The organism is Paenirhizobium selenitireducens ATCC BAA-1503, from assembly GCF_900492185.1.
GTDB classification, from domain to species: Bacteria; Pseudomonadota; Alphaproteobacteria; order Rhizobiales; family Rhizobiaceae; genus Allorhizobium; species Allorhizobium selenitireducens_A.
Genome location: NZ_UEYP01000002.1, coordinates 113,070 through 168,227 on the forward strand (window position 1 = coordinate 113,070; position 55,158 = coordinate 168,227).

A 55,158-nucleotide genomic window follows, 5' to 3' on the forward strand; every position below is an offset into this window, starting at 1 on the left:
CCGCATCCGTCATCACATTGCGCATGCGTCGCGCATGGCGTCGGTTGGCCTGAGGGACGGAATGGTGCGGCATGGTGGTGGCTCCGGATGGTTGGACCCAGTCTGGCAGAGCTTTTGCGTTGGCATAATCCGGGAATTTGAGGGGATTTGTGGAGGTGGATCTCCTTTGCCGTCGGCGCAAGGTACCCCCTCTGTCACGTCGTGACATCTCCCCCTCAAGGGGGGGAGATCGGTGCGGACACGTCGCGCCCGCCTTGAGCGGTCAATTCGTGGGGGGGCTTCCTTACGTAGCGGGCGCTGCGATGCTTTGCCGCGATGTCGGAAGCCTGCGGCAATCTCGTGAGTTGAAATGGCCAGGCCTGCAGCGGTTGCTCGAAAGCCATGATCGCGTGGCCGGCGTGTGGCCGATCTCCCCCCTTGAGGGGGAGATGCCCGGCAGGGCAGAGGGGGGTAGCCCAAAGCGCAGTCCGACGACGCTGCCCTCACACCCTCTCGACAAACCCGTCCAGCACGCGCTTTTCGCCGGCGCGGTCGAAGTTGATGGTGAGCTTGTTGCCTTCGATCGAGGCGATGTTGCCGTTGCCGAACTTGATGTGGAAGACGCGGTCGCCGACGGTGAATTTCGACGGTTCGGTGGTGGTGGACTTGGCCACCAGTTCGCCCTCGATGGTCTTGGCCTTGGGGCCGCTCTCGCCATAGCCGATGCGCTCGACGGCGTGGCCGGAGCGGGTGCCCCAGTTGTCGCGGGTGGCGTCCGACTTGTTGGCCTGGGCGCGTTTCCAGCCGGGGGTGGAGTAAGTGTTGGCGAAGGGATCGGCCTTGTCGAAGCGCGACTGGCCGTAGCCGCCGCGACCATAGCCGCCATAGGACTGCTCGCTCTCGGCGACCTCGACATGGGTCACCGGCAGTTCGTCGAGGAAGCGCGACGGCATGGTCGACTGCCACAGGCCATGGATGCGGCGGTTGGAGACGAACCAGATGTGGCAGCGGCGCTTGGCCCGGGTGATGCCGACATAGGCGAGGCGGCGTTCCTCCTCGAGGCCGGAGCGGCCGCCTTCGTCGAGCGCGCGCTGGTGGGGAAAGAGGCCTTCCTCCCAGCCGGGCAGGAAGACGGTCTCGAATTCCAGTCCCTTGGCCGAATGCAGCGTCATGATCGACACGGCGTCCATGTCGGCATTCTGTTCGGTGTCCATGACCAGCGAGACGTGTTCGAGGAAGCCGCGCAGGCTCTCGAAGGCCTCCATCGAGCGGATGAGTTCCTTGAGGTTTTCCAGGCGCCCGGGGGCTTCGGCCGACTTGTCGTTCTTCCACATGTCGGTATAGCCGGACTCTTCGAGGATCTGCTCAGCAAGCTCGGTATGGGGAGTCGTTTCAAGCAGTTCCGACCAGCGCCTGAAGTGTTGAATCACGTCGAACAGCGCCTTGCGGGCCTTCGGCTTGACCTCGTCGGTCTCGATCAGGTCGACGGCTGCCGCCAGCATCGGCACATCGCGGGCGCGGGCATAGTCGTGCAGCGTGCGGATCGTGGTGTCGCCCAGCCCCCGCTTCGGGGTGTTGACGATGCGCTCGAAGGCGAGGTCGTCGGCCGGCTGGCAGACCAGGCGGAAATAGGCCATGGCGTCGCGGATCTCGAGGCGCTCGTAGAAGCGCGGGCCGCCGACGACGCGGTAGTTGAGGCCAAGCGTGACGAAGCGGTCTTCGAACTCGCGCATCTGGAAGGAGGCGCGCACCAGGATCGCCATGTCGTTGAGGGCGTGCTTCTTGTCGTCGGCATCGCCGCGCTGCAGCCGCTCGATCTCCTCGCCGACGGCGCGGGCTTCCTCTTCACTGTCCCAGGCGGCGTGCACCACGACCTTCTCGTTGTCGGGATCGACGCGGTCGGTGAACAGCGTCTTGCCGAGACGGCCCTCGTTGTGGGCGATCAGATGGCCGGCGGCGCCGAGGATGTGTTCCGTCGAGCGGTAGTTGCGCTCCAGCTTGATGACCTTGGCGCCGGGAAAATCCTTCTCGAAGCGCAGGATGTTGTCGACCTCCGCACCGCGCCAGCCATAGATCGACTGGTCGTCGTCGCCGACGCAGCAGATGTTGACCTTTGGTGCCTCATCCTGAGGTGCCGAGCGCAGCGAGGCCTCGAAGGATCCTGCCCGATCTGGCCAAACCTCGTCCTTCGAGACGGCGCTGCGCGCCTCCTCAGGATAAGGTTTGGGTCCCCGCTGGGGAGAGGAGGGGGGGGACCGCTGCGCCAGCAGTCGCAGCCACATATATTGCGCGGTGTTGGTGTCCTGGTACTCGTCGACCAGGATGTAGCGGAAGCGGTCGTTATAGTCCTTCAGGATGTCCGGGTTGGCGCGGAACATGCGGATCGGGTGCAAGAGAAGGTCGCCGAAGTCGCAGGCGTTCAAGGTCTTCAGGCGGTTCTGGTAGGCGGCGTAGAGTTCGCGACCCTTGCCGTTGGCGAAGGCCCGGGCGTCGCCCTCGGGGATCTGCGAGGGGTCGAGGCCCTTGTTCTTCCAGCCGTCGATCATCTGGGCGAACTGCTTGGCCGGCCAGCGCTTGTCGTCGATGCCCTCGGCCTGGATGATCTGCTTGATCAGCCGGATGACGTCGTCGGTATCGAGAATGGTGAAATCGGAGCGCAGGCCCACCATTTCGGCGTGGCGGCGCAGGATCTTGACGCCGATCGAGTGGAAGGTGCCGAGCCAGGGCATGCCCTCGACGGCGCCGCCGACGAGCAGGCCGATGCGCTCCTTCATCTCGCGCGCCGCCTTGTTGGTGAAGGTGACGGCAAGGATCTGGCTGGGAAAGGCGCGGCCGGTCGCGAGGATATGGGCGATGCGGGTGGTGAGCACCCGGGTCTTGCCGGTGCCGGCACCGGCCAGAACCAGGACCGGGCCATCCAGCGTTTCCACCGCCTCGCGCTGCTCGGGATTGAGGCCGGCGAGGTAATCGGGCGCAGGGCGGGCCTGGTCGCGGGCCGCCATGGCGCGCGCGGCGATGCCGAGGCCGCCGGCGGCGGGTGCGGAGGCCGGGGCACGGCCCTCGGCCGGCTTGCGCGGGGCGGGTTCTTCCTCGTCGAAGAAGGGGATGTCGTCGAAACCGTTACTCATGCGGCCAATGTAGTGATTCGGATTGGAAAGGCCAGAAAAGATGTTCTCCTTTCATTCCGATCCAGCCGCTATCCGCAGGGAATTTCGACGGTTTTGCCGGGTGCTGGCGCAAAGGACCGGGGACCGGTGGAAACGGTCTGACGAACCGGGTGGCGGCGAACCCGGCGGATGACATTTTCGTAATGTTGGCCTTTGTGCCTTGCCGTTTGTGCCTTGCAGCGAAATATTGCCGCATAGATGATCCGCAATTCGCCTCGTGGCTGCATGGCGTCTCCAAGATGAGATGCCGCGGGCGCAGCACAGGCCGGAGTTCCCAATGGCATTTTGGAAGCAGTTGAGCCTCAGTTTTCTGGTGATCGCCGCCGGCGTCCTTTTGTGGATCTGGTTCGTGCCGGGCGCCGATGGCGTGTTGCGGCGGATCGGGGTGCCGGAGGGCATGATTGCTCTGGTGGCGCCGGTGGGTCGGGAGAGTTCCACTGCGGGAGCGGGTGGGCAGCCCGCGGGATCCGCGCAACAACAGGCGCAGGGCCAGACGCCGGGGCAGGGACAGGGCGCCGGCAACCGGCGTGGCGGCGCTGCGGCGACGCTGGTCGTGGTGCAGGCGGTCACTATCGGCAAGGTCAACGACCGGCTCTCCGCGCTGGGCACAGGCGATGCCATACAGTCGGTGACGGTGATGCCTCAGGTTTCGGGGACGCTGGCCGAAATCGCCATCAAATCGGGCGACCGGGTCGAGAAGGGGCAGGTGATCGCGCGGCTCGAAAGCGAGGAGCAGCGGATCGCCCGCGATCAGGCGCAGGTGGTGTTGAAGAGCGCGACCGAGAAGAGCGAGCTCTATTCCAACCTGAAATCCGCCGTGTCCCGCATCGATGCCTTCGATGCCGCCATCGCGCTCGAGGCCGCCGAGCTGGCGCTGGCCAGCGCCGATCTGGAATTCAAGCGGCGCGAGATCGTCGCGCCCATCACCGGGGTCGCGGGGATCGTCACCGTTAATCCGGGCGACAATGTCACGACGTCGACGGCGATCGCCACGCTCGACGACCGCTCTGAACTGCTCGTCGATTTCTGGGTGCCGGAACGCTTCGCGCCGGTGGTCAAGGTCGGCCAGCCGCTCACGGCGACACCGGTGGCCCGTCCGGGCAAGCTTTACGAGGGCAGCGTCGAAGCGGTCGACAACCGCATCGACGAGGCGAGCCGGACGCTGAGGATCCGCGCCAGGATCGGAAACGACAACGACGACCTGCGCGCCGGCATGGCGTTTACCGTGGAGATGAGTTTCGACGGCGAGCGCTATCCGGCGGTCGATCCGCTATCGGTCCAGTGGGACAGCGACGGCTCCTTCGTCTGGCGCGTCACCGACGGCAAGGCCGAGAAGGTCGCGGTCAGGATCGTCCAGCGCAATCCGGACGCGGTTCTGGTCGAGGCCGAACTGGCCGAAGGCGACCGGGTGGTGACCGAGGGCATTCAACGCGTGCGCGCCGGGCGCCCGGTGGAGGTTCTGGGCGACGAGGCGGGGAAAAAATCCGTGGACGGCGAGAAACCGGTGGCGAGCCGATGAGCGAGAAGACCGAACTCTTGGGCGGCTCGGACGCCACGGATGAAACCCAGGGTCCGGCTTCGCAGCCAGGGCTCTCAGCAGGACCGCCGCCGGACGCGCAGGCGGGCTTCACCGCGCTGTTCATCCGCCGTCCGATCCTGGCGGCGGTGGCCAATGCGCTGATGGTGGTGGCGGGCCTTGCCGCCTTCTACGGGATCGAGGTGCGTGAACTGCCCGATGTCGATCGTCCGGTGATCACCGTGCGCACAACCTTCGACGGCGCCTCGCCGCAGACGGTCGACCAGCAGCTGACGACCGTGGTCGAGGGGGCGGTTGCCCGCGTGGCGGGCTTGAAATCCATGTCATCAACCTCGTCCTTCGGATCGAGCCGGGTGACCCTCGAATTCTCCGATTCGACCGACCTCAACGTCGCGGCAAGCGATGTGCGCGACGCCATTTCGCGGGTGACCAACAGCCTGCCGGACGACGCCGACGAACCCCGCATCATCAAGGCCGATTCCGACAGCGATCCGATCATGCGGCTGGCGGTCACATCCGACCGGATGAGCCTCGAGGACCTGACGCTTCTGGTCGACAACGAAATCGCCGACCGGCTTGCATCCGTCGACGGCGTGGCCGATGTCAACCTCTACGGCGACCAGGAGAAGATCTTCCGCATCGATGTCGACCAGTCGGCGCTGGCGAGCCGCGGCCTCACGGTCGCCTCGCTCGCCTCGGCGCTCTCCGACATCGCCTTCGACGTGCCGGCGGGTTCGATCACCAGCACGACACAGGACATCGTGGTCAGGGCGACCGCGGACCTGAAGACGCCGGAGGATTTCGCTCGGCTGCTTATCGGCCGGAATGTTCGGCTCGGCGATGTCGCCACCGTCACCTTCGGCCCCGACCTTTCCTCCACCGCGCTCCGATCGAACGGCAAGGCCGGGATCGGCATGGGCATCATCCGCCAGGCCCAGTCGAACACGCTGAGCATTTCCAACGGCGTGAAATCCATGGTGGAGCGGCTGCAGGCGGAACTGCCCGAAGGGACGCAGATCCGCGTCACCAGCGACGACGCGGTGTTCATCCGCGGATCGATCGACGAGGTGATCACGGCGCTGGTGCTCGCCGCCGTGATCGTTATCGGCATCATCTATCTGTTCCTGCGCGACTGGCGCGCGACGATCATTCCGGCCGTCACCATGCCGGTTTCGCTGATCGGAACGCTGGCGGCGGTCTATCTTGTCGGCTTTTCGATCAACATCCTGACGCTGCTTGCCATCGTGCTGGCGACCGGACTCGTGGTCGACGACGCGATCGTGGTGCTGGAGAACATCGTCCGGCGGAGAAGCCAGGGGCTGGGCCCCAGGGCTGCGGCCGTTCTCGGCACGCGCGAGGTGTTCTTCGCCGTGATCGCCACCACGGCGACGCTGGCCGCCGTGTTCGTGCCGCTTTCCTTCCTGCCGGGGCAGGTGGGCGGATTGTTCCGCGAATTCGGCTTCGTGCTGGCCATTTCCGTGACGCTCTCCTCGATCGTGGCGCTCACGCTTTGCCCGATGCTCGCTTCGCGCCTTCTGACGGCCCATGCGATCGAGCATCATTCAGGGCCGCTCGCGCGCTTCGGCGACGCGTTTGCAGCCTTCTACCGCAGGACGCTGAGCGCCTGCCTCAACGCGCCGCTGGTGGTGGTGACCGTTTGCATCGCCTTCTCTCTCGTCGCCTTTGCCGCTTTTTCGCTGATCACCAGCGAACTCACGCCGCGCGAGGACCGCGCCGTGGCGCTGATGCGGGTGTCGGCGCCGCAAGGGGTGAGCCTCGACTACATGCAGGACCAGATGCGGCGCATCGAAGAGGTGCTGGAACCCCTGCGCGACGCCGGCGAGGTCGTCAACCTCTTCTCGATCTCCGGTTTCGGCAGCAGTACCAATAGCGGCTTCATGGTGCTGACTCTGGCGCCCTGGGGCGAACGCGAGCGCAGCCAGGACGAGATCGTGCGCGACATGACGCGGCTCACGCAAGGCATTCCCGGTGTCAACGCCTTTGCCATTCAGCCGAACAGCCTGAGGATCCGCGGGGGCGGCAGCGGCCTGCAATTCGCCCTTGTCGGCTCCAGCCATGAGCGATTGACGCAAGCGGCGATCAAGCTGGTGGCCGATCTCGAGGCCGATGGGGGCTTCGACAATCCGCGGCTGTCGAACGACATCAGCCAGGCCCAGCTCGGCGTGTCGATCGACCGGGAGCGGGCCGCCGATCTCGGCATCGACATTACCGGACTTGCCCAGGCGCTGCAGTCGCTGCTCGACGGTCGCTCGATCGGCGACGTCTTCGTCGACGGCGAGGCCTATCCCGTAAAACTCGCCTCGACGACCAGGCCGATCGACGATCCGACAGATCTGGAAAACATCTTCCTCAAGACCACGGATGGCAAGACCGTGCCGATGTCGGTGATTGCGACGCTCGAGGAAAAGGCGGTGGCACCGTCGCTGGCCCGCGAGCAGCAACTGGCCGCCGTTCAGATCACGGCGGGGCTGGGGCCGGGGCTTTCACTCGGCGAGGCGCTGGACAAGGCAACGGCGCTCGCGGAGCCGCATCTGCCCTCGGGTGCGCGGCTCCTGCCGCTGGCGGAAGCCGCGACGCTCACGGAGAACAGCGGCGGCATGGCCTCGACCTTCGGCTTTGCCCTCATCATTATCTTCCTGGTGCTGGCGGCGCAGTTCGAGAGCGTACTGTCGTCGATCATCATCATGGCGACGGTGCCGCTGGGGCTTGCCTGCGCGGTCTTTGCGCTGCTTCTGACCGGGACCAGCCTCAACGTCTACAGCCAGATCGGGCTGGTCATGCTGGTCGGGATCATGGCCAAGAACGGCATCCTGATCGTCGAGTTCGCCAACCAGCTGCGCGATCGCGGGCAGGGCGTGCGCGAGGCGATCGAAAATGCCGCCAATCTGCGGTTGCGGCCGGTGATGATGACGATGATCGCCACCATCCTCGGCGGCGTGCCTCTGGTTTTCGCCCATGGCGCCGGCGCGGAAGCCCGCGTGGCGCTCGGCTGGGTGATCGTCGGCGGGCTCGGTTTCGCCACGGTCGTCACGCTTTATGTGACGCCGCTCGCCTATCTGGCGCTGGCGCGCTTTGCCAAGCCGCATGCCTACGAGGAGGCGCGGCTGCACAAGGAAATGCAGGTGGCGGCGGCGATCGAGGCGGCGAAATAGGCGCGTTCTCGTAGGTCGTGGCCGAATGGATGGCCGGGGTGCGATCGCCGGCCGTGTCGGGAAAACATCAGGAGGAGAGCTTCATGAGCAAACGCGAGATTGCCATCAAGACCGAGGACGGCACGGCCGGGGCCGGGCTGTTCCTGCCCGATGCCGCAAGCCCGGCCATCATCCGACCGGGCGTGATCCTCTACATGGATGCCTTCGGGCCGCGGCCGGCGCTCGACGAGATGGCCGAGCGGCTTGCCGGTCAAGGCTATGCGGTGCTCGTGCCGGACCTGTTCTACCGCTTCGGCGACTATGGGCCGTTCGATGCGAAGACGGCGTTCAGGCAGGAGGAAAGCGCCAAGCAATTGCGCGCCATGATCGACGGCACGAGCCAGGCGATGACGGCGGCCGATACGGCGCATTTCCTCGACGCGCTTCTGGAAGCCGGCGTCGACGGGCCGGCGGGCGTGGTCGGCTATTGCATGGGCGGATCTCGGGCGCTTACGGCGGCCGCCGCCCATCCGCAGCGGATCGCCGCCGCTGCGAGTTTTCACGGCGGCAATCTGGCGAGCGACAAGCCGGACAGTCCGCACCTGAGGGCGGTCTCGATCAAGGCCCGCGTTTATGTCGGGGCCGCCGGTGTCGATGGCTCCTTTCCGCCCGAACAGGCGGCACGCTTCGTCGAGGCATTCCGCACGGCCGAGGTCGATTTCGTGCTGGAGAACTATGTGGGCATGGCCCATGGCTGGTGCGTGCCGGACAGCAGCGTCTATGACGGGGCCGGCGCCGAGCGGCACTGGCGGCGGCTGACGACCTTCCTCGACGAGACGCTGAAGGGGTGACCGCTCCTCCTCAGGACCCTTCTGCGCCGGGACCAACGACGACGAAGACATTGCCGGCGGGCTCGGGCCGCAGGTAGTCGTTTTTCAGGGCGGGGGCACCGTTCTTCAGGATATCGGCGAAGATCTGGTCGATCGCCTCGCTGCGCTGGCCAGAGACGAAGAAATAATGGCGCCAGCTTTCCGGATCGAGCAGGATATAGTCGGCATTCTGGGCCAGCGGTTCGGGCGAACCGTCGAGATTGGTGAGCGTCCGGCCGAGCCGCGCGGTGTTGTACATGCGCGTCGTCACCTGGAGGGCCGGATCGTCGGCGTTGACGAAGACGAAGATCTCGTCGGCAAAGCTGAGCTTTTCCATCCACAGCCGATGGCCGGGCAGGGCCGTTTCCGGGACGGCGAAGAGGATGCGCGCGACCAGTCCCTTGGGCAGGTCGGGCGATGCTTCGCCGACATGGCGGAAGAGCTCGCCGGCCATCGAATGGCCGACGATCATCACCGGGCGATCCGCCAGCGCCTGTCCGGGGCCGCTCAGGTCGGCCATTTCGTGAAGGAGCGCAATCAGACGTTCGCTCGCGGCCCTCGCGTTCAGCACCGGGAACTCGGTCATCGAAATCCACGACGGCCAGTTGAACATCAAAACGTCGGCGCCCGCGCCCTTTGCCAGTTCGCCCATGGTGTAGAGGCCGAATTCGCCGTCGGGATCGGGGCCGAAGCCGTGGACGAACAGCACCAGCGGGCGCGGCGCGCCATCGGCGGACGGCTTGAAGCTTGACAGCGCGCCTTGAAGATCGCCGAGCGCAAAGCGCTTGCCGTCGGCGGTGACGAGGCCGAAGCTCTCCTCGGTGATGTCGCCGGCGGTCGCCGTCTGGGGCTTGAGGATCATCGTCACGACGGCATCGTAATTCCACCAGACATAACCGCTGGCGGCGCCGATGAGCACAAGGACGATGGCAATGCCTGTGAGGATGCTTCTCATGAACGCCATCTAGCCCATCGCCATTTCGCACCGCAATGTTTTTGGCCGACCCATTTGTGCTTTACCGCCAGCGGGCATAGTCTCTGCACTGGACAAGCGGGAGCGACTTGGCCCATAGCTCGTGCTGTTTTGGTGAGCATACTGCCGAGATGGCAGAGCGGGGGAGACTGTTCGCATGGCCTTGAAGGATGTCGTCGCAGGGGTTCGCAACGAGGAGGGGATTGCTGCGGTGCTCGGCATCCTCAAGCAGAGTTTCGGCGAGCGGTTCCAGACGGGCCAGTCCTTTCGCGAGCAGCACAGCCACACGACATCCTACTTGCCGGCGCAACTGCCCGACGGCGTGGTTTTCGTCGAGACGAGCGACGACGTGAAGACGGTGGTGAGGGCCTGCGCGGCGCACAGGGTGCCGATGATCCCGTTCGGTACCGGATCCTCGCTCGAGGGCCATATCAATGCGCCGAGCGGCGGTATTTCGGTCGACTTCACCCGGATGAACAAGGTGCTGTCGGTCAATGCCGAGGATCTCGACTGCACTGTCGAGCCCGGCATCACCCGCGAAGAGCTCAACACCTATCTGCGCGACACCGGCCTGTTCTTCCCGATCGATCCCGGCGCCAATGCCTCGATCGGCGGCATGGCCTCGACGCGCGCTTCCGGCACCAATGCCGTGCGCTACGGCACGATGAAGGACAATGTGCTGGCGCTCACCGTGGTCACGGCCGACGGCGAGGAAATCCGCACGGCGCAGCGCGCCCGCAAGTCATCGGCTGGCTACGACCTGACGCGGCTGTTCGTCGGTGCGGAGGGCACGCTCGGCATCATCACCTCGATCACGCTCAAGCTGCAGGGCATACCCGCGAAGATCTCCGGCGGCGTCTGTGCCTTCCCCAGCCTCAAGGCGGCTTGCGACACCGTCATCATGACCATCCAGATGGGTATTCCGGTCGCCCGTATCGAGCTTCTCGACGAGATGCAGATGAAGGCGGTCAACGCCTATTCCAAGCTCTCCTATCCGGAAAAGCCGACGCTGTTCGTCGAATTCCACGGTACCGAGGAGACGGTCGCGCTGCAGGCCGAGCAGTTCAGGGAAATCGCCGCCGAATTCGGCTCGGACGAATTCCGCTATACGGCCAATGCCGAGGAGCGGGCGCAGCTGTGGAAGGCGCGGCACAATGCCTATTGGGCCGGTCGGGCGCTGGCGCCGGAACTGAACGGGCTTTCGACCGACGTCTGCGTACCGATTTCGAGGCTTGCCGATTGCGTGGCCGAAACCCAGGCCGATATTCGCGAGACCGGGCTTCTGGCGCCGATCGTCGGCCATGCCGGCGACGGCAATTTCCACGTGCTGATGCTGTTCGACGACAAGAACCCGGCGGATCTCGCCAAGTCGGAAGCCTTCATGGCACGCCTCAACGCCCGGGCGCTGGCGATGGAGGGCACCTGCACCGGCGAGCATGGCGTCGGCCAGGGCAAGATGAGCTATCTCGAGCAGGAGCTGGGCTCGGCCATTCCTGTGATGCGGTCGATCAAGAAAAGCCTCGATCCGGACAATATCTTCAATCCCGGCAAGATCTTCCGTATGTGAAGAGGGTTCCTCGCGGCTTGCTCCCGCCGGGAATTGCATTACCTTTGCGCCGGAAGTGATGGGAGTCGCAGGACGTGCTCGGACGCATACTGGTTTTCCTCGGCGGGCTGCTGGTCGTCGCGCTGTTCGGGGCGCTGCTGGCGCCGCTGTTCGTCGACTGGACCGATTTCCGCAAGGATTTCGAGAGCCAGGCGAGCCGCATTCTCGGCAAGAAGGTCACCGTGCTCGGCGAGGTCAATGCGCGCCTGCTGCCTTTCCCATCGGTCACCCTGCATGACGTGACGGTCGGTGCCGAAAAGGACGGCAAGCCACTGGTGCATGTGGCGCGTTTTTCCATGGACGCGGAACTCGCGCCGCTTCTGTCCGGTGAGGCGCGCATCTTCGACATGCGGATCGAGGAGCCGAAGGCACGCATCAGGCTTCTTCCCGACGGTACGCTCGACTGGCTGCGCGGCAGCAGCGCCGATATTCCGGCGCGCACCGTGGTGCTGGAAAATGTCCGGGTCGTCGGCGGCGAGATCGATTTCATCGACGAGCAGACAGGCCGCACCCGCAAGCTCACCGGGCTTGATGCCGACATGTCGGCGCGCTCGCTGGCTGGGCCCTGGTCGGTCGATGGCAGCGCGGCGCTCGACGGCGAGAAGGGCAGCTTCCACCTGTCAAGCCTGCAGCCCGAAGTCGGCGCCGACGCCATTTCGCTGAAGCTCAGACTGCAACCCGAGAGCCGGCCCTTCACCATAGAACTCGACGGCGACCTGACACTCAAAACGGGCAAGCCCAGTTATCAGGGACAGTTCCAGGCGACATGGAAGGGCAAGGAGCCCGACAAGGACGACCCGAAGACGCCGCCGCCCCGGGCAAAGGGCGCGTTCGAACTCACCAATGAACGCATCGCGCTCACCTCCTACCGGTTCGAGATCGGCGAGGCGACCGACCCTTATATCGTTACCGGCGAAGCCAAGCTCGACACCGGCGCCAATCCGGAATTCCTTCTGACCGCTGAGGGCCAGCAGGTCGACGTCAACCGGCTCGCCAACGAAAGCGCCAAGGGCAAGACCGGGCGCAATGCCGCGGGCTCGGTGCGCGAACGGCTCGACCTGTTGATCGCCATGGCCAGCGAGATCCCCATCCCGAATTTGCCGGGCAAGGCGACGCTGAGGCTTCCGGCGATCGTCGCCGGCGACACGGTGCTGCGCGACATCACGCTCGACATCCGGCCGGACGGACGCGGCTGGAATGTCGAGCGCGCGGTGGTTGTCCTGCCCGGCCGCACCCAGGTGGAGGCCAAGGGACGACTGACGCTCGGCTCCGAACCCGCATTCAGCGGCGACCTGCTGGTCGCCTCGACGCAGCCTTCGGGGCTTTCGACCTGGGTTTCCGGCAGTGTCGACCCTGCCATCCGCCAGTTGAAGTCCATGGGCTTTTCCGCTGCGGTCAATCTGACGCCGCAGATACAGCGCTTCGAGAAGCTCGAGCTGGCGCTCGGGCCGGCGCTGCTCAACGGTCGTCTCGAACGCCAGTCGCTCGACAAGGCCGCCGCCACCTTGTCGATCGACCTTGCCGGCAACGAGATCGATCTGGACGCGGCGCGCGCGGTGGCAAGCCTGATCGCCGGGGAGAAGGCCAGCCAGGGGCTGGTCGCCGAGAAGATCGCCACGCGGCTGAAAGTCGGCCGGTTGACCGGCTTTGGCGTGGAGGCGCGAGGGGTCGAGACGATCTTCACCTATGACGGCGCGAGCGTCGTGGTCGACCGGCTGAATGTGGAAGACCTGGCCGGCGCGACGCTGAAGGCGAGCGGCACGGTGAAGGGACCGATGACGACGCCCTCGGGCAAGGCGCAGGTGGCCCTGTCGGCAGCCGATCCGGGCCCGTTCCTTGCGCTCATCGCCGAACGCCTGCCGTCGCATCCTTTGGCTGGACGGCTGGTGAAAAGCGCCCGCTGGTATGCCGACAGCAATCTGACCGCGAGCCTGGTGTTCGGCGAAGCCGCCGGCGGGGGGATGGCCGTCAAGGTTGCCGGCACGTCCAATGGTAGTCGTGTCGCGCTCGACTATGGTGCCAGCGATCTGGCGAGGCTGTCGAGCGATGCGAAGGTCAACCTGGCCGCAACGCTGGAAAACCCGCAGGCGCAAGTCCTGCTGGGGCAGGCCGGCCTCGACCCGCTGCCGATTGGCGGCGGCGAGGGCGGCCGGCTGCAGCTCAGCGTCACCGGTGCCGGAGAAGCGCCGGCCGATGCGGTACTGACCTTTGCCGCCGGACGCACGACGGTGTCGGCGCGCGGCAAGATCGGCCTGGCCGCGGCGGGCTTCCCCAAGGGCAGCGGTGCGGTCAAGCTCGAGAGCCCCGATCTCGAACCCTATCTGATGATGACCGGTGTCCTGCTGCCGCAGGGTGGCGCGGGGCTGCCGGCGCGGCTTGCCGCCGAGGTTGCGCTTGGCGAGGGCCGGGCCGAGATTTCCGCGATCGATGCCGAGGCCGCCGGCAACACGATGTCCGGAACGCTGGTCTTCGACTGGAACGGCGCCGTGCCGAAGGTCGGCGGACAGCTTGCCCTCGACAACGCCGATCTCGCCTGGCTGGCCGAAGGCGTGCTGGGACCCGTGAGCGACGGCGTGACGGGGGCGCTGTCGACCACGCCGCTGCCGAAGCCCCGCACCGATATCGAGTTCGACCTGGCCGTCACGGCCAGGACGTTTTCACCGGGCGCATTCGGCCCGATCTCCGACTTCTCCGCCAAGCTCAACGGGGCGGGCGGTCAGCTGACGATCGAGGATGCGGCGGGGCGATGGCTCGGCGGCGCCATGAGCGGGCGGCTGATGATCGCCAATACCGACGGCAACGGCTTTTACCAGGGCCGCGTCGCGCTGCGTCAGGCAGAACTTTCAGACGCGGAGAAGGCGTTCGGCAACGCGGATGCCGGAGCCGTCATCGAGGGCAAATTCGACCTCGATCTGGTGGCAGAGGCAACCGGGTCGAGCGTCGGCGACCTGCTCGCGGCAACGAACGGGTCCGGCGCGGTCAAGGTCGCGGCTCTCACCGTGCATCGCTTCGACAGTGGCCTTCTGCCGAAACTCCTACCGCGCGCCGATGCGATCGAGGGGGACATCACGAATGCCAAGGTCGAGGATCTCGCCGCCACGCTGATCGGCGGTGCATCCAGCGCCTTTGCCAATATCGAGGTGCCGTTCAACATCACCGACGGGGTGCTGCGTGCCACGACGCTGACGCTCGCCAACGAGACGGCCAAGCTCGACGGGACCCTGCGCGTCGAGCTCGGGGAGCGCCGGGCCGAGGCCGACATCCGCGCCGCCTTCGAGGCCGGCGACGACGCGCTGGCCGGTGCGGAGCCCGCGCTTCGGCTGTTGTTCTCGGGCGATGTCGCCGACCCCGAGCGCAAGCTCGATGTCGGTGATCTTGCCAATTTCCTGTCGCAACGCGCCTTCGAGCGCGAGCGTCGGCGGGTCGAGACGCTGCAATCCAACGTGCTGGAAAAGCAGCGGCTGCGCCGCGAGGCGGCACTCTATCGCTACCGTGCCGAGGAGCGCGCCGAGGCCGAACGGGCAAGGATCGCCGAGGAGGCCCGGCTTGCCGAGGAGGCAAGGCTGAGGGCCGAGGCCGAGCGCCGGGCGGCGGAGGAAGAGGCACGCCGCAGGGCGGCGGAGGCCGTCGAACAGGCAGCACCGCCGGTCGGCGATGCGGTGGATCGGGCCCCGTCCGCGTCGGAAGATGTGCAGCCAGTGCCGCAATTGCCGGTGCCACCCGGCGAGGGTGTCACGCGCGGGGGCGCGCTGCCGCCGGTGCAGCTGCAGTTCGAGAGCCTGCCGGGGGTCAACTAAAGGCTGAAAGCTGCGATCGTGCGGCTGCTTGCCTGTCGTGTGGCTGCGGCCTAGGCTGGAACATGCCGCCGGTCGGGACCCGGCGGCACAAGGGGGGCTTCAGTATGTTTCGTCGGTTTATCTCCTGTGTTTCGCTGCTGTTTCTCGTCGGGGCCGCCGGTTCGGCGATTGCAGAGGAACGCTATCAGCCATTCGCCGAGAACCGCGGCTGGACGGTTGCCTATGATCGCCAGGACAAGGTCTGCATTGCCAGCCCGAAGGGCGCCAAGGACGGCCTGTTCTTCATCCGGCCGAACGGCAATGTCGTCGTCGTGCTGGTCGCAACGAGCAAGCTCGGCTGGCTGACCCACGAGCAGGACTATGACGTCGTCGTCCATACCGATCGGCGCAAGTGGACCGGCACCATGCGGGCCAATGTCACCGACGGCTCCGGCGGTCTCTACCTGACCAATCCCCATGCGAGCTTCATGGCGGCGCTACGCGATGCCGCGCGGATGACGCTGAGCGTCGACAATGTCAGCTACGGTCCGTTCTCGCTCTCCGGCTCCAGCGATACGCTCAAGCAGATTGCCAATTGCGCACGGGCGCTGGATCGCGGCGATTTCGGCCCGGCCAGGACGGAGGAAACCACCCAAGCCCGGGAGGTGACGATCGGCTCCGGCATGATGGTCGACTGGACGCGAGAAGATTTCGGCAAGACCTATACGAACGGGGAGTGGGCGCTGACGCTGAACGGCGAGGACAGTGATGAAGGGACGGCGACGGCGGTGCTGAGCGTCCGGCACAAGGACAAGGGCGAGACGGCGATCCGGCTGGAAACCGGTCCGGACGAGATGGCGCGCGGCCAGATCGGCATCTATCCGCTGCAATGGGCGGAGCCGGGCGTGGTGTTTTCCTCGTTCAGCGGCGGAGCGCATTGCTGCACGGCGGTGGCGCTGGCCCATGCGAGCGACGATGCGGTGAAGACGGTCGAGCTTGGCACGTTCGACGGCTTCGGCGTGACGCCGGCCGATCTCGACGAAGACGGCAATGTCGAATTCGACCTGCGCGACGATCGCTTCCTCTACGCTTTTTCGAGCTACGCCGAATCTGCGCCGCCGGTGAAGATCATGGGCCTGCGCGACGGCGAGGCGCGCGACGTGACGCGCGAGGATGCCTTCCGGCCGGTCCTCGAACGGCGGCTGACGGCGTCGATGCGCGCCTGCTTCGAGCAATCGACCGCCGGCGTCTGCGCCGGAGCGCTCGGCAATGCGGCGCTCATGGGCTATTTTCCCGCGGCACTCGAACTGATGGCGCTGGAGGAGATCGACAAGCAGATGGAGGACTATTTCCTCGACTGCGACGACACGACAGCCTGCAAGGGCCAGAAGCGCTTCGAGGATTTTGCCGAGGCGGTGGCATGGCGGCTGGAGAACTGGGGCTACGGAACGCAGGCCGTGCTCGACGACAAGGTAACGGCCTTTGTCGAGGAACTGGCGCGCGCGAAGGACGGCTATGCGCCGGAAAACGCCAATGCGGAGAACGAATATTCCTGCGGCATGGGGCCGCTGACGTTCGAATATGATGCCGCCAAGAAAAGGGCGCTGGTCCGGGGCTATGAGTATGGTTGTAATTTCGGCGCCGCCGCCATGCTCAAGGATAGCCTGGTGGTAGACCTCCTGTGTTCCGGCGAGGCCGATTTCTGGATGGACCGCCATGTCTATGTGCGCGACGGCGAGGCGCTGATGTCGTTGTCGGCGACCGGCGCGCTCGATGCCGGCGGCGCGACGCGCTTCGATCGGTGCCCGGCCAAGCCGGCGGGTTCCAGCCAGCCTTGAAAAAGGCGGCATGGTCGCCGCCTTCTCTGGTCGTCAAAGGCAAATCGGCTCAGACATAGGCGTAGCGTTCGCCGAACGGCGTCTCTTCGTCGTAATTGGTGGTGCCGATCTTGTCGCTTTCGCCGGACAGGAGGGTGGGCTTCGCCTGCTCCGCCTTGGGCTTCTCGGCGGCGTTTTCGGCGGCTTCCATCTGCGCCATCTGGGCTTCGAGCTTGGCCAGCGAGGCGCGAAGGTCCGTCAGCGCATCGCTCAGCTCCGACTTCTGGTCGTCGGTCTCGGCGCTGGCCAGTTCCTCCTCCTTCGAGGTGATCTGGCTTTCGAGCTTGGCGATCGACGACTTCAGCGAGGCCGTGGTGGAGCCCGATTGGTCGAGCGCGGTGGTGGAGGTCGTGGCCGAGGTAGAGGAAATTGCGGTTACCATGTTTTTAAATCCTTGAAATAAAGGAGCTTTGTGAAACCACGTCACACGGTCGGATCGATGGGCAAATACGCGTTACTGAGCCTTGAAATACGGGGCATCGACGCAATCATTGATGGGCGATCCCAGACTAGGACGAATCCCCTAATAAATAGTTTGGTTGTATAATGTTTCGCACACTGCTCTTTTCGGTCAACGCTGGGCGGCGGCCTTGAGGCGGGCGAGCACGTGAAGCCTGGCGGCCGAGGAGAGGTTGGTATGCGGATCACGGTTTTCGTCGATCTCGACGACGAGTGCGGCGAGCGGGATCCTGCGCTCGGCGGCGATGGCGTTCAGCTCGTCCCAGAATTCCTCTTCCAGCGAGAAACTGGTGCGGTGGCCGTGCAGGGTGAGCGAATGCTTGCGGATCATCGTGGCTCGGGCTCGGACATTGATTCAAGGGCCTGACAAGGTGATTCCGCAACTGCGTGCAGGTGCTTGATCTGCAACCGATTTTGCCGTCGGCTATTCGTCTTCGGAGTGGCCGAGGCGGCCCTGGTCGAGCGTCTTTTCGGCCTTGGCGTTGAGCGCGTCCGTGAGGTTCTTCTCGGCCTTGCTGCGGCCGAAGGTCAGGCGGTTCTGTTCCGCCTGACGTTCCTTTTCGGAGCGGGCCTTGACCTTGCGAAACTGGCGGAGATTGACGACGTCTGCGCTCATGCTCTGATCCCGAAACGGCGCGCGATCGGCTCGCGGCGCCCAGGTGCTGTTGGGCCTACTGCTTCTTGCGGAAGGCGTCGAGCGAGACGACCGAACCGGGCTTCTTTTCCTCGTCGCCGGCCTTCGGCTCGGACTGATCCTCGCTGCGCTCGACGGCGGCGACCGGATAGGCGGTGATCTCGGCGCCTTCCTCTCCCTCGTCGGCCAGCGGCACGTCGAATTCGAGCTCGAAGTTGACGGAGGGATCGTAGAAGCCGCGAATGGCGTTGAACGGAATGACCAGTTTTTCCGGGGTGTCGGAGAAGGAAAGGCCAATCTCGAACAGGCTGTCGGTGACCTTTAGGTCCCAGAACTGGTGCTGGACGACGATGGTCATCTGCTCGGCATACTTGGCCTTCAGGTGCTGCGAGATTCGCACGCCCGGCGCGCCGGTCAGGAAGGTGATGAAGAAATGATGGTCACCCGGAAGACGACCGGTGGCTGCGACTTCGGTCAATACCTTGCGGATGACGCCGCGCAGCGCGTCCTGAGCCAGAATGTCGTAGCGAATATGGTCGTTCCCCATAGATCCTGTCTTTCTCTTGCTTGGCGTCTTCGCGCGGCTATATGCCACGACGCCGCATTCGGGGAAAGCCCCCGTCACCCGAGTCATGAGCAAGCATATTACACGATTTGAATTACGGAAGGTAGGCAAAGGGGAGGGAAGGTGAAGGCTTCTGTTGCCAGGTGCCTTCGGACCCCGCCTCAAGGGGCTAACCTTGAGGGCTTAGTTCGGATTTCCCGCACCGCCATTAGGCAGCGAGAGCATAACCCTTAGCGTTGTTGTCGTTTGCAACTACACTTGTGACCCGATAACGGCGGTATCATGCCGAGCAAAAGTTCGATCTTTACACCCTTGTCGATCCTATTTCGCCCCCATCAAAAGCCGGTCAAATGACCAACCGGTTTTTGGTGGAGGCGCCGGGTACCGCCCCCGGGTCCAATAGGTTTATTACACCGACCGTTTATCGCCATAGCCGGAGCAAGCCCCGGCAAGGGAGATATAGGTGTTTCATTCGCCGATGAAAAGGGCCAAGCGAAAGGAAGTTTTCCTCAGCAGCGATTGACGAAGCCGACATAGTCGCGGCCCTTCTTTTCGTAGTACTTGAGGATGAAGCCGCGGGTTGCGCCGCCGTCCATCGGGATCTCGCAGCGAACGCCCCATTTGGTGTCGAAACAGGCGTTGACGATGATGCACTGGCCGGCCTTCACCTGGCCGACGACCTGGCTTTCGAGGCTGCGTTCGCGGCGGATGTTCATCAGGCCGGTGATCAAAACCCGGACCGGATGCGGTCCGCGCGGCGCGACCGTGTCCTCGGGGCCGACGCACTTGCCCGTGTCCTCGCGAATGTAGCAGGGGTTTGCGCCGCCGCCCGTCTGCGGCTGTGCGGCATCCATGCGCTGGCCGCCGGCCGGGCGCATGACGACCAGCGAACCGTCGGCGAGCCGGCCGTTCATGATGCCGCGCGCCGGGGCGAGGCTCGCGATCGGGCGGCCGTCAATGCCGAAGAGGATGAAGCCGTTGCGCTCGGGCGCCCAGCCGTTGACGAAGGCGAGCGGCCCCATGCACAGGATCGAGCGGGCGGCGAGGCGTCCGGCGAACGTGTGGTTCTGCAACTCGATCTGGCATTTTCCGACCGGCCCGCCGGCCTCGACATTCCACATGCCGACGAGGCGATGGGGCGCACCGGACTGGGCGCGGGCGGGAAGGGGAGCCGTCGCCATGGAAAGCGCCGCCGTCAATGCCAGGATGAGCCGTTTGAATGCCATTCGCGTGTGCCTCCGTCCGGCGGGCTTGTCGACCGTGCGTTCCGGACTACGTTCATTGCCGGATTCTTGGCAAAACTCAATTGGTGCCGGCGAATTCTCGCCATGTTCAGTCGCGGCAAGCCAAGCCGCTTGACGGTCACAAGCGCTTCTCACATTCTGCTGTTCAAGCGGGCGCGCATGAGACGCCCGCGTTCAAGCGAAAGGAAGAAGGCCATGACGGACTATCTTGCAGATGTGAAGCACTATGACCCGGGTGCCGACGAGGCGGTGGTCAACAAGATCGTGCGCCACCTCGGAATTGCCCTGCGCAACCGCGACTCCTCGCTCGTATCCGCGTCCGATCCGGACGAGCTCGCCCGCGTCAAGGAAAAGTGGTGCGGCAAGAAGCTCGGCGTCACCGGCCCCTCCGCCGACAAGGCCGTCGACACGGTCTGCACCATCATGGCGAAGGACAACAGCAAGTCGCGCGTGACCTTCTATTATCTGGTCGCCAAGGAACTGGGAAAACTCGAGGATCTCTGACGCCAATCTTGGATAACCGCCGCGCCGTCTTGGTTCGGCGGCCTTGGGGCGCTAATGTCGCCGCCGAACAGGAATCGGCGGCTACATCATGAAGCAATATCTCGACCTCTTGCGCCACGTAATGGACAACGGCTCCGACCGCGGCGACCGGACCGGCACGGGCACGCGCTCGGTGTTCGGCTACCAGATGCGCTTCGACCTTTCGCAAGGTTTTCCCGTCACCACGACCAAGAAGCTGCATCTGCGTTCCATCATCCATGAGCTCCTGTGGTTCTTGAGGGGCGACACCAATATCGCCTATCTCAAGGAGCACGGCGTCAGCATTTGGGACGAATGGGCCGACGAAAACGGCGATCTCGGCCCCGTCTACGGCGCGCAGTGGCGTTCCTGGCCCGACGGCAAGGGTGGCCATATCGACCAGATCGCCAATCTGGTCGAAGGCATCCGCAAGAACCCCAATTCGCGCCGCCATATCGTTTCCGCCTGGAACCCGGCGGAAGTGGACGAGATGGCGCTGCCGCCGTGCCATTGCCTGTTCCAGTTCTATGTCGCCGACGGGAAACTGTCGTGCCAGCTCTACCAGCGCTCGGCCGACATCTTCCTCGGCGTGCCGTTCAACATCGCCTCCTATGCGCTGCTGACGATGATGGTGGCGCAGGTGACGGATCTCGAGCCCGGCGACTTCGTCCATACGTTCGGCGACGCGCATCTCTATGCCAACCACTTCGAGCAGGCGAAGCTACAGCTGTCTCGCACGCCGAAGACGCTGCCGACGATGCGGATCAATCCGCAGGTGCGCGACCTGTTTGCCTTTCAGTTTGAAGACTTTAGCCTCGACGGTTACGAAGCCGATTCCAGCATCAAGGCGCCGATCGCCGTCTGATGACGGTGGCTGGTTCCCGCGAAGGGCGGACAATGACAGAAGCCAGGATCATCATCGTTGTCGCCATGGCGGAGAATGGCGTGATCGGCCGCGACGGAGACATGCCGTGGAAGCTGTCGACCGATCTCAAGCGGTTCAAGGCGCTCACCATGGGCAAGCCGCTGGTCATGGGGCGAAAGACGTTCGAGGCGGTCGGCGGCAAGCCCTTGCCTGGCCGGCCGCACGTGATCGTCAGCCGTGGGCCGAAGATCGACATGCCGGGTGTCGAGACGCAGGCGAGCCTTCAGGCGGCGCTGGAGCGCGCGAAGGTGATCGCGCACGCCTCGGGCGTGGACGAAGTCTGCATTGCCGGCGGCGGCGAGATTTACCGGCAGGCGCTGCCGCTTTGCGACGAACTGCATGTGACGCATGTCGAGGCCGTGATCGACGGCGACACGGTCTTTCCGGCGATCGATCCTGCCCTGTTCGAGCTGGTGGAGGAAGCGGCGTTTCCCGCAGGCGAAAAGGACAGTTATCCGACCCGTTACGCCGTCTATCGCAGAAGAGCTGCGGCATAACGCATTATTTCCCATAACTCTCGAAGAAGTTAAGTGCTTTCCGTTGAAAGCGCGGGTGGCCGTACCTATAACGGGACTAACGTCCGCGAGGGGCCCGATGGCATCCGCGCAGGCATTGGGAGCGAATTTCAATCAAAGAGGTATGAATGCCCTGGAGCAATCAGAACGGCGGCGGTCCATGGGGCGGCGGCGGCGGCGATAACAAGGGTCCCTGGGGGCAGGGGCCGAACCGGCCGCGCGGCGGCGGTGGCGGCAATACGCCCCCCGATCTCGAGGATCTGATCCGGCGCGGTCAGGACCGGCTGAAGAACATCGTGCCGGGCGGTTTCAATGGCGGCGTCCTCGTCATTCTCGGCCTGGTGATGGTTGCTTTCTGGCTGGTCCAGGCGATCTACACGGTCCAGCCGGACGAGCGCGGCGTCGAGCTGCGTTTCGGCAAGCCGAAGGAAGAGATCGCCATGCCGGGCCTGCACTTCCATGTCTGGCCGCTGGAAACCGTCGAGATCACCAAGGTGACAGAGCAGCAGCAGAATATCGGCGCAAAGGCCTCGTCCTCGTCGAGCGCCGGCCTGATGCTGTCGGGTGACCAGAACATCGTCAATGTGCAGTTCTCGGTGCTGTTTACCGTGAGCGACCCGCGCGCCTTCCTGTTCAACATCGAGGCTCCGCAACTGACCCTTCAGCAGGTCGCCGAAAGCGCCATGCGCGAAGTGGTCGGCCGTCGTCCCGCCCAGGACATTTTCCGTGACGCCCGCCAGCAGATCGCTGCCGACGTCAAGGCGATCATCCAGGGCACGATGGACAATTACGGTGCCGGCATTTCGATCAATGCCGTGGCGATCGAGGATGCGGCCCCGCCGCGCGAGGTCGCCGACGCCTTCGACGAAGTGCAGCGCGCCGAGCAGGACGAGGATCGCTTCGTCGAGGAAGCCAACAAATACTCCAACCAGCAGCTTGGTCAGGCCCGAGGCCAGGCGGCGCAGATCCGCGAAGAGGCAGCCGCCTACAAGGATCGCGTCGTCAAGGAAGCGCAAGGTGAGGCCCAGCGCTTCATCGACATTCACGAGGAATACAGCAAGGCGCCGGACGTGACCCGCAAGCGCCTCTATCTGGAAACCATGGAGCAGGTTCTGAAGAACTCGAACAAGGTGATCATCGACCAAAACCAGAACGGCGTCGTACCCTATCTGCCGCTCAACGAAATCGGCCGCATGGGCCAGACCCAGACGCAGGGAGGCAATTGATCATGTCCAATCGTCTCGCCTATGTGCTGATCGGCCTCGCGGCCGTGCTGCTTCTGGTCTATTCGTCGGTCTTCGTCGTCAACGAACGCCAGCAGGCGGTCGTGGTCCGCTTCGGCCAGATCCAGGCCGTCCACAGCGAACCGGGGCTTTACTTCAAGCTGCCGTTCGCCTTCGCCGATGCCGATCGCGTCCAGTATGTCGAGGATCAGGCGCTGCGCTTCGATCTCGACAATATCCGCGTCCAGGTTTCGGGCGGCAAGTTCTATGAAGTCGACGCCTTCGTCGTCTACAAGATCACCGATCCCCGCCGGTTCCGCGAAACGGTCTCGGGCGACCGGGAATCCGCCGAATCGCGTCTGCGCACCCGTCTCGACGCATCGCTGCGTCGCGTCTACGGTCTGCGCGGCTTCGAATCGGCGCTTTCCGACGCCCGCGCGTCGATGATGCAGGAGGTCCGCGACGACCTGAGGGTCGATGCGGAATCGCTCGGCATCACCATTTCCGACGTGCGGATTCGCCGGACCGACCTGACGCAGGAGGTCTCGCAACAGACCTTCGAGCGGATGAAGGCCGAACGACTGGCCGAGGCCGAACTGATCCGCGCCCGTGGTAATGAAGAAGGCCAGCGCCGCCGCGCCATCGCCGACCGTCAGGTTGTCGAACTGCAGGCGGAAGCGCAGCGCGATTCGGAAATCCTGCGAGGCCAGGGCGACGCCGAACGTAACCGCGTCTTCGCCGAGGCCTTTGGTCGCGACGAAGCCTTCTTCGAGTTCTATCGCTCGATGCGGGCCTATACCGGGGCCCTGAGCGGTTCCGGTTCGACCATGGTGCTGTCGCCGGATTCGGATTTCTTCCGCTTCTTCAACGACGTGCAGGGTGCTGTTCCGGCTTCTCCTGCGGCACCGGCAGCAAACGCCGTACCGGCAACCGGCAATTGACGGTCGCCATGGCGGATCTGCTCGCAGGTTTTGCCTTCTTTCTGATCCTCGAGGGGCTGGTCTATGCACTGGCCCCTCGTTTTCTTGTGCGGATGGCGCGTCTCCTGCCGTCCATTCCGCCGGAACAGCTGCGGCTTTCGGGCCTGGTCGCCGTCACGCTTGGTGTCGGAATAGTCTGGCTGGTCCGCGGCTAGGCCGGGCGGCACGTGCGCTTCCTGCTAAATTGATTTCGACTTTCATTTTTCCGCCTTATGCTTCGGCCAAGAAGACGTCTGTTCATCCAGAGGAAACCACATGATCCGGACCGCGTCCAAGTCCCGCACCGCAATCGCGGCCCTGCTGTTCGGCACGGCACTGTCGCTCGGCGCGATCGGCTCGAGCCGTGCGGCCATGGCCCAGGGGCCGGAATCGGTGGCCGATCTGGCGCAGGGCCTGCTCGGGGCGGTGGTCAACATCTCCACCTCGCAGAGCGTCAAGGAAGAAGGCGACGGCCCCGTACCGCAGGTGCCGGAAGGATCGCCTTTCCAGGAACTGTTCGAGGATTTCTTCAAGAACCGCGGCGATGGCGGCGGCAGTAACAAGGTCAATTCGCTGGGCTCCGGCTTCGTCATCGATCCGAAGGGATTCGTCGTCACCAACAACCACGTGATCGAGGGCGCCGACGACATCGAGGTGATCTTCCCCGACGGCTCCAAGCTCAAGGCCGAACTGATCGGCACCGATCCGAAGACCGACCTTTCGGTGCTGAAGGTCGAGCCGCCGGCGCCGCTGACCGCCGTCAAGTTCGGCGATTCGCGCAAGATGCGCATCGGCGACTGGGTCATGGCGATCGGCAATCCGTTCGGGCTCGGCGGTTCGGTCACCGTCGGTATCATCTCGGCCAGCGGCCGCAACATCAATGCCGGGCCTTACGACAATTTCATCCAGACGGATGCGGCGATCAACAAGGGCAATTCCGGCGGCCCGCTCTTCAACATGAACGGCGAGGTGATCGGCATCAATACGGCGATCATCTCGCCCAGCGGCGGTTCGATCGGCATCGGTTTCGCAGTGCCGACGGAGCTCGCCGAGAATGTCATCAAGCAGTTGATCGAGTTCGGCGAGACGCGGCGCGGCTGGCTTGGCGTGCGCATCCAGCCGGTGACCGACGAGGTGGCGGAGAGCCTCAAGATCGGCAAGGCGCGCGGCGCGCTGGTGAGCGGGCTGGTCAAGGGCGGTCCGGTCGAGAACGGTCCGATCCGGATCGGTGACGTGATCGTGTCGTTTGACGGCAAGGAGGTCGACGACACGCGCGACCTCGTCAGGACCGTCGCAGAGAGCGCGGTCGGGGCCGAGGTCAAGGTGGTCGTGCTGCGCGACGGCAAGGAAGAGACCCTGAGCGTGACGCTCGGACGGCTGGAAGACGAGAAGGCGCCCGTCGTGGCGTCCTCCGAGGACGGCGTGCTGACACCGGAAGGCGAAGGTGAGGAAGCCTTGCCGGGGGATGAGGGCGGCGATCAGCAATCGCCGACCGCGCCGGGCGCACAGTCGCCGGCGATCCTCGGGGCGATCGGCATCGAGCTCGCACCGCTCGACGATGCTTCCCGCAAGACCTATGCGATCGCCGAGAGCGTCGAAGGCGTGGTGATCACCACCGTCACGCCGGGCTCGCCCGCCGCGGAAAAGGGGCTCGAGCCGGGGCAGGTGATCGTCGAGGTGGCGCAGGAATTCGTCGAGACGCCCGAGGCAGTTGCCGAGACGCTGAGCACGCTGAAGAGCGAGGGCCGGCGCAATGCCTATGTGATGATTTCGGACGCCGAAGGCAATCTGCGCCACGTCGCCATTCCGCTCGAATAGGGCGGCAGATTCTGCCAACGGGGAGACGGCTATTTGCTTCCTTCCGGCCTTGGTTCGTCAGGCGATCTGGCGGATCACTCCTGGTTCACGTGCGTTTGTCAGTATCTTCTCCAGCTCATCTCCCGGCATCGGCCGGCCGACGAGGTAGCCCTGGATCTCGCCACAGCCGAGACGTCGCAGTATGTCGTATTGCGCTTCGGTCTCGACGCCTTCGGCAGCAACCGACATGCCGAGGTCGTGCCCGAGCCGGATGATGGCATCGACGATCGCGCGGCTGTCGGCATTGGTTTCGATGTCGGAGATGAAGGACTGGTCGATCTTCAGCTTGTCGAAGCGATATTTGCGCAGATAGCTGAGTGACGAATAGCCTGTGCCGAAATCGTCGAGCGCCACGCGCACGCCAAGGGCCGTGATCGCGACAAGCGTAGATTCGACGAGTGCGTTGGTCTTCAATAGCAGCGATTCCGTCACTTCCAGCTCGAGGCGGGCCGGCGGCATGCCGCTGTCGCGCAGGGCGTCGGCAATGCCGGCGTAGAGCCCCGTCCCGGCGAACTGGCGCGGCGACAGATTGACCGCGATCCGGATCGGCTGGGGCCAGGAGGCCGCGGTGATACATCCTTCGCGGATGGCCCAGGCGCCGATCTTTTCGATCAGGCCGATGTCTTCGGCGATCGGGATGAATTCTGTCGGACTGATCGTTCCAAGGGTTGGATGGTGCCAGCGCAGGAGGGCTTCGGCGCAGATGATCCGGCCGCTGCCGCTGTCGACCAGCGGCTGGAAATGAAGCGTCAGGGACCGGGCCGCCACGGCGGCGCGCAGTTCCTGCTCGATCAGGTTGCGGCGGCGGGCGGCGGCGTCGAGCGAGGTATCGAAGAAGTGGAAGCGATTGCGGCCATCGGCCTTGGCACGATAGAGCGCAAGGTCGGCGTTCCGCATCAGGGCGTCCGCGTCGCGGCCATCGATCGGGGCACAGGCAATGCCGATCGAGACACCGATACGGGCAGTGCCTGAAGCCAGCGGGAAGGGTTGGGAGAGCGCATTGACCAGTCTGTCGGCGAGGGCGGCGACGGCGCGCGGATCCTGCATGGACGTGTGGATGACGGCGAATTCGTCGCCGCCGAGCCGGGCGAGCGTGTCGCTCTCGCCGCAGACCGACTGCAGCAGCTTGGCCACCTCGCGCAGCAACTCGTCGCCGGCGCCATGTCCGTGGGTGTCATTGACCTGCTTGAAGCGGTCGAGATCGAGAAGGAGGATCGAGAAGTGCTCGTCGAAGCGCTCCAGGCGGTCGATCGCGCGGGTCAGGCCCTCGTTGAGCAGAACGCGATTGCCCACATTGGTGAGGCTGTCGTGGCGTGCCATGTGTTCGATCCGACGGCGGGCCTCGCGCGCCTGGGTCACGTTGCGTCCGACGCCACGGTAGCCGGTGAAGTTTCCCTCCGCGTCGAACATGGCCTTGGCACTGAGAGACCAGACGCCCGGTTCGCCGTCCTGGACGACACAGACCTCGACATCCCGGAACGAGGTATGGCTGGTCAGCAGCTTGCGCAGGCTTTCCGCGCCATTCAGTTTGTACGGCGTACCGCAAGTCGAGCCGTCACACGGGAGCAGCTCCCAGAGAAACCGGTGACGGGCCTGCTCATCGGTGCAACCGAGTTCCTCAAAGAGGCGCGGGGAGGCCCGCCGCAGGCGAAGTTCGGCGTCGAGACCCCACAGCCAGTCAGCGGCGTTCTCTTCGAAGTCGTTGAGCAGCAGGCCGATGACGTCGCGCTGTTCGTCGGAGGCCATCTGGGCACGGACGCGGATGGTGAGGTTCTCGCAAAGCGCCAGCGACGAGCGCACGATGATCGCCGTATAGATCACATAGAGCGCGACCAGGCTGAAACCCACGGCTTCGTTGGCGACGCTAAGGGCCAGCAGCGATACCAGTCCCATGAGGACGCTGAAGGTGATGGCCGCCGGCGGGATCGTCGCCAGGGCGAAACCGCCGCCGCCCATCATGCCGACGCTGATCGCGACGATCACCAGCCGTTGGTGGTCGGTGGCATGCGGGTAGAAAATCACGGTCAGCGCTGCCCAGAGGCCGCTCAGCACGGCGGCAAAGACCACCGCCTGACGGGAGCCGCGAAGGGACGCAACCTGGCGCGGTGGCAGCCTGCCGTTGCGCCATGCTGCAATGCCGTTATAGGCCGCGATGATCATGATGAGCACTGCCCAGAGCGCGACCCAGGCAAACAGGTCGCTGCCGGCAAAGGCGACGAGCGCAACGATCGCATTGGCGATGTTGGCGCCCATCATCAAAGGCGTGTTGTGCAAGACCGTCGACAGGCGGACCGCCCGGATGCGGTCCGCTTCGGCCTCGGTCTGGCCTGCTTCGCCCAACCGTAAAAACCGGTCGCCGGCAAGGCGCAGGGCATGGCCAAGCCGGGAAAATCCATTTGTGCTCATGGATATTAGAATAAATGCAGGTGCTTAAAAGCTGATAAAGCGGAGACGTGCCGGGAGGGTAGATCAAAACAGCGTGAGCGTACGATTAACGCCGGGCGGGGTGTGCCGAAATCCGGCAGTCCTTGGGCTTTCTGGCCGCCGGGAAGCTCACAGCCTGGGACAAGTTTCGCTCTCTAGGGTCCCTTGAGAAGGTAGGCGCCGCCGCGACGATTAGAAGCCCCATGCTCGATGGCGGCGTCGACCGGAGGCGTTCAAGCGGGAAGGCGCATCGGACATGAAGGACACTTTTTTCTACCCCTCGGACGGCGAGAGCAAGTTTTTCGGCAAGCTCAACGAGATCACCACGCGCTGGCCGCACGACGTGCGCCACTATCTCGACCTGTTCCCGACCTATGTCAGCCGGCGTTCGTTCATTCGGCAGCTGGCGCATTACGAGCTGTTCAAGCTGACCGTGGAACTGCCGGGGCACTATGCCGACTTCGGCGTCTACTACGGCAAGTCCTTCTTTAGCTGGCACAAGTTCATCGAGGTCCTGACCCCGACCGCCACCCACAAGAAGGTCATCGGCTTCGACAGCTTCGCCGGTTTCCCCAGCCTGCATGAAGAGGACGGCGCACTCGACGCCAACGTGCAGAAGGAAGTCGGGGGCTTAAGCTCCGAGAATTTCCTCGACGAGTTCCGCGAACTCCTGAAACTGCACAATGAGGACGGCGTTCTGCCGACCGGACGCGGCCAGATCGTCGAGGGCGACATTTCCAAGACCCTGCCGGAATGGCTGGAGCAGAACCCGGAATCGCGCTTCTGCCTGATCAATGTCGACGTCGACATCTACGAGCCGACCAAGACCATTCTCGAGCATTGCTGGGACCGGCTGGTGCCGGGCGGCGTGCTGATCCTCGACGAGTATGCGACGAGCAAATGGCCGGGCGAGACGCGGGCCTGGGACGATTTCGCCCGCAAGAACGGCATCGTCGCGCCGGTCAAGCGTTTCCCCTGGGCCAATGCGCCGGGCGGCTACATCGTCAAGGGCGTCTGATCGCGCCCTTGTTCAAGCCTTAGAGTCTGTCAGGTTCATTCTGAACCAGCCAGACTCTAACTCTGTTGTTTTCGTTTGTCTCTTCGGGAAAGCCGGTTCCCACTTTTCCCTGACAAACTCTAGGGCCGGCCGATCCGGTAGAGGACATGTCGCTTCAGATGCGGATGGGTGTCGGGGACGCGGGGGTGGTCGAAATCGCCATCCGCGTCGTGGCGCATGCCGAGTCTTTGCATGACTGCGATCGAACGCGTATTGGCTTCGACCGCGAAGGAAACGATTTCGGATAAGCCCTTTGTGGCGAATCCGAAATCGATGAGCGCGCGGGCGGCTTCGGTGACGTAGCCATTGCCCCAGAACCGCGTCGCCAGCCGCCAGCCGATCTCGACGGTCTCTTCCGGCAGGACCGGGGAAATGCCGGCCCTGGCTAGGCCGCAGAAGCCGATCGGCTCGGCGTTCTCCTTCAGTTCCAGCGCGTAGAGGCCGAGGCCCGTCTCGTCGATCACGGCGCGGATGCGCTCCATCATCGCGTCGGCTTCCTTCGCGCTGCGGCGGAAGGGGAAGAATTCCATCACCTTCGGGTCGCGGTTGATCTCGCGAAACAGGTCGCGGTCGCTGTCGCGCCAGTTGCGTAGGATAAGCCGCGGCGTTTCGAGGATCGGTCCCATGGCCATTCTCGGCTGGTTGCTCAGGGCGTGACGAAATCGGTCTTGCGATAGCCCTGGAGGTAGAGCAGGGCGGTCAAGTCGCCGTGGTCGATGCGGATCTTCGCCTGGGCGGCGACCGAGGGCTTGGCGTGAAGCGCGACGCCGGAGCCGGCAAGTTCCAGCATGCCGAGGTCGTTCGCGCCGTCGCCGACGGCAATCGCTTCGTGGGTGTCGATGCCGAGGCGGGCGGAGATGTCGATCAGCGCATCAACCTTGGCCTGCTTGCCGAGGATCGGCTCGGCCACTTCGCCGGTGAGGATGCCGTCCTTTTCCAGCAGGATGTTGGCGCGGTTCTCGTGGAAGCCGAGGCGGGCGGAGACCGGTGCGGTAAAGACGGTGAAGCCGCCGGAGACGAGGGCGGTGTAGTGACCCCTGGCCTTCATCGTGGCGATCAGTTCGAGGCCGCCGGGGGTCAGCGTGATGCGCTTTTCGATCACTTCGTCGACCACCTTGATCGGCAGGCCCTTCAAGAGCGCGACCCGTTCGCGCAGCGCCGGCTCGAAGGCGATCTCGCCGTTCATGGCGCGGGCGGTGATCAGCGACACCTTGTCCTTGAGGCCGACCTCGGCGGCGAGCTCGTCGATGCATTCCTGGCCGATCATGGTCGAATCCATGTCGGCGATCAGGAACTTCTTGCGCCGCGTGTCGGCGTCTTGCAGGGCGACGTCGATCTTCTCAATCCCGATCAGCGCGCGAAGCTCGGCCTCGGCGGCCTTTACGTCGGTGCCGTCCTTCAGCACGATGTCGCAGGCGATGCCGTCGGCGAGCCAGTAGAGGCCGGACGCCTTGAGGCTCTCGGCGGCGCGCTCGGCGAGCGCGGGCTCAAGGATCGGATTTGACGGATTGGCGAGAAGCGTGGCAACGAAGGCCATGATTAAAAATCCTGAAAACGACATCGACGCGATCCTGATAACCGGGCCGACCGCCAGCGGCAAGTCCGCGCTGGCGCTGGAACTGGCAAAGCGGCACGGGGGGCAGGTCATCAATGCCGACAGCATGCAGGTCTACGATACGCTGAGGGTGCTGACCGCGCGGCCCTCGGAGGAGGAGATGGAGGGCGTGCCGCACCATCTCTACGGCTATGTGCCGGCGGGGGCTGCCTATTCGACCGGCGACTGGCTAAGGGAGGTGGCGGGGCTGGTCGCGGATCTGAAGGCAAAGGGCGCGCTGCCGGTGATCGTCGGCGGCACCGGGCTCTATTTCAAGGCGTTGACCGGAGGCCTCGACGAGATGCCGGCCATTCCGGCGGAAATCCGCAAGCGCCTTCGTGAGCGACTGATCGCGGAGGGGCCGGAGGCGCTTTACCGGGAGCTCGAAAGCCGGGATCCGGCGATGGCCGCGCGGCTCGGCCGCCAGGATGGACAACGCATCGTGCGGGCGCTGGAGGTGCTGGAGGCGACCGGCCGCTCGATTGCCGTGTTTCAAGGGCAGGGCGGGCCGGTGATCGTCGATCCCGAGCGGGCGCGCAAGATCGTCAAGCTGCCGGACCGCAAGCTGCTGCACGACCGCATCAATCGCCGCTTCGCGCGGATGTTCGACGACGGCGCGGTCGAGGAGGTCGAGGCGCTGCTGGCGCTCGGGCTCTCACCGGAAATGCCGGCGATGAAGGCGATCGGTGTATCGCAGATCGCCGCCCTGCTGCGGGGCGAGATGACGCCGGATCAGGTTGTCGAGACGGCCTCGGCCGCCACCCGGCAATATGCCAAGCGGCAGATGACCTGGTTCCGCAACCAGATGGACGATAGCTGGGAGAGGATCGGCTGAGGGGCTGCGGACGTCTCATGCTGGGCCGCCCCCTCATGCTCAGTAGCTTGGCCGAAGGCCAAGCCTCGAAGGATCCGGCCGCAAATGTCATTGCCTGGCCATCCGTCCCCCCTTCGAGGGGTGCTTACGCTCCCATCTCAGGGTAAGGGCTACCGTTGAGGCGTCCGCTGATGTCGGTAGGCGCTGCGACTTGGTGACGGCTGTCGGTGTGGTGCCGGCACTCGCGGCAAAGGCTGAGCCTCAATCCTTGCGGTAGAGGCTCGACAGCGGCTTCTTCAGGATGCTCTCGCGCAGCGACGAGCCGGGTTCGCGCCGGATGGGCGGGGCGGGCTCGGTTCGCTCCAGCGGCGGCTGCGGTTGGGGACGGGCGGCATAGGGGTCGCGGATCGTGTCTGCCGGATCGTCGAGCCGGCGGGTGAAGCGGGGAGGCTCGTCCGACAGAGCGGTGCGCGGCAGCATGTCGGGGCGGTAGGGTTCGATCGGCGGCGTGTCGAGCCGTGGCCGGTCGAGCGGCGCGGCGTCGGGCTTCGGGGCATCAATCCGCGGAGCCGGGTGCTCGAATGCCGGTTCCGGCTGGCGCATGGCCGACGGGGCCGATTGCGGCGGCGGCGTCATCAGGGCCTGGCGGATTTCCTCGAAGGTGGCGTCGTGGCGAAGGTCGGGCAGCGGCGCGCTCTCGGCTGCCGCCGGCTTCGGCGGTTCGTCCGTCGATCCGCCCGGCGTGTATTCGTCCATGTCGTCGGCATTGCTGGATCGCCCGCCGTCGAAACTTTGCTGGAAGGCGGATATGTCGGGGCCGGCAATGGCGCGCATGCGGCTGACGATGGTGCGCAGGTCGACCGTGTCGGGGCCGTCGTCGGAGGTCTTGGCGGTGGCGCCGTTGGCCTTTGGCAGGTGGCTTTCATCGACGCGGGAAAAGCGCATGCGCATTGGCACGGCGATGGCCTCGCCGAAGGCAATGGCTTCGCCGTTGCCGATCGAGGAGATGAAGCTGGTCGTCGAAATGGACGAATCCGGGATCGCCGAGCGGATGATCTCCTGGTCGCGGTCGTTGGCAAGGCGCATGGCAAACAGCGTCGAGCACTGCGACAGGATGGTCTGGTCGAGTTCGCCGGGACGCTGGGTAATGATGCCGAGCGAGACGCCGTATTTGCGGCCTTCCTTGGCGATGCGGGCGATTGCCTGGCGGGTTGGGAAAAAGCCGAGATTGGGATCGGCGGGCACGTAGCGGTGGGCTTCCTCGCAGACCACCAGCATATGGATCGCGCCGTTCGACCAGAGCGCCAGCTCAAACGCCATGCGGCAGAGAACGGAGGCGACCGAGTTGACGACTTCCGACGGGATGCCGGCCAGCTGGAAGGTCGAGATCGGCCGGTCGTCTCCCGGAATGCGGAAGATATGGGCGATCGTCTCCATGATCGTGTCGCTGATCGTGTTGTTGGAGAACATGAAGTGGTAGCGCGGATCGTTGATCGCCGCCATGATGCGCATCTTCAGCGAGCGCAGCATGGGCTTTTCGCCGCGGCCCTCGAGTCGGCCGATGCGCTCGTCGATCAGTGCCAGCAGGTCGGCGATGCGGTAGGGAACGGGCGTGTCGGCGGTGAGCGAACTCTTGTCGCTGGAGCGGCGCATCAGCGCGCTCTCATTGCCGCGGAAGGCGCGCTTGGCCTCCGGCATCAGGTCGCGCAGGATGTCGAGTTCTTCGGCGACCGGCGGGCGGCCGCGGAACAGGACCTCGGCGAATTCCTCAAGCCGCATCAGCCAGAAGGGCAGGTCGAGCGTGTCGGTGTCGATGACGACGGCGTGCTCCGGGAAGGCGGCGGCGAATTCGTTGTGCGGGTCGAGGATCAGCACGCGCAGCTTGGGATCGCTCTCGATCGCCTTGCGCAACAGAAGCGAGACGGCGGTCGATTTGCCGACGCCGGTCGAGCCGACCACGGCGAAATGCTTCGACAGCATGGAGGGGACGTGGATGGTCGCGTCGATACTCTCGTCCTGGGTGATCTTGCCGATCACGGCGGTGTCGCCCTTGCGGGTATCGTAGATGCGCAGAAGATCGGCGGCGCGGATGCGATGGGCAATGGCGCCGAGATAGGGGTAGCGCGAAATCCCGGTCGAGAAGAGTTCGCTGCCGTCCTCGCCGACATGCACTTCGCCGAGCAGTTCGACCTCGATGAGGAAGGTGTTGTCCTCGCCTTCGCCCCAGTTCTTCGTGCCGGTCTGCATCGAATACGCGAGCGCCACGACGCGGTTCTCTCCGACGGTGATCGAGATCAGCCGGCCGACCGACCATAGTTCGGTCAGATCCGTGCCGCCGGCCTCGGCGATGGCCGCGATCGTCGCGCGCGAACCGTTGCAGGCAACCACGCGGCCGAGAAAGCGGTTTCCCCGCGCCAGCTGGTCGCGGCGATCCTGTTCGCCGGCCTGGCCGGATGTCTGGAGATCATTATTGCGCAATGTCTGCTCCCTCGTCGGGTCACAGTCTAATGTCTCAGGCTTTAACAGGGTGTATAAGAAAGTCGCGATATCTTTGCATGTGCGGCGGGGTTGCGGGTGTTTTGGACCGGTTTTTGGGTCCGGCCGCGTTGACGCCTGCCATAATTCTGTCTATCACTTCTTTCCATGAACAATTCGCAGATCCTTATCGTGGTGGGAAAGCGCATGGGCAGGGTGGTGTAACCATCCGGCGATAGCCACCCATGCGCAGACAAACAGGCTCCTCAAAGGGGCCTTTTTTTATGGCCGAAACCGGGGTAGCAACCCCTTGACGACAATCCAGCAAGACAGAATGAGACGGGAAGAGGCATGACGGGCAAAGACAATCAGATGACGGGCGCCGAGATCGTCCTCCAGGCGCTGAAGGACAACGGGGTCGAGCACATCTTCGGCTATCCGGGCGGCGCCGTGTTGCCGATCTATGACGAGATCTTCCAGCAGGACGAGATCCAGCACATCCTGGTGCGCCACGAGCAGGGCGCCGGCCACGCGGCCGAAGGCTATGCCCGCTCCACCGGCAAGGTCGGCGTCATGCTGGTCACGTCGGGGCCGGGCGCCACCAATGCGGTGACGCCGCTGCAGGACGCGCTGATGGACAGCGTTCCGCTCGTCTGCATCTCCGGCCAGGTCCCGACCTCACTGATCGGCTCCGACGCCTTCCAGGAATGCGACACGGTCGGCATCACCCGGCCGTGCACCAAGCACAACTGGCTGGTCAAGGACGTCAACGATCTGGCCCGCATCATCCACGAGGCCTTCCGCATCGCCCAGTCCGGCCGTCCGGGCCCGGTCCTCGTCGACGTGCCGAAGGACGTGCAGTTTGCCACCGGCACCTATACGCCGCCATCCAGCGACATCATCCAGAAGAGCTACCAGCCGAAGGTGCAGGGCGACATCAATGCCATCCGTGCCGCCGTCGAGCTGATGGCCAATGCGCGCCGGCCGATCATCTATTCGGGCGGCGGGGTGGTCAATTCCGGGCCGGAAGCCTCCAGGCTGCTGCGCGAACTGGTCGAACTCACCGACTTCCCGATCACCTCGACCCTGATGGGCCTCGGCTCCTATCCGGCATCCGGCAAGAACTGGCTCGGCATGCTCGGCATGCACGGTTCCTACGAGGCCAACATGGCGATGCATGACTGCGACGTCATGGTCTGCATCGGCGCGCGCTTCGACGACCGCATCACCGGCCGGCTCAACGCGTTTTCGCCGAACTCGAAGAAGATCCACATCGATATCGATCCGTCGTCGATCCACAAGAACGTCCGTGTCGACGTGCCGATCACCGGCGATGTCGGCCACGTGCTGGAGGACATGGTCCGTCTGTGGCGGGCGCTGCCGAAGAAGCCCGACGTCGCCCAGACGGCCGAGTGGAAGGCGAGCGTCGAGAAATGGCGGGCCCGCAATTCCTTTGCCTACACGCCGTCCAAGGACGTCATCATGCCGCAATACGCCATCGAGCGGTTGTCGGCCCTGACGCAGGACCGCGACACCTACATCACCACGGAAGTCGGCCAGCACCAGATGTGGGCGGCCCAGTATTTCGGCTTCGAGCAGCCGAACCGCTGGATGACCTCGGGCGGTCTCGGCACCATGGGCTACGGTTTCCCGGCGGCGATCGGCGTCCAGATCGCCCATCCCGAAAGCCTGGTCATCGACATTGCCGGCGATGCCTCGATCCAGATGTGCATCCAGGAAATGTCCTGCGCCGTTCAATACGAGGCACCGGTCAAGATCTTCATCCTCAACAACCAGTACATGGGCATGGTGCGCCAGTGGCAGCAACTGCTGCACGGCAACCGTCTGTCGCACTCTTATACCGAGGCGCTGCCGGACTTCGTCAAGCTGGCGGATGCCTATGGTGCGGTCGGCCTGCGCTGCGAAAAGCCCGACGATCTCGACGACGCCATCCTCGAAATGATCAACGTCAAGAAGCCGGTGATCTTCGACTGCCGGGTCGCCAACCTCGCCAACTGCTTCCCGATGATCCCGTCGGGCAAGGCGCACAACGAAATGCTGCTGCCCGACGAGGCGACCGACGAAGCGGTGGCGAACGCCATCGACGCCAAGGGCCGCCAGCTGGTTTGACGATTGAAATAGGAACAGAGACATGAACGCACATCAGCAGCCCACCGGTTCGGCCTATTTCATCGCCAAGGAAACCGCCGCCGTCGAAAGCCATACGCTATCGATCCTGGTCGACAACGAACCGGGCGTGCTCGCCCGGGTGATCGGCCTGTTCTCCGGCCGCGGCTACAACATCGAAAGCCTCACCGTTTCGGAAACCGAGCACGAGGCGCATCTGTCGCGCATCACCATCGTCACGCGCGGCACGCCGAGCGTGCTCGAGCAGATCAAGGCGCAGCTCGAGCGCATCGTGCCCGTGCATCGGGTTGTGGATCTCACGGTGCGCGCCCGCGACCTCGGCCAGGAGCGGCCGGTCGAGCGCGAAGTGGCGCTGGTCAAGGTGGCTGGCACCGGCGAGACGCGCGCCGAGACCCTGCGCCTTGCCGACGCCTTCCAGGCCAAGGTCATCGATGCGACGGTCGAGCACTTCATCTTCGAGATCACCGGCAAGTCGTCGAAGATCGACCAGTTCGTGGCGATCATGAAGCCGCTCGGCCTGAACGAGATCTGCCGTACCGGGATCGCCGCGATGAACCGTGGCCCGCAGGGCATGTGAGGTCGGTCCAAGGCTCAGATGAGAAAGGACGGGCGCCTCGACGGCGCCCGTTCCGTTTCCGCATGCGCGCGCCCCAAGAAAACGAAATGGGGCCGCCGTCGTGCTAGAACATCGACATCTGTGCCGGTGCCGGCTTTTCGGCCGGGGGCAGATCAGTCTCGGTTGCCACCCCTGACTTGCGCGCGCGGCCTGCTGTTGGGGAGGATGGATCCTGTTCTGCGAGCGGCTTGTCTTCGGCGGCGGGGGGCATGGCGCCGAGGTCGGTGAGCAATCCCATCAATGCGGTTTCCACCGTCTGCTTGACCAGGGCGTAGTGTACGTACTGGCCGCGCTTGTCGCGACTGACCAGGCCGGCGGTTTTAAGGATGGTCAGATGCTGCGACACGGAAGGTTTGGCCATGTCGAAGCGCGAGGAAATCTCGCCGGCGGTCAGGCTGGATGCCGCGAGGTATTTGAGGATCGCCCGGCGCGGTGGCGCGGAGAGCGCATGAAAGACCTGCTGCATGCGACGTTCGTCGCGACTGGCGGCTGCACCCTTCTTCGTCTGCTTTTTCAACCCTGCGCTCCGTCTTGTCGCGTTCCTTGTTGTTGGAATTTCTATAATTAGGAAATTGCCGAAACGTCTAGCCCGACGCCTCTTGACGCTCAGGTTTTCAACTCATTTGCTACGAAGCAAACAGCCGATCATCGAGGGCATCCGTTCACAGCATCTCCAGCGGCGTCTTGCGTGCCGGTGGCGGGAAGGCGGCGTCGAGGGTTGACCAGTCCTCGTCGCTGATGTCGAGGTCGACGGCGTCGCGGTTCTCGCGCACGCGGGCCAGATTGGCGGATTTCGGGATAGCGATCACGCCGTCGCGTTCGAGGAGGAAGGCCAGCGCCACCTGGGCGGGCGTGGCCTGGTAGGCCTTGGCGACGCGGATCAGTTCCGGATGGTGCACAAGCCGGCCTTGCTCGATCGGCGAATAGGCCATGACCGGAATGGCATGGGCCTGACACCAGGGCAGAAGGTCATGCTCGATGCCGCGGCGCGATAGGTTGTAGAGCACCTGGTTGACCGCGCAGTTCTCGCCGCCGGGCAGGGCGAGCAGTTCCTCCATGTCGGCGACATCGAAGTTGGACACGCCCCAGGCGCCGATCTTGCCGGCGGCCCGCAGCGCCTCGAAGCCGGCGACGGTGTCCTCGAGCGGGTGTTCGCCGCGCCAATGCAGAAGGTAAAGATCGAGGCGGTCGGTCCCGAGCCGCTGAAGGCTTGCTTCGCAGGCGGCGATCGTGCCGTGCCGGCTGGCATTCCATGGGTAGACCTTGGAAACGAGAAACGCCGCGTCGCGGCGGTCTTCCAGCGCCCGGCCGACGATCCGCTCGGCCTCCCCGTCGCCATACATTTCCGCCGTGTCGACCAGCGTCATGCCGAGGTCAAGGCCGAGCCTCAGGCTGTCGATCTCGTCGCGGACGCTGGCTTTGGTCTCGCCCATCTGCCAGGTTCCGAGACCGAGCGCCGGGACGGTGGTGCCGGAAGGCAGGGTGACGGTCGGGATCGGGTCGTGCATGGAGCCTCTCGTCGTCGCTTGGCGGGTGGCCAGCTTAATCGAGTGCCCGACGCTTGCAAGATCGGACGATTGCCATGGTGACAAATCGACGGTGGCGGGCCGTCTTGTCCGCGACTATCGTGTCGCAGATTTCTTCGGGAGAGTCTTCTTGGATACCGCGACCCTGACGGCACTTGTTACCTTTGCCTTCGCCACCTCGATTACGCCGGGGCCGAACAACATGATGCTGTTCGCCTCGGGGGTGAATTTCGGCTTCCGCCGGACGATCCCGCATATGCTCGGCATTGGCGCGGGCTTCCTGTCGCTCTTGATCGGCGTCGGCCTCGGGCTTGGCGCCTTGCTCGCAACCGTGCCGGTTCTCTATACCGGCCTGAAGATCGCCGGCGGTCTTTACCTGCTCTCCATCGCCTGGAAGATCGGCTCGTCGCGGACGCTGGGCGAGGGATCGACCAGCGGCAGGCCGATGACGTTTCTCGGCGCCGCCGCCTTCCAGTGGGTCAATCCAAAGGCCTGGGTCATGGCCGTCACGGCAATGACGGTCTATGTCGACGACCAGAGCTATCTGTCGAGCGTGATCATCGTCGGTGTGGTCTTTGCGGCGGTCAACCTTCCCAGTGTCTCCACCTGGGCGGGTTTCGGCTCGGTGTTGCGCGAATGGCTCTCCGTGCCGGCGCGGCTCAAATGGTTCAACATCACCATGGCCCTGCTTCTCGTGGCCAGCCTTTGGCCGATGCTGCGCTGACGGGCGCGGGATAACCCATCAGCCCGCAATTTGATCCGCTGCCGAACAGGTCATCCGGTTCTCGAAAGTGGATGGGTGCAGATTTAGGATAAGGCGCGCAGAGGTTGCATTCGGGTGGGATTGGCGTATCGTGGCCATGGGTGCGGCAGAACCCAAGGGGCGGGGCGTGCAATGGTCGGCGACACGGCGCATTCAACAAAGACGGATGATTTGGAAAAGGTGCAAGAGGCTCGCGTGCTCGCGCCGTCGATTGTCGAAAAGCGGCTCGAACTGGCGCTCGGCGTCTACCTGCTGATCCTGCCGCTTCTGCTGACCTGTCTGCTGGTGGCGATCTGGCCGAGCCCCTATACGCCGCAAGGCAAGACGGCGCCCGAGCTGCGGTCCCTTTGGAACTTCACCGACCAGGTGGAAGTGCGGCTGCTGTCGATCGTGCTCGTCTCGGGCGCGCTCGGCAGCGCGATTTCAGCGGCACGTTCCTACGCCAATTTCCACGGCCTTGGCCGCTATGAGGCGAACTGGACATGGTGGTACCTGATGAAGGTGCCGATCGGCATGGGGCTGGCGCTGTTCCTCTACATGGTAGTGCGTGGCGGCCTGTTCTCCGCCTCGCTCTCCGACAACGGCGCGGTGATGGACACCGCCAATCCCTTCGGCTTTGCCGCACTTGGTGCCCTGGCCGGCATGTTTGCCAAGGAGGCGTCGGACAAGCTGGAGGAAATCTTCAAGGCGGTGTTCCGCACGGCGGAGAAACCCGTGGTGCCGCGACCGAAGATCGACAGGCTCGAACCGTCCGCCAAGAAGGTGCATGACGCCGACCTGGCGCTCAAGGTGGAGGGCAGCGGTTTTGATGCCCGGTCGGTGGTCAAGGTCGACGGCAAGAAGAGGGACAGCGTTTTCAGGAATGCCGGCCTGCTGATCGTGACCCTGTCTTCCGAGGACCTGGCCAAGGCCGGGAAGCTGCCGGTCGCGGTCGCGGCCGGCACGGAAGGCGGCGGCACGTCGGCGGAGGTTTTTCTGGCGGTCGTCGAATAACCGGGGGAGAACGGCAGAAGGCGGGTCGGCTGTGCCTGCGGCCCGCCTGGCCCTGTCAGGTTTCGAACTGCCGGTAGCACTCGTCGGCCACCTGCTGCAGCCGCTCACGCGATATCTCGCCGGTCACGGCATAGCCGATCGGGCCGTCGATCCAGTAGAAGGTCTCGAGGCCCGCGTCGCTGGCATAGCGAAAGCTGGTCTCGCGGTTTTCCTCGTTGCGGCCGAGCAGCACCGTGATCCGCTCGCCGGCATCGTCCTCGTACATCAACAGCGCGCCGGCCTTGCCGGACACCGGCACGAGCCGGCCGCCGACAAGTTTAAGGCCGAGGGCCGAGAGGTCCGGGATGCGCAAGGGCGTGTCAAGCCGCTTGCCGAGCCAGGCGGCGAGATGCTGCTGCTCGTCGGCGCCGACCTCGACCGGATGGCGGATGTCGCTGGCATAGATCAGGAAGGCCGAGCGCGACTGGTCGGGCAGGGCGGCGGTCTGCAGCGCCGGTTGCGGCGCGCCGGTGAAGTACGGCGGAGCCAGCTGACCGGCAATCGCGCCGCCGACGAAGAGCATGACGGCGGAGGCCGCCTGCCAAGGGCGCGCCTGGCTTCGAGCGGATCGAATATCCGTCCGATTTCCCGCCCTGGAGACAAGGGTGGCATCTTCCGCCCGTGCCTCGGCGCGGCCGGCAAAGAGGCCGCGGATGTCCTCGTTCTGCCGCTGCCAGTCGGCAACCATCGCGGCGGCATCCGGATTCTTGCCCAGCCAGGCCTCGACCTCAAGCCGCCGATCCGGATCGAGAAAGCCGTCGACATAGGCGTGCAGGTCGTCTTCGCTGACGGGGATGTTGTTGTCGGTCATCGCGGTCTCCGCAACGAGATGATGTTGCTGTCGTTCAGTTGATCGCGCAGGCGCTGGCGGGCGCGCGACAGGCGGGACATGACGGTGCCGATCGGCAGATCGAGCATGTCGGCCACCTCCTGATAGCCGTAGCCCTCGACGATGACCAGCATCAGCACGGCGCGGTTCTCCTCCGGCAGGCTGTCGAGGGCCGCCACCAGCCGGTCGCGCTCGAGCGGGTCGCCGTGAACCTCGGCTGCCGGCAGTTCGGCCGCCTCATCGATGCTGACGGCGGGATGGCGCGCGCGCTGGCGATAACGATTGCGATAGAGATTGGTCATGATCGCATAGGTCCAGGCCTTGAGGTTGACGCCGCGCCAGTGACGCCGGTTGGCGAGCGCCTTCTCGACGCAATCCTGCAAGAGGTCGTCACCCTCGGCTTCCGAGCGGGCAAGGCTGCGCGAATAGCGCCTGAGCTGCGGCAGCAGCGCGAGCACGTCGCTCTCGAACGGGCCGGAGCCGGGGGAGGAACTCCCCGGCTTCCGGTTATTGCCGTCAGGGCCTTGCGGCATCCCAGACACCTTTCACGCCGTCGCCGGTGGCGTCGCCTTCCTTCATGTCCTTGACCCAGAAGTAGAGCGGCTTGCCGTCCTTGGCCCATTGCATGGCGCCGTCCTTGCGGGTCACCAGCGAATATGCACCTTCGGCCTTGGCACCGGAAGCGGCGATGAAGGGCGGCCAGTTCTTGGCGCAATCGTCGTAGCAGTTAGAGACGCCCTTCTTGTCGTTCTTGAAGGTGTAGAGGGTCATGCCGTTGTCGGCGGCGACGACCTGGCCCTTGCCGCTCTTGACGGTCTTGACCGGGGCGGCGAGCGCGGAGCCGGCAAAGGCGGCGAGCGCGACGGTAAGGAGAATGCGTTTTCTCATGGATGTCTTCTCCGAAGAGGTTTGCGGCAGGCGCCGTCCTGGGCTTGCCTGTGCATGAGACATCGCAAGGGTCGGTTTTATTCCCGCCTGGGCGCGAATTTTTTCAGCATGGTGAGACCCGTCGCAAACCGTTGGACGGTCGGGCCGAGAGCCGGCCTTTGCCTTGCCAAGGCGGGGGAATCCTGCCAAGCACCGGGCATGCAGTTCGCACCCCAGCAGGACGAAGCCCTGAAAGCCGTTGCCAAATGGCTGAAGGAGGGCAAGCAGCCGGTGTTTCGCCTGTTCGGCTATGCCGGCACCGGCAAGACCACGCTTGCCCGGCATTTCGCCGAAAATGTCGATGGCGAGGTGCTGTTTGCGGCGTTTACCGGCAAGGCGGCGCAGGTGCTGCGCTCGCGTGGCGCGACCAATGCCCGGACCATCCATTCGCTGATCTACCGGCCGCGCGGCGAGGAAGCCGTGGAGGACGAGGAGACGGGCCGCACCTCGATCGCGCCGATGTTTTCCATCAACCGGCAGAGTCCGCTCGCCAAGGCGGCGTTGATCGTCATCGACGAATGCTCGATGGTCGACGAACAGCTCGGCCGCGACCTGATGAGCTTCGGTACGCCGATCCTGGTGCTCGGCGATCCCGGCCAGCTGCCGCCGGTCTCCGGTGGTGGCTTCTTCACCGACCAGGAGCCGGACTATCTGCTCACCGACATCCATCGCCAGGCGCGGGACAATCCGATCATCCAGCTCGCCATGCATGTGCGCGAGGGCAAGGAGATCATGTATGGCGACTACGGCACCGCCAAGGTGATCTCCAAGAACGAGGTGACGCAGGATCTGGTTCTGGGGGCCGATCAGGTGCTGGTCGGCACCAACAAGACGCGGCGGCGCTACAACAAGCGTCTGCGCGAGCTGAAAGGCTTCACGGTCGATTATCCGCAGGCGGGCGACAAGCTCGTATGCCTCAGGAACGACCAGGTGAAGGGGCTGCTCAACGGCTCGCTGTGGCAGGTGATGACCTCGTCGCGCGAGACGGTGAAGCCGGGCATCAACCTTTTGATCAAGCCTGAAGACGACGACATGGATCGCGGCGCGGCCAAGATCAAGCTGTTGAAGGCCGCCTTCGAGGACGTGGATGCGGAGATCCCGTGGGCCACGCGCAAGCGCTATGACGAATTCGACTATGGCTACGCGCTGACCGTGCACAAGGCTCAAGGGTCGCAGTGGAACGACGTCGTGCTGTTCGACGAGAGCTGGGCGTTTCGCGATACCCGCGAACGCTGGCTCTATACGGCGGTCACCCGCGCGGCGGAGACGCTCACCATCGTCCGGTGAACGCCTGCCGCGGACAAGTTACTGCTTCAGGGCGGTCAAGGTCATGACGACGTCGCGCTCGCCCTTGCCGGATGCGGTGGCGATGTCGACCAGCGACTTGCCGGTTTCAGCCGCGGTGAAGCCCTTTTCCTTCAAGGTTGCGATGAAGGCCTCTTCCGTCTCGTTGTAGAGCGGTGCGACCTGGGCCGGCGTACCATTGGCGACGAGCTCGATCATGGCGACTTGCGGCGAAACGGAGGTTTCCCCGGTCAGCGCCGGCCAGGCCATGGCGAGACCGGCGGCGAGCGACAGGCCGAGGGCGATCGCCATCGGCGGACGCTTGAAATACATCAGGAACGGCCGCCAGTTCTTCCAGATATGCAGGACGAAGGGTAGGATCAGCACCATGCTCAGCCATTCATGCATCTCGCGGAAAGCGGAGGTGCCGAAGTGGAAGAACAGCGCGATACCCGACACGAGCGAGACGAGGAAGAGCCCGGTGGTGAAGGGTGTGGCGTAGCGGGAAAGGAAGGTGGGCATGGGAGGACCCTTTTGTTGTTGAGTATACGTCACAGTTACGCCCGTCGTGCCCGACTGTCCCGTTAAATCCCTGTCATATTTGACGAATTTCAAGTCTCACGATGCGACAATTCCCAGCAGGACGGCCTTGGCGACCGCCTGGAAGCGGTTGTTGGCCTCGAGCTTGCGAATGATGGTGGTCTCGAGCGCCGCGACTTCCGAACTGGTCAGCGACAGAGCGCGCGCAACGCGCAAGGGTGCATAACCCTCTGCCATGAGTTCGAGGCAGTGGCGTTCGTTCTCGTCGAGTGCAATCGAGGCGTGCCGGTTCAAGCGCTCGGATCGACCGTCGATCGCCTCGTGGGAAAGGAGGGAGGCGAGTTGCTGCAATTGGCGATGGATGGTCGAAAGACTTGCCGTCAGCTCGCGCTTTCGGGCGGTGAGCGCCTCCTCGAAGATCCCGTTTGCCTCCAGTTCGGAGCGGGCCGATTTGAGTGTCTCCATCAATTCCTGGATGCCCGCAACCGGCATGCCGATCTCGCGGCAGGCATTGATCAGCGCCATGCGGGCGATATCGCCGCGGCCATAGACACGCATCAGGCCGATGCGCCGGGCGGAGAGCAGGCCTTTTTCCTCATAGAAGTGAAGGGTGCGGTGGGTGACGCCGAAAATCTCGGCCATGTCGGCGATGGGAACGGGATCCGGCGGAATGTCGCGGGGCAGGGGGATGTCGGGAAGGTATGTTCCATCGGCAGGGGCACCGTCGCGCCGCTGGCTTTCGCCTTGCAGATATTTCGATCCGTCCGCCATGACCTCCCCCGTCCAGCGTTGCATCAGGTCTGCGATGGCTGCCGCTCCCCCGGGAAGGTGCATTTGGCCGGCGCGTCTCCCCCGCACCGTCCTGCGCCGTATATTCCAGGTTGTTCTGCAACAGTTATGTGAAACCAGCCTAGTCGGCTTGTTCGCGTTTGGCAAACGCGATCGTCGAATCCATGCGATCTCAGGATTGCCGTTGTGTCAGGGCCAGAAGGTCGGACATCTCGGAGATGAAGGCGGGCAGTCGCTCTGGGTGGACCAGGCGCTGCTGATGGCGGCTGGCCTCGAGGTAAGACTCATGGGAATTCTCGAGCCTGTATTGATAAGTGGCCTCGAGGCACTCCATCAGCGGCGATGACAGGCCGGCTGTGCGGCAGAAGGCATAGACTTCGCCGCTCAAGGTCAGGGTTCGTGCGACGAACTGGTTGGCGAAGGCGGCGATCTGGCGGCTGGTGGCCATGGTGCCGGCCGGGTGCGACTGGGCGGCGATCGTCTCGCCGCTGGCCGGGTGCACGAGGCGGGCATGGAGCGGGCCGGTGCCGACCGCCGAGCAAAGGCTGAGCAGGAAATCGAGCTTGCCCGGCGCGACGGGTGGCGGCGACGATGGCGGGGCCAGCTTGAAGGCGCAGAGCCTGGCTTCCGAGAACCTGAGCGCGTTGTCGAAGGTTCGCGCCCGCCCGTCGCTCTCGGCTGTGACGACGCAATGGACCATCGGCAGGGCAAGCAGATGACGGTTGGACGCGTATCCGGACCCGGAACCGGTATCACCACCCGGGGTCTTGAGGTCGATGCGGATCTCTTCATTCCGCTCCGGGTCGGCGAGGCGCGGCAAGGCGGCCTCGATCGGGCGACGGGCCTCGGATCGCAATTCATAAACCGGTACATAGCCGCCGAGCGGAATGCGGATGCGGACCGGATCGTTTCGACCCTCGTCGGCATAGTAGAGATTGATGAGTCGCCGGAGCTTGCCCGCCTGTACCCGGACCAACGCATCCACGCCGGGGTCGAGCGCGCCGTCGCGGCTGAACACATCCATGCCGATGGTCGAGCCCTTGAGTTGACGGGCAAGGCCGAGCTGTTCGCGCTCGACGACGAATTTGAGGAAGGTTCGCAGTCTGTGCGAGCGGGCGAATGTCTGGCTCGACAGGATCGCCGAGAGCGCCAGACTTATCCTTCCCGCTTCGATAGGCCGATCCTGGCTCATTGCCTCTCCATGGGGTTCACCGCCCTGGCGCCGTTTGCACCCGTGTGTCACGGCTTAGCAGGGTGGTGGGGTGCAGCAGCTTTGCGCGAACTTAGCGGTTGTGACGGATGACACAATGCGAAACCTGAGATTCGCGGTCGGAAAGTGCCGTCAATACCGTAAATCAAGGGGCCAGGGAGGCGCGCCGGCGGCACGCAGGCGTCCACCCATCAGTTTCGTCAATGAACGCATATGTGATTCTCGTTGGCCTTCGGCGGCATGATCGCCTAAATGGTGATCGGACCCATATTCCTTCATGGACACTGCCCGAATGCCCGCCAAGCTCTCCGTAAACCTCAATGCCATTGCCATGCTGCGTAACCGCCGCGATCTGCCCTGGCCGGACGTCGCCCATCTCGGCCGGATCGCCCTTGGCGCCGGTGCAAGCGGGCTGACCGTGCATCCGCGCCCGGACCAGCGGCACATCCGCTTTTCCGACCTGCCGGTGCTGCGGGCGCTGATCGACGACGAATTCCCGGAGGCAGAGTTCAATATCGAGGGCTATCCGACGGAGGAGTTCCTGGCGCTGTGCGAGGCGACCGAGCCGGAGCAGGTGACGCTCGTTCCGGACGATCCGAACCAGGCGACCTCCGATCACGGCTGGGATTTCGCCAGGCACCGGTCGTTCCTCACCGAAGTCGTCTCGCGGCTGAAGGCCAAGGGCATGCGCGTGTCGCTGTTTGCCGATGGTGACGGCAATGCCGAGGCGGTGCAACAGGCGCGCGCGACGGGCGCCGACCGGATCGAACTCTACACCGGGCCCTATGGCGGCTGCTACGACAATCCGGAGAAGGCTGCCGAAGAGATCGATCTCCTCGGCCGCACGGCCGATGCGGCGCTTGCCGTCGGTCTTGCCGTCAATGCCGGCCATGACCTGACGGTCGCCAACCTTCCGGCCCTGATCAAGCGTATTCCCAAACTGGCCGAAGTGTCGATCGGCCACGGCCTGACGGCCGATGCGCTGGAGTTCGGCATGGCGGAAACGGTGCGCCGTTTCCGCCATGCCTGCGGCCAGAAGATCTGACGGCGGAAGGCGGTCCCGCGGATCGGATCGTCCGGCCCGGGGGTCTGGTCAGCCGAGGGCAGCCTTGTTGGCCTCGAGGAAGGCCTTCAGCGTCATGCGCTTGACGCCCGACAGGGTCTCGGCGTCGGCGGTCGCCATGGCGATCTTGCCTTCGCGCGTGTTGGCGTCGAAGGACACGATCGTCGGGATGAAGGGCGCAGGCACGCCGGCGGCGGCCATGCCTTCGGACAGTTGGGCATCGGTCAGGTTGACGACGGCAAGCGGCTTGCCGGTCACGTCGCGCACCAGGGCGGCGATTTCTTCCGTCGTATGGGCCGCCTCGCCGGTCAGCGTGTAGGTGACGTTGCCGTCCGCCGGCTTGGCGAGGCCTGCGGCGATGGCGCGGGCTATGTCTTCGCGGGCGATATGGGCGATCCGGCCCTCACCGGCCGAGGTATACCACTGGCCGCTGGCAAGCGCCTGCGGCAGGCTCATGAACAGGTTCTCCATGTACCAGCCGTTGCGGAAGATGGTGTAGGCGAGGCCGGAGGCCTTGATCGCCTGTTCCGTGCCCAGATGATCGCCCTTGAAGGTGATCTGCGAATCTTCGGGCTGCGGCATCGAGGTGTAGAAGATGCGCCCGACGCCCGCGGCCTTGGCGGCCTCGACCGCGGCGCGGTGCTGTGCAAGCCGCTTGCCCGGAGCGCCGAGTTCGTCGGTGGAGACGATCAGCAGCCGGTCGATACCGGTGAACGCGGCTTCGAGCGAGGCCTTGTCATCGAAATCGACGCGGCGCGTTTCAACGCCGAGCGCCGCCAGATGGGTGAGCCTGGCGGTGTCGCGGCTGCCGGCGACGATGTCCGAGGGGCTCAGCTTCTGGCTTTCGATCAGGTGCTTGATGACGAGGCGGCCGAGATGGCCGGCGGCGCCGGTGACGAGGATCTTGCTCATGGTCTTTCCTTTGGCGATGGCAGCAGGCGCCGCCGAACGAATGGCTGCTCTCAAAATGAGAGTTACGCTAAAATGGAGATTGACCGGCGCTTGTAAAGAAGGCAGTTTTTGGTGCCCACCTTACCGATAGGGAACCGCCATGACCGTCGCCATCACCCGTTTTGAAGAAAAGATCGCCGGATACGGGGGGGACGGACCCAAGCTTGAGAACTGTCCTGTGCGCACGGTGATCGATCATATCGGCGGCAAATGGTCGACGCTGCTGCTGTTGGCGCTGTCGGAAAAGCCCTATCGCTTCGGGGAACTGAGGCGGCTGGTGCCGGATATTTCGCAGCGCATGCTGACCCAGACGCTGCGCGACCTGGAGCGCGACGGCTATGTGCTGCGCACCGTGTTTCCGACCAAGCCGCCGAGCGTCGAATATCGGCTCACGGATCTCGGGCACTCGCTGTTCAAGGCGTTGTGCGTGCTGCTCGATTGGGCGGAGGGGAATTATCTTGCCGTCAAGGATGCCCGCCGCAGCTTCGACGAACGCAATGCCTGAGGCTGTTGTCAGAGGTCGAGCGTCCAGGTCTGGCCGTTGAGTTCTGGTCCGAACATCCTGTGCCTTTCCTCGGCGACGAGCCGGAAGCCCGCGGCGACGTAGATATGCCGTGCCGTGTGCAGGATGTCATTGGTCCAGAGCGTGAGCTGGCGGTAGCCGGCATTGCGGGCGAAGCGCACGCATTGATCGACCAGCAGCTTGCCGAGTCCAAGGCCACGGGCTGTCTCATCGACATACAGCATTCTCAGCTTGGCGACGCCGTCGCCGCCATCCATCACGATGACCGAGCCGACACGCAGGCCGGCGCGCTCGGCGATCCAGCAATGATCGCGCCCGACGTCGTAGTGCTCGAGGAAGTCCGCCGCCACCTGACTGACCAGGGCCTCGAAGCGTCCGTTCCAGCCAAATGTGCCGACATAAAACTCAGTCTGCGACTGGATCATCCAGCCGAGGTCGCCCGGACGATGCGGACGCAGGATCGCGGTGGCGTGGGCGCGGGCTTCCGGGTCGATCAGGCGGGTGATGGTCGCCATCGCCTCGACGAGGGACGCCCTTTCGGACCGTCCGAGCGGCGCCACCATCTGGCGCAACTGGTTGCGGGAGAGCTCGGCGAGCGTGTCGAATTCGGTGCGTCCCTTTTCGGTCAGGGCGAGTCGCTGGCTTCGTCCGTCGGTCGGGTCCTGGGTGACCGTGACGAGGCCGCGTTCGCGGAATTTTTTCAGTATGCGGCTGAGATAGGCCGGGTCGAGGTGTAGGTCACGCACCAGTTCCACGGCGAGGACTTCTACGCGCGTGCCGATCTCGTAGACGATGCGGGCCTCGGCCAGAGTGTAGTCGGCCTTGAGATATTCGCGGTCGAGGATGCCGATCCGGTCGGTGTAGAACCGGTTGAAGGCGCGCATCGCCTCGATTGTCGTGATGTCTGTGGATTCGCGCATGGACCGGACCTCCTCGTGAGGTCCGATTCACTAGCACCGTAGTTGCCTTTTGACAATCAGATGATTGACTAAGTCAACTAAATGGCGAGTTTGAGGGCCGGTTCGGCACTGAGCGCGAAATCGGCCGCGGCGCGCGAATGAATGGTGGTCGAATCGAAGCCGGGCAAGGGCAGGGCATCTGGGTCGAGCAGAAGGCAGATTTCGGTGCAGCCGAGAATGACGCAGTCCGCGCCAGCCTGCCTGGCCTTTTCGATGATGGCGATATAGGCCTCGCGCGAGGCATCCTTGACCGCACCGGCGCAGAGCTCTTCGAAGATCACGTCGTGGATGATCGTGCGGTCATCGGCCTCCGGCACGCGCGGATCAAGGCCTAGCGCGCGCATGCGGTCGGTGTAGAAGCCATGTTCCATCGTGTAGCGTGTGGCAAGCAGCAGGGGACGGCGGAAACCGGCGGCCTTGATGGCTGCTGCGGTCTCGTCGACGATGTGGAGAAGGGGGATGTCGAGGCGGGCGGCGACGCCGTCCGCGACGAGGTGCATCGTGTTGGTGCAGATCAGGATGCAATCGGCGCCGGCGACTTGGAGTGCGAGTGCGCAGTCGGCGAGGCGCTTCTCGGCGAGATCCCAGCGACCGGCCTTCTGGTAGCCGACGATCTCTTCGAAGTTGACCGAGTGCATCAGGACTTCCGCCGAGGCGATGCCGCCGAGCTCGGCGCGGACCAACTCGTTGATGAGGCGGTAATAGACCGCCGTGCTCTCGAAACTCATACCGCCGATCAGGCCGATTGTCTTCATGGTCGTGTACCCCTGGTTTGCTGGCGGGGATTATGGCCAAGCCCGCGGGCAATTGGTTTGCATATTTGCCACCAGAGACGCTGTTCGGCGCGCATGAATTGCGCGTCTTGCGTAAAGTGTGCATAGTTTTTGCGCGTGGTGGAGTTTACTCGAGGGTGGAATGCTGGACGAGCGCGATCGGAAGATTCTGGATGCATTACAGCGGGACGCATCCGTTGCTGTTGCGGAACTCGCGGAGAAGGTGGCGCTGTCGCCGTCGGCCTGTTCGCGGCGCATCCAGCGGCTGGAGGAGGCGGGCTATATCGCGCGCCGCGTGGTCGTGCTCGACCGGGAGCGCATCGGCGTTCCGACCACGGTCTTTGCCTTGATCAAGACGGCGCATCATTCGGACGAATGGATAGAGAGCTTTCGCAAGGCGATCAGCGATCTTGGCGAGATCGTCGAGGCACACCGGCTCACCGGCTCCTATGACTATCTGCTGAAGATCGTTTTGCCGCGCGTCGAGCACTACGACGTCGTCTATCGGCGCCTGGTCAAGCGGATTGAGCTGTTCGACGTTTCCGCCTTCATCTCCATGGAGACGCTGAAGGCGGGAACGGTCGTGCCGGTCGATTATGCGGAATAGGCCTATTCCGGCCTGGGCAGGGCGGGGTCGGCCAGGCACTTCTTGAGCGGCAGCAGCTTCACGCCGTAGATCGCGGTGATGCGGCCGACCGCGGAATCCTGGCTGTCGGTGCTACGCTCGGTCTCGGCCTGGATGCAGCCGCAGGTGTAGCCATAATTCCCGTTGGAGGCGACATAGTCGCCGGTCGAGATGTCGGGGAAATTTTCCATGCCGATTGGCTCCTCGTCGGAGCCCTGGGTGAGGAGAACCCACATACCTTCGCTGTCGTCCAGCCAGTAATTGCCGGGCGTCGGGTTCTGGATCCAGCCGCAGCGATTTTCCTTGGCGAATGCCAGTTGCGGAAGGGTGAGGATGGCGAGGGCGACAAGAAGGGTGTGGGGTGACATCCGCATTTGGCTTGGCTCCTTGAGTGATGCTCGCCAAGGCATAGCGCGGAACGGTCGATGGCGCCAAAGGCCAAAAATGGGACAAGGGCGTGAGTGGGCGCATTATGGCCCCGGAGCGTTTAGCTTCGGGGCCTGCGATCGTGTTGAATTGTTCGGGCTCGTTGCCGTGGCGATCGCGCTTGTCGCGGCGCACGGGCATCCTGCTAGTCGCGGGAGGACGTGCCGACGGTGACGCCGCGGCCGGAATCGAAGCCGTAGATGACATTGAGGTTGCTGCTGTTGACCGATGCGCGGTCTGCCTTGGGGCCCGTATCCCGGATGATGGAGCCGACGACCGTGCGGTCGATATTGCCGGACGAATGTTCCACATTGGGGCCGCTGCGGCTGGTGGATTCCAGGGCGAAGGCGGAGGTCGTGCCGGCAAGCGAGGCGATGACGGCGGTTGCTGCGATGAGGTTCTTCATGGGATTTATCCTTTCTGAGTGAGGTTCACCCAGGTCGGCGGATGGAGTCGGCCTGAGAGGTTGGGGCTGATCCGGTTAGTCGCGGGAGGACGTGCCGACGGTGACGCCGCGGCCGGAATCGAAGCCGTAGATGACATTGAGGTTGCTGCTGTCGACCGGTGCGCGGTCTGCCTTGGCGTCCGTATCCCGGATGATGGAGCCGACGACCGTGCGGTCGATATTGCCGGACGAATGTTCCACATTGGGGCCGCTGCGGCTGGTGGATTCCAGGGCGAAGGCGGAGGTCGTGCCGGCAAGCGAGGCGATGACGGCGGTTACTGCGATGAGGTTCTTCATGGTGTCGTTCTTTGATGTCTTCCGTTTGGAAGCGGGGGGTGAATCGGATCGAACTGTTCGGTTCGATGAGTGTTATTTGCGCCCGGAACTTGAGGATTGCAATAGTTAGTTGCGCGCAATCGAACTCTTTGGTTCGATGTTGCATCTGCCCCTTGAAATTTCGTTCGGAAAAATAATCTATTTAAAACAATTAGTTATGGAGTCGTTCCTTGTTCGAAAGCGAAGCGAAATGGGCCAGGTTACGCATTGTCAACAAAATGTGACATGCCAATCTCGACCCTTGCGTTCGGTGTTTCTGCCTACCGAAAAGGCTTGACGAAGCCCTCTTGACCCCTTAAACAGAACCGTACCGTACGGTACTTGAAAGATGTCCATCGTGCAGACCGAAGCCGCCAATGCCGAATTTTCGCCGCGCCAGAGCGCCGTTCTCGCCGAAGCCCTGAGGCTGCTGGTGGAGGGGGGCGACAAGGCATTGACGACGGCCGGGCTGGCGCGGGCGGCCAATTGCTCCAAGGAGAGCCTGTACAAGTGGTTCGGCGATCGTGACGGGCTGCTCTCGGCGATGATCTCCTACCAGGCGAGCAAGGTTCGCACCTTCGAGCGCCCCGGCGAGAGGCTGACGGCGGCAAGCCTTGCCGAGCATCTGGAAATCTTTGCCCACGACCTGCTCGAGGTTCTGGCGGGAGACGTGTCGCTGGCGCTCAACCGGCTTGCGATCGGCCAGACCAATCGCGACGGCTCGAAGCTCGGCACGCTGTTGCTTGAGCGAGGTCGCCGGCAGATCGACCGGCGGGCGCGGGCGCTCCTGGACGCCGGCCAGCGTGACGGCCTGTTGCGCTTCGCCGACGGCGAGGAGGCCTATCGCACGCTCTACGGCCTGATCGTCTCCGATATGCATGTGCGCATGCTGCTCGGCGACATGCCGCAGACCAAAGGTTTCGCTGCCAGAGCGGAGAAGGCGGTCAACGCCTTCCTCGCGCTCTACGGCACGGAAAAGGTTCTGGCCGGCCGCGACGGGGGAACCCGTTCCGGCCAGCCGGTCAATGACAGTCACCACAACCGACAAGCATAGGGAAGGAACTTAACATGCGCGTCTATTACGATCGTGATGCCGATCTCAATCTCATCAAGGCCAAGAACGTCGTCATCGTCGGCTACGGCTCCCAGGGTCGCGCCCATGCGCTGAACCTCAAGGATTCGGGCGCGGCCAATGTCGCGATCGCGCTCAAGGCCGGTTCGCCGACCATCAAGAAGGCCGAAGCCGACGGCTTCAAGGTCATGACGGTTGCCGACGCCGCCAAGTGGGGCGACCTGATCATGATGGCGACCCCGGACGAACTCCAGGCCGACATCTACAAGGCCGACATCGCCGGCAACATCCGTGACGGCGCGGCGATCGCTTTCGCCCACGGCCTCAACGTCCACTTCGGCCTGATCGAGCCGAAGGCTTCGCTCGACGTCGTGATGATCGCGCCGAAGGGCCCGGGCCACACCGTTCGCGGTGAATACCAGAAGGGCGGCGGCGTTCCCTGCCTCGTTGCCGTTCACCAGAACGCGTCGGGCAATGCGCTCGAACTCGCTCTCTCCTACGCCTGCGGCGTCGGCGGCGGTCGTTCGGGCATTATCGAGACCAATTTCCGCGAAGAATGCGAAACCGACCTGTTCGGCGAGCAGGTCGTTCTCTGCGGCGGCCTGGTCGAGCTGATCCGCGCCGGTTTCGAAACCCTGACCGAAGCCGGCTACGCACCGGAAATGGCCTATTTCGAGTGCCTGCACGAAGTGAAGCTGATCGTCGACCTGATCTATGAAGGCGGTATCGCCAACATGAACTATTCGATCTCGAACACCGCGGAATGGGGCGAATACGTCACCGGCCCGCGTATCATCACCGCCGAGACCAAGGCCGAGATGAAGCGCGTGCTGCACGACATCCAGACCGGCAAGTTCACCTCGGACTGGATGCAGGAATACCGCGCCGGCGCCGCCCGCTTCAAGGGCATCCGCCGCATGAACGACAGCCACCAGATCGAGGAAGTCGGCACCAAGCTGCGCGCCATGATGCCGTGGATCGGCAAGAACAAGCTCGTCGACAAGTCTGTCAACTGAGGCGATAGGCAGTAGGCAATAGCCGATAGGGTTTGAGGGCCGGGGAGGGTGACTTTCCCGGCCTTTGCTTGCTTTGGATCGCAAACAGATTGCCTCGGTCAATAGGTCAGTAATATTGACCTATCACGGTTTTCATGTTCTCTTGCGTCATCAGAAAAACATCCGAGGAAACCCCATGCTGAACTGGGATCATGTCTTTGCGACGCGCATGGCGCATATGCGCGCCTCCGAAATCCGCGAATTGCTGAAGCTCCTGGAGCGGCCGGACATCATCTCGTTCGCCGGCGGCATTCCCGATCCGGCGCTGTTTCCCGAAGAGGCATTTAAGGCGGCCTATGCCGACATCTTCAGCGGGGATCGGGCGGCGGCGGCGCTGCAATATTCGGTCAGCGAAGGCTACAGGCCGCTGCGCGACTGGCTGCGGGGCGAGATGGAGAAGATCGGCATTCCCTGCTCGGTCGACAACATCTTCATCACCTCCGGTTCGCAGCAGGCGCTGGATTATCTCGGCAAGCTGTTCCTCTCGCCGAAGGATACCGCGCTCGTCACCTGGCCGACCTATCTCGGTGCGCTCCAGGCCTTCAATGCCTATGAGCCGAACTACGACCAGTTGACGCTGACCGGCAACCGCACGCCGGAGAGCTACAGGGCCGCGGCGGAAAATCTCGGCGGCGCGGTGAAGTTCGCCTATCTCTCGGCCGATTTCTCCAATCCGACCGGCGAAACCGTCGACCGCGAGGCCCGCGAGCGGCTTCTGACGCTCGCCGAGGAACTGGACATCGCCATCCTCGAGGACGCCGCCTACCAGTCGCTGCGCTATGAAGGCGAGGCGATCCCGCCGATCCTTGCGCTGGAGATCGCGCAGAAGGGGTCGATCGAGGAGACCCGCACCATCTATTGCGGCAGTTTCTCCAAGACGCTTGCGCCCGGCCTGCGGGTCGGCTTCGTCGTCGCCAACCAGACGGTCATCCGCAAACTGGTTTTGATGAAGCAAGCGGCGGACCTGCATTCCTCGTCGATCAACCAGATCGCCATCGCGAATGTCGCCGAGCGGCATTTCGATGCGCAGGTCGCCAAGATTCGCGCCGCCTATGGCGCGCGGCGGGACGCGATGCTGAAGGCG

The 55,158-nt window shown here is 64.3% G+C and carries 52 protein-coding genes and 1 other RNA gene (2 of these 53 running past the window's edge); 26 read left to right on the forward strand and 27 right to left on the reverse strand.

From position 1 onward, the window contains the following. Together RHIZ70P_RS04300 and RHIZ70P_RS04305 are read right to left on the reverse strand one after the other, a co-directional pair. Positions 1 to 73, reverse strand: partial view of an endonuclease domain-containing protein gene (locus tag RHIZ70P_RS04300; RefSeq protein WP_115669164.1) — the 5' end (the start) only. It extends 299 nt beyond the left edge of the window; the window shows 73 of its 372 coding nt (coding positions 1-73); the start codon lies at positions 71 to 73; its stop codon lies beyond the left edge, outside the window. Positions 74 to 482: 409 nt separating this feature from the next. Then, the gene (locus tag RHIZ70P_RS04305) at positions 483 to 3,107 is read right to left on the reverse strand and encodes an ATP-dependent helicase (RefSeq protein WP_115669165.1); all 2,625 of its coding nucleotides are present in this window, start codon (positions 3,105 to 3,107) and stop codon (positions 483 to 485) included. 316 nt (positions 3,108 to 3,423) lie between these two features. On the opposite strand from RHIZ70P_RS04305, the gene RHIZ70P_RS04310 reads away from it, so the two are divergent. From RHIZ70P_RS04310 to RHIZ70P_RS04320, 3 genes are all read left to right on the forward strand, one after another. Next, entirely contained in the window at positions 3,424 to 4,665 is a 1,242-nt protein-coding gene (locus RHIZ70P_RS04310; protein WP_115669166.1) for an efflux RND transporter periplasmic adaptor subunit, read from the forward strand. Then, the gene (locus RHIZ70P_RS04315) at positions 4,662 to 7,856 is read left to right on the forward strand and encodes an efflux RND transporter permease subunit (RefSeq protein WP_115669167.1); all 3,195 of its coding nucleotides are present in this window, start codon (positions 4,662 to 4,664) and stop codon (positions 7,854 to 7,856) included. Before RHIZ70P_RS04310 ends, RHIZ70P_RS04315 begins: the two co-directional genes overlap by 4 nt. Before the next feature lie 83 nt (positions 7,857 to 7,939). Further along, positions 7,940 to 8,686: a dienelactone hydrolase family protein gene (locus tag RHIZ70P_RS04320; protein WP_115669168.1), complete on the forward strand. Its 747-nt coding sequence runs from the start codon at positions 7,940 to 7,942 to the stop codon at positions 8,684 to 8,686. 10 nt (positions 8,687 to 8,696) lie between these two features. On the opposite strand, the gene RHIZ70P_RS04325 is transcribed toward RHIZ70P_RS04320, so the two are convergent. Next, positions 8,697 to 9,659, reverse strand: a complete 963-nt coding sequence (locus RHIZ70P_RS04325; RefSeq protein WP_181903940.1) for an alpha/beta fold hydrolase — start codon at positions 9,657 to 9,659, stop codon at positions 8,697 to 8,699. A 175-nt stretch (positions 9,660 to 9,834) separates the two neighbouring features. Here RHIZ70P_RS04325 and RHIZ70P_RS04330 point away from each other — a divergent pair, with 175 nt between their 5' ends. From RHIZ70P_RS04330 to RHIZ70P_RS04340, 3 genes are all read left to right on the forward strand, one after another. After that, positions 9,835 to 11,244 (forward strand): FAD-binding oxidoreductase, encoded by a 1,410-nt coding sequence (locus RHIZ70P_RS04330; RefSeq protein WP_115669170.1) that lies wholly within the window; start codon positions 9,835 to 9,837, stop codon positions 11,242 to 11,244. A gap of 74 nt (positions 11,245 to 11,318) precedes the next feature. Beyond that, a complete protein-coding gene (locus tag RHIZ70P_RS04335; protein ID WP_115669171.1) occupies positions 11,319 to 15,080 on the forward strand; it encodes an AsmA family protein in 3,762 nt (1,253 codons plus the stop codon). Between the two features lie 104 nt (positions 15,081 to 15,184). Further along, positions 15,185 to 16,897 carry a hypothetical protein gene (locus tag RHIZ70P_RS04340; protein WP_115669172.1) on the forward strand — a complete coding sequence of 571 codons (1,713 nt, stop codon included), beginning with the start codon at positions 15,185 to 15,187 and terminating at the stop codon, positions 16,895 to 16,897. A 49-nt stretch (positions 16,898 to 16,946) separates the two neighbouring features. On the opposite strand, the gene RHIZ70P_RS04345 is transcribed toward RHIZ70P_RS04340, so the two are convergent. From RHIZ70P_RS04345 to RHIZ70P_RS04370, 6 genes are all read right to left on the reverse strand, one after another. Beyond that, positions 16,947 to 17,318: a hypothetical protein gene (locus tag RHIZ70P_RS04345; RefSeq protein ID WP_115669173.1), complete on the reverse strand. Its 372-nt coding sequence runs from the start codon at positions 17,316 to 17,318 to the stop codon at positions 16,947 to 16,949. A gap of 189 nt (positions 17,319 to 17,507) precedes the next feature. Further along, positions 17,508 to 17,726, reverse strand: a complete 219-nt coding sequence (locus RHIZ70P_RS04350) for a ribbon-helix-helix domain-containing protein (RefSeq protein WP_115669174.1) — start codon at positions 17,724 to 17,726, stop codon at positions 17,508 to 17,510. Between the two features lie 93 nt (positions 17,727 to 17,819). Continuing rightward, a complete protein-coding gene (locus RHIZ70P_RS04355; protein ID WP_115669175.1) occupies positions 17,820 to 18,011 on the reverse strand; it encodes a DUF4169 family protein in 192 nt (63 codons plus the stop codon). A gap of 55 nt (positions 18,012 to 18,066) precedes the next feature. Continuing rightward, entirely contained in the window at positions 18,067 to 18,576 is a 510-nt protein-coding gene (locus RHIZ70P_RS04360) for an SspB family protein (protein WP_115669176.1), read from the reverse strand. Positions 18,577 to 18,716: 140 nt separating this feature from the next. After that, positions 18,717 to 19,083: a transfer-messenger RNA gene (gene ssrA, locus RHIZ70P_RS04365) on the reverse strand. Between the two features lie 20 nt (positions 19,084 to 19,103). Further along, the gene (locus RHIZ70P_RS04370; protein ID WP_115669177.1) at positions 19,104 to 19,820 is read right to left on the reverse strand and encodes an AprI/Inh family metalloprotease inhibitor; all 717 of its coding nucleotides are present in this window, start codon (positions 19,818 to 19,820) and stop codon (positions 19,104 to 19,106) included. 213 nt (positions 19,821 to 20,033) lie between these two features. On the opposite strand from RHIZ70P_RS04370, the gene RHIZ70P_RS04375 reads away from it, so the two are divergent. The 7 genes from RHIZ70P_RS04375 to RHIZ70P_RS04405 all read left to right on the forward strand — a co-directional run bounded on the left by RHIZ70P_RS04375 (position 20,034) and on the right by RHIZ70P_RS04405 (position 25,800). Then, positions 20,034 to 20,342, forward strand: a complete 309-nt coding sequence (locus RHIZ70P_RS04375) for a DUF2853 family protein (RefSeq protein ID WP_115669178.1) — start codon at positions 20,034 to 20,036, stop codon at positions 20,340 to 20,342. 88 nt (positions 20,343 to 20,430) lie between these two features. Further along, positions 20,431 to 21,225, forward strand: a complete 795-nt coding sequence (locus RHIZ70P_RS04380; protein ID WP_115669179.1) for a thymidylate synthase — start codon at positions 20,431 to 20,433, stop codon at positions 21,223 to 21,225. Between the two features lie 32 nt (positions 21,226 to 21,257). Further along, positions 21,258 to 21,782, forward strand: a complete 525-nt coding sequence (locus tag RHIZ70P_RS04385; RefSeq protein WP_115669180.1) for a dihydrofolate reductase — start codon at positions 21,258 to 21,260, stop codon at positions 21,780 to 21,782. Positions 21,783 to 21,928: 146 nt separating this feature from the next. Continuing rightward, positions 21,929 to 23,026, forward strand: coding sequence for an FtsH protease activity modulator HflK (hflK, locus tag RHIZ70P_RS04390; RefSeq protein ID WP_115669181.1), 1,098 nt, complete (start codon positions 21,929 to 21,931; stop codon positions 23,024 to 23,026). 2 nt (positions 23,027 to 23,028) lie between these two features. Further along, complete coding sequence (gene hflC, locus RHIZ70P_RS04395; RefSeq protein ID WP_115669182.1) at positions 23,029 to 23,964, forward strand: protease modulator HflC; 936 nt, start codon at positions 23,029 to 23,031, stop codon at positions 23,962 to 23,964. An 8-nt stretch (positions 23,965 to 23,972) separates the two neighbouring features. Then, complete coding sequence (locus tag RHIZ70P_RS04400) at positions 23,973 to 24,158, forward strand: DUF2065 domain-containing protein (RefSeq protein ID WP_115669502.1); 186 nt, start codon at positions 23,973 to 23,975, stop codon at positions 24,156 to 24,158. 100 nt (positions 24,159 to 24,258) lie between these two features. Beyond that, entirely contained in the window at positions 24,259 to 25,800 is a 1,542-nt protein-coding gene (locus tag RHIZ70P_RS04405; RefSeq protein ID WP_115669183.1) for a Do family serine endopeptidase, read from the forward strand. Positions 25,801 to 25,857: 57 nt separating this feature from the next. Here RHIZ70P_RS04405 and RHIZ70P_RS04410 read toward each other — a convergent pair whose 3' ends face one another. After that, complete coding sequence (locus tag RHIZ70P_RS04410; protein WP_115669184.1) at positions 25,858 to 28,245, reverse strand: putative bifunctional diguanylate cyclase/phosphodiesterase; 2,388 nt, start codon at positions 28,243 to 28,245, stop codon at positions 25,858 to 25,860. A 274-nt stretch (positions 28,246 to 28,519) separates the two neighbouring features. Between RHIZ70P_RS04410 and RHIZ70P_RS04415 the strand changes: the two genes are divergently transcribed. Beyond that, positions 28,520 to 29,281: a TylF/MycF/NovP-related O-methyltransferase gene (locus tag RHIZ70P_RS04415; protein WP_115669185.1), complete on the forward strand. Its 762-nt coding sequence runs from the start codon at positions 28,520 to 28,522 to the stop codon at positions 29,279 to 29,281. A 119-nt stretch (positions 29,282 to 29,400) separates the two neighbouring features. Here RHIZ70P_RS04415 and RHIZ70P_RS04420 read toward each other — a convergent pair whose 3' ends face one another. After that, on the reverse strand, positions 29,401 to 29,946 hold the full coding sequence (locus tag RHIZ70P_RS04420; RefSeq protein ID WP_115669503.1) for a GNAT family N-acetyltransferase: 546 nt from the start codon (positions 29,944 to 29,946) through the stop codon (positions 29,401 to 29,403). 20 nt (positions 29,947 to 29,966) lie between these two features. Next, positions 29,967 to 30,857 carry a phosphoserine phosphatase SerB gene (gene serB / locus RHIZ70P_RS04425; protein ID WP_115669186.1) on the reverse strand — a complete coding sequence of 297 codons (891 nt, stop codon included), beginning with the start codon at positions 30,855 to 30,857 and terminating at the stop codon, positions 29,967 to 29,969. On the opposite strand from serB, the gene miaA reads away from it, so the two are divergent. After that, positions 30,856 to 31,749, forward strand: a complete 894-nt coding sequence (gene miaA, locus RHIZ70P_RS04430; protein WP_181903941.1) for a tRNA (adenosine(37)-N6)-dimethylallyltransferase MiaA — start codon at positions 30,856 to 30,858, stop codon at positions 31,747 to 31,749. The two genes, serB and miaA, sit on opposite strands and share 2 nt — an antisense overlap. Before the next feature lie 240 nt (positions 31,750 to 31,989). On the opposite strand, the gene RHIZ70P_RS04435 is transcribed toward miaA, so the two are convergent. Then, positions 31,990 to 34,206 carry an ATP-binding protein gene (locus RHIZ70P_RS04435; RefSeq protein ID WP_115669187.1) on the reverse strand — a complete coding sequence of 739 codons (2,217 nt, stop codon included), beginning with the start codon at positions 34,204 to 34,206 and terminating at the stop codon, positions 31,990 to 31,992. A 348-nt stretch (positions 34,207 to 34,554) separates the two neighbouring features. Between RHIZ70P_RS04435 and RHIZ70P_RS04440 the strand changes: the two genes are divergently transcribed. After that, positions 34,555 to 36,333: an acetolactate synthase 3 large subunit gene (locus RHIZ70P_RS04440; protein WP_115669188.1), complete on the forward strand. Its 1,779-nt coding sequence runs from the start codon at positions 34,555 to 34,557 to the stop codon at positions 36,331 to 36,333. Between the two features lie 22 nt (positions 36,334 to 36,355). Then, positions 36,356 to 36,928 carry an acetolactate synthase small subunit gene (gene ilvN / locus RHIZ70P_RS04445; protein ID WP_115669189.1) on the forward strand — a complete coding sequence of 191 codons (573 nt, stop codon included), beginning with the start codon at positions 36,356 to 36,358 and terminating at the stop codon, positions 36,926 to 36,928. Between the two features lie 103 nt (positions 36,929 to 37,031). Here ilvN and RHIZ70P_RS04450 read toward each other — a convergent pair whose 3' ends face one another. Continuing rightward, positions 37,032 to 37,484 (reverse strand): metalloregulator ArsR/SmtB family transcription factor, encoded by a 453-nt coding sequence (locus tag RHIZ70P_RS04450; RefSeq protein ID WP_419178268.1) that lies wholly within the window; start codon positions 37,482 to 37,484, stop codon positions 37,032 to 37,034. Positions 37,485 to 37,629: 145 nt separating this feature from the next. Next, entirely contained in the window at positions 37,630 to 38,475 is an 846-nt protein-coding gene (locus RHIZ70P_RS04455; protein WP_115669190.1) for an aldo/keto reductase, read from the reverse strand. Positions 38,476 to 38,623: 148 nt separating this feature from the next. On the opposite strand from RHIZ70P_RS04455, the gene RHIZ70P_RS04460 reads away from it, so the two are divergent. After that, complete coding sequence (locus RHIZ70P_RS04460; RefSeq protein WP_115669506.1) at positions 38,624 to 39,217, forward strand: LysE family translocator; 594 nt, start codon at positions 38,624 to 38,626, stop codon at positions 39,215 to 39,217. A 210-nt stretch (positions 39,218 to 39,427) separates the two neighbouring features. Next, entirely contained in the window at positions 39,428 to 40,249 is an 822-nt protein-coding gene (locus tag RHIZ70P_RS04465; RefSeq protein ID WP_147293962.1) for a hypothetical protein, read from the forward strand. Positions 40,250 to 40,304: 55 nt separating this feature from the next. Here the strand turns inward: RHIZ70P_RS04465 and RHIZ70P_RS04470 are convergent, their stop codons facing one another. From RHIZ70P_RS04470 to RHIZ70P_RS04480, 3 genes are read right to left on the reverse strand one after another with little or no spacing between them, the layout of a single operon-like run. Beyond that, positions 40,305 to 41,099 carry an anti-sigma factor family protein gene (locus RHIZ70P_RS04470; RefSeq protein WP_115669192.1) on the reverse strand — a complete coding sequence of 265 codons (795 nt, stop codon included), beginning with the start codon at positions 41,097 to 41,099 and terminating at the stop codon, positions 40,305 to 40,307. Then, positions 41,096 to 41,650: a sigma-70 family RNA polymerase sigma factor gene (locus RHIZ70P_RS04475; protein WP_115669193.1), complete on the reverse strand. Its 555-nt coding sequence runs from the start codon at positions 41,648 to 41,650 to the stop codon at positions 41,096 to 41,098. The genes RHIZ70P_RS04470 and RHIZ70P_RS04475 overlap by 4 nt, the downstream gene beginning before the upstream one ends. Continuing rightward, a complete protein-coding gene (locus tag RHIZ70P_RS04480; protein WP_115669194.1) occupies positions 41,634 to 42,005 on the reverse strand; it encodes a hypothetical protein in 372 nt (123 codons plus the stop codon). The genes RHIZ70P_RS04475 and RHIZ70P_RS04480 overlap by 17 nt, the downstream gene beginning before the upstream one ends. 198 nt (positions 42,006 to 42,203) lie before the next feature. On the opposite strand from RHIZ70P_RS04480, the gene RHIZ70P_RS04485 reads away from it, so the two are divergent. Further along, positions 42,204 to 43,331: an ATP-dependent DNA helicase gene (locus RHIZ70P_RS04485; RefSeq protein WP_028735485.1), complete on the forward strand. Its 1,128-nt coding sequence runs from the start codon at positions 42,204 to 42,206 to the stop codon at positions 43,329 to 43,331. Positions 43,332 to 43,349: 18 nt separating this feature from the next. On the opposite strand, the gene RHIZ70P_RS04490 is transcribed toward RHIZ70P_RS04485, so the two are convergent. The 3 genes from RHIZ70P_RS04490 to RHIZ70P_RS04500 form a co-directional block, all read right to left on the reverse strand. Then, positions 43,350 to 43,850, reverse strand: coding sequence for a DUF4405 domain-containing protein (locus RHIZ70P_RS04490; protein WP_115669195.1), 501 nt, complete (start codon positions 43,848 to 43,850; stop codon positions 43,350 to 43,352). Between the two features lie 96 nt (positions 43,851 to 43,946). Then, a complete protein-coding gene (locus tag RHIZ70P_RS04495; RefSeq protein WP_115669196.1) occupies positions 43,947 to 44,639 on the reverse strand; it encodes a MerR family transcriptional regulator in 693 nt (230 codons plus the stop codon). 190 nt (positions 44,640 to 44,829) lie between these two features. Beyond that, entirely contained in the window at positions 44,830 to 45,849 is a 1,020-nt protein-coding gene (locus tag RHIZ70P_RS04500; protein WP_115669197.1) for a hypothetical protein, read from the reverse strand. 310 nt (positions 45,850 to 46,159) lie between these two features. Here RHIZ70P_RS04500 and RHIZ70P_RS04505 point away from each other — a divergent pair, with 310 nt between their 5' ends. Further along, positions 46,160 to 46,912 (forward strand): pyridoxine 5'-phosphate synthase, encoded by a 753-nt coding sequence (locus RHIZ70P_RS04505; RefSeq protein WP_115669198.1) that lies wholly within the window; start codon positions 46,160 to 46,162, stop codon positions 46,910 to 46,912. Between the two features lie 48 nt (positions 46,913 to 46,960). On the opposite strand, the gene RHIZ70P_RS04510 is transcribed toward RHIZ70P_RS04505, so the two are convergent. Next, positions 46,961 to 47,842, reverse strand: coding sequence for an SDR family oxidoreductase (locus tag RHIZ70P_RS04510; protein ID WP_115669199.1), 882 nt, complete (start codon positions 47,840 to 47,842; stop codon positions 46,961 to 46,963). A gap of 139 nt (positions 47,843 to 47,981) precedes the next feature. Here RHIZ70P_RS04510 and RHIZ70P_RS04515 point away from each other — a divergent pair, with 139 nt between their 5' ends. Further along, on the forward strand, positions 47,982 to 48,386 hold the full coding sequence (locus tag RHIZ70P_RS04515) for a winged helix-turn-helix transcriptional regulator (RefSeq protein ID WP_115669200.1): 405 nt from the start codon (positions 47,982 to 47,984) through the stop codon (positions 48,384 to 48,386). Between the two features lie 8 nt (positions 48,387 to 48,394). Here the strand turns inward: RHIZ70P_RS04515 and RHIZ70P_RS04520 are convergent, their stop codons facing one another. Together RHIZ70P_RS04520 and RHIZ70P_RS04525 are read right to left on the reverse strand one after the other, a co-directional pair. After that, positions 48,395 to 49,324, reverse strand: coding sequence for a bifunctional helix-turn-helix transcriptional regulator/GNAT family N-acetyltransferase (locus RHIZ70P_RS04520; protein WP_115669201.1), 930 nt, complete (start codon positions 49,322 to 49,324; stop codon positions 48,395 to 48,397). Positions 49,325 to 49,401: 77 nt separating this feature from the next. Beyond that, the gene (locus RHIZ70P_RS04525) at positions 49,402 to 50,118 is read right to left on the reverse strand and encodes an aspartate/glutamate racemase family protein (RefSeq protein ID WP_115669202.1); all 717 of its coding nucleotides are present in this window, start codon (positions 50,116 to 50,118) and stop codon (positions 49,402 to 49,404) included. 160 nt (positions 50,119 to 50,278) lie between these two features. Between RHIZ70P_RS04525 and RHIZ70P_RS04530 the strand changes: the two genes are divergently transcribed. Next, the gene (locus RHIZ70P_RS04530; RefSeq protein ID WP_115669203.1) at positions 50,279 to 50,743 is read left to right on the forward strand and encodes an Lrp/AsnC family transcriptional regulator; all 465 of its coding nucleotides are present in this window, start codon (positions 50,279 to 50,281) and stop codon (positions 50,741 to 50,743) included. 2 nt (positions 50,744 to 50,745) lie between these two features. Here RHIZ70P_RS04530 and RHIZ70P_RS04535 read toward each other — a convergent pair whose 3' ends face one another. From RHIZ70P_RS04535 to RHIZ70P_RS04545, 3 genes are all read right to left on the reverse strand, one after another. Next, the gene (locus RHIZ70P_RS04535) at positions 50,746 to 51,135 is read right to left on the reverse strand and encodes a DUF4087 domain-containing protein (protein ID WP_419178269.1); all 390 of its coding nucleotides are present in this window, start codon (positions 51,133 to 51,135) and stop codon (positions 50,746 to 50,748) included. A 197-nt stretch (positions 51,136 to 51,332) separates the two neighbouring features. Further along, complete coding sequence (locus tag RHIZ70P_RS04540) at positions 51,333 to 51,593, reverse strand: hypothetical protein (RefSeq protein ID WP_115669204.1); 261 nt, start codon at positions 51,591 to 51,593, stop codon at positions 51,333 to 51,335. A 75-nt stretch (positions 51,594 to 51,668) separates the two neighbouring features. After that, a complete protein-coding gene (locus RHIZ70P_RS04545; protein WP_115669205.1) occupies positions 51,669 to 51,929 on the reverse strand; it encodes a hypothetical protein in 261 nt (86 codons plus the stop codon). Positions 51,930 to 52,296: 367 nt separating this feature from the next. Here RHIZ70P_RS04545 and RHIZ70P_RS04550 point away from each other — a divergent pair, with 367 nt between their 5' ends. The 3 genes from RHIZ70P_RS04550 to RHIZ70P_RS04560 all read left to right on the forward strand — a co-directional run. Further along, positions 52,297 to 53,001: a TetR/AcrR family transcriptional regulator gene (locus RHIZ70P_RS04550; protein WP_115669206.1), complete on the forward strand. Its 705-nt coding sequence runs from the start codon at positions 52,297 to 52,299 to the stop codon at positions 52,999 to 53,001. Between the two features lie 14 nt (positions 53,002 to 53,015). After that, a complete protein-coding gene (gene ilvC, locus RHIZ70P_RS04555; RefSeq protein ID WP_115669207.1) occupies positions 53,016 to 54,035 on the forward strand; it encodes a ketol-acid reductoisomerase in 1,020 nt (339 codons plus the stop codon). A 175-nt stretch (positions 54,036 to 54,210) separates the two neighbouring features. Beyond that, positions 54,211 to 55,158: the 5' portion of a PLP-dependent aminotransferase family protein gene (locus RHIZ70P_RS04560; protein ID WP_115669208.1), read on the forward strand. It continues 279 nt past the right edge of the window; 948 of the gene's 1,227 nt are visible here — the first part of the coding sequence; it begins with the start codon at positions 54,211 to 54,213; the stop codon falls past the right edge of the window.

Excerpts from the sequence above, each read along its gene's own strand:
- RHIZ70P_RS04305 (WP_115669165.1), bottom strand. The coding sequence starts at position 3,107 with ATGAGTAACGGTTTCGACGACATCCCCTTCTTCGACGAGGAAGAACCC.
- RHIZ70P_RS04310 (WP_115669166.1), top strand. The coding sequence starts at position 3,424 with ATGGCATTTTGGAAGCAGTTGAGCCTCAGTTTTCTGGTGATCGCCGCC.
- RHIZ70P_RS04315 (WP_115669167.1), top strand. The coding sequence starts at position 4,662 with ATGAGCGAGAAGACCGAACTCTTGGGCGGCTCGGACGCCACGGATGAA.
- RHIZ70P_RS04320 (WP_115669168.1), top strand. The coding sequence starts at position 7,940 with ATGAGCAAACGCGAGATTGCCATCAAGACCGAGGACGGCACGGCCGGG.
- RHIZ70P_RS04325 (WP_181903940.1), bottom strand. The coding sequence starts at position 9,659 with ATGAGAAGCATCCTCACAGGCATTGCCATCGTCCTTGTGCTCATCGGC.
- RHIZ70P_RS04330 (WP_115669170.1), top strand. The coding sequence starts at position 9,835 with ATGGCCTTGAAGGATGTCGTCGCAGGGGTTCGCAACGAGGAGGGGATT.
- RHIZ70P_RS04340 (WP_115669172.1), top strand. The coding sequence starts at position 15,185 with ATGTTTCGTCGGTTTATCTCCTGTGTTTCGCTGCTGTTTCTCGTCGGG.
- RHIZ70P_RS04345 (WP_115669173.1), bottom strand. The coding sequence starts at position 17,318 with ATGGTAACCGCAATTTCCTCTACCTCGGCCACGACCTCCACCACCGCG.
- RHIZ70P_RS04350 (WP_115669174.1), bottom strand. The coding sequence starts at position 17,726 with ATGATCCGCAAGCATTCGCTCACCCTGCACGGCCACCGCACCAGTTTC.
- RHIZ70P_RS04355 (WP_115669175.1), bottom strand. The coding sequence starts at position 18,011 with ATGAGCGCAGACGTCGTCAATCTCCGCCAGTTTCGCAAGGTCAAGGCC.
- RHIZ70P_RS04360 (WP_115669176.1), bottom strand. The coding sequence starts at position 18,576 with ATGGGGAACGACCATATTCGCTACGACATTCTGGCTCAGGACGCGCTG.
- RHIZ70P_RS04370 (WP_115669177.1), bottom strand. The coding sequence starts at position 19,820 with ATGGCATTCAAACGGCTCATCCTGGCATTGACGGCGGCGCTTTCCATG.
- RHIZ70P_RS04375 (WP_115669178.1), top strand. The coding sequence starts at position 20,034 with ATGACGGACTATCTTGCAGATGTGAAGCACTATGACCCGGGTGCCGAC.
- RHIZ70P_RS04380 (WP_115669179.1), top strand. The coding sequence starts at position 20,431 with ATGAAGCAATATCTCGACCTCTTGCGCCACGTAATGGACAACGGCTCC.
- RHIZ70P_RS04385 (WP_115669180.1), top strand. The coding sequence starts at position 21,258 with ATGACAGAAGCCAGGATCATCATCGTTGTCGCCATGGCGGAGAATGGC.
- hflK (WP_115669181.1), top strand. The coding sequence starts at position 21,929 with ATGCCCTGGAGCAATCAGAACGGCGGCGGTCCATGGGGCGGCGGCGGC.
- hflC (WP_115669182.1), top strand. The coding sequence starts at position 23,029 with ATGTCCAATCGTCTCGCCTATGTGCTGATCGGCCTCGCGGCCGTGCTG.
- RHIZ70P_RS04400 (WP_115669502.1), top strand. The coding sequence starts at position 23,973 with ATGGCGGATCTGCTCGCAGGTTTTGCCTTCTTTCTGATCCTCGAGGGG.
- RHIZ70P_RS04405 (WP_115669183.1), top strand. The coding sequence starts at position 24,259 with ATGATCCGGACCGCGTCCAAGTCCCGCACCGCAATCGCGGCCCTGCTG.
- RHIZ70P_RS04410 (WP_115669184.1), bottom strand. The coding sequence starts at position 28,245 with ATGAGCACAAATGGATTTTCCCGGCTTGGCCATGCCCTGCGCCTTGCC.
- RHIZ70P_RS04415 (WP_115669185.1), top strand. The coding sequence starts at position 28,520 with ATGAAGGACACTTTTTTCTACCCCTCGGACGGCGAGAGCAAGTTTTTC.
- RHIZ70P_RS04420 (WP_115669503.1), bottom strand. The coding sequence starts at position 29,946 with ATGGGACCGATCCTCGAAACGCCGCGGCTTATCCTACGCAACTGGCGC.
- miaA (WP_181903941.1), top strand. The coding sequence starts at position 30,856 with ATGATTAAAAATCCTGAAAACGACATCGACGCGATCCTGATAACCGGG.
- serB (WP_115669186.1), bottom strand. The coding sequence starts at position 30,857 with ATGGCCTTCGTTGCCACGCTTCTCGCCAATCCGTCAAATCCGATCCTT.
- RHIZ70P_RS04440 (WP_115669188.1), top strand. The coding sequence starts at position 34,555 with ATGACGGGCAAAGACAATCAGATGACGGGCGCCGAGATCGTCCTCCAG.
- ilvN (WP_115669189.1), top strand. The coding sequence starts at position 36,356 with ATGAACGCACATCAGCAGCCCACCGGTTCGGCCTATTTCATCGCCAAG.
- RHIZ70P_RS04455 (WP_115669190.1), bottom strand. The coding sequence starts at position 38,475 with ATGCACGACCCGATCCCGACCGTCACCCTGCCTTCCGGCACCACCGTC.
- RHIZ70P_RS04470 (WP_115669192.1), bottom strand. The coding sequence starts at position 41,099 with ATGACCGACAACAACATCCCCGTCAGCGAAGACGACCTGCACGCCTAT.
- RHIZ70P_RS04475 (WP_115669193.1), bottom strand. The coding sequence starts at position 41,650 with ATGCCGCAAGGCCCTGACGGCAATAACCGGAAGCCGGGGAGTTCCTCC.
- RHIZ70P_RS04480 (WP_115669194.1), bottom strand. The coding sequence starts at position 42,005 with ATGAGAAAACGCATTCTCCTTACCGTCGCGCTCGCCGCCTTTGCCGGC.
- RHIZ70P_RS04485 (WP_028735485.1), top strand. The coding sequence starts at position 42,204 with ATGCAGTTCGCACCCCAGCAGGACGAAGCCCTGAAAGCCGTTGCCAAA.
- RHIZ70P_RS04490 (WP_115669195.1), bottom strand. The coding sequence starts at position 43,850 with ATGCCCACCTTCCTTTCCCGCTACGCCACACCCTTCACCACCGGGCTC.
- RHIZ70P_RS04495 (WP_115669196.1), bottom strand. The coding sequence starts at position 44,639 with ATGGCGGACGGATCGAAATATCTGCAAGGCGAAAGCCAGCGGCGCGAC.
- RHIZ70P_RS04500 (WP_115669197.1), bottom strand. The coding sequence starts at position 45,849 with ATGAGCCAGGATCGGCCTATCGAAGCGGGAAGGATAAGTCTGGCGCTC.
- RHIZ70P_RS04505 (WP_115669198.1), top strand. The coding sequence starts at position 46,160 with ATGCCCGCCAAGCTCTCCGTAAACCTCAATGCCATTGCCATGCTGCGT.
- RHIZ70P_RS04510 (WP_115669199.1), bottom strand. The coding sequence starts at position 47,842 with ATGAGCAAGATCCTCGTCACCGGCGCCGCCGGCCATCTCGGCCGCCTC.
- RHIZ70P_RS04515 (WP_115669200.1), top strand. The coding sequence starts at position 47,982 with ATGACCGTCGCCATCACCCGTTTTGAAGAAAAGATCGCCGGATACGGG.
- RHIZ70P_RS04520 (WP_115669201.1), bottom strand. The coding sequence starts at position 49,324 with ATGCGCGAATCCACAGACATCACGACAATCGAGGCGATGCGCGCCTTC.
- RHIZ70P_RS04525 (WP_115669202.1), bottom strand. The coding sequence starts at position 50,118 with ATGAAGACAATCGGCCTGATCGGCGGTATGAGTTTCGAGAGCACGGCG.
- RHIZ70P_RS04530 (WP_115669203.1), top strand. The coding sequence starts at position 50,279 with ATGCTGGACGAGCGCGATCGGAAGATTCTGGATGCATTACAGCGGGAC.
- RHIZ70P_RS04535 (WP_419178269.1), bottom strand. The coding sequence starts at position 51,135 with ATGCGGATGTCACCCCACACCCTTCTTGTCGCCCTCGCCATCCTCACC.
- RHIZ70P_RS04540 (WP_115669204.1), bottom strand. The coding sequence starts at position 51,593 with ATGAAGAACCTCATCGCAGCAACCGCCGTCATCGCCTCGCTTGCCGGC.
- RHIZ70P_RS04545 (WP_115669205.1), bottom strand. The coding sequence starts at position 51,929 with ATGAAGAACCTCATCGCAGTAACCGCCGTCATCGCCTCGCTTGCCGGC.
- RHIZ70P_RS04550 (WP_115669206.1), top strand. The coding sequence starts at position 52,297 with ATGTCCATCGTGCAGACCGAAGCCGCCAATGCCGAATTTTCGCCGCGC.
- ilvC (WP_115669207.1), top strand. The coding sequence starts at position 53,016 with ATGCGCGTCTATTACGATCGTGATGCCGATCTCAATCTCATCAAGGCC.